49 protein-coding genes (1 of these 49 only partly in view) are annotated in these 57671 nt (G+C 74.4%); 27 read left to right on the forward strand and 22 right to left on the reverse strand.

The genetic code is table 11. The features are described 5' to 3' along the window. Positions 1-312, reverse strand: partial view of a 2-cyclohexenylcarbonyl CoA isomerase gene (gene chcB, locus ABT026_RS15085; protein WP_351114798.1) — the start only. Its footprint begins 504 nt before the window's first position; 312 of the gene's 816 nt are visible here — the first part of the coding sequence; its start codon is at positions 310-312; the stop codon falls past the left edge of the window. 368 nt (positions 313-680) lie between these two features. On the opposite strand from chcB, the gene ABT026_RS15090 reads away from it, so the two are divergent. After that, positions 681-848: a DUF3117 domain-containing protein gene (locus tag ABT026_RS15090; protein ID WP_003966491.1), complete on the forward strand. Its 168-nt coding sequence runs from the start codon at positions 681-683 to the stop codon at positions 846-848. A 101-nt stretch (positions 849-949) separates the two neighbouring features. Here ABT026_RS15090 and ABT026_RS15095 read toward each other — a convergent pair whose 3' ends face one another. Further along, positions 950-1630 carry an O-methyltransferase gene (locus ABT026_RS15095; protein WP_351114799.1) on the reverse strand — a complete coding sequence of 227 codons (681 nt, stop codon included), beginning with the start codon at positions 1628-1630 and terminating at the stop codon, positions 950-952. Positions 1631-1789: 159 nt separating this feature from the next. On the opposite strand from ABT026_RS15095, the gene sigE reads away from it, so the two are divergent. From sigE to ABT026_RS15120, 5 genes are all read left to right on the forward strand, one after another. Continuing rightward, positions 1790-2581, forward strand: coding sequence for an RNA polymerase sigma factor SigE (sigE, locus tag ABT026_RS15100; protein ID WP_351114801.1), 792 nt, complete (start codon positions 1790-1792; stop codon positions 2579-2581). Beyond that, positions 2578-3396, forward strand: a complete 819-nt coding sequence (locus ABT026_RS15105; RefSeq protein WP_351114803.1) for a zf-HC2 domain-containing protein — start codon at positions 2578-2580, stop codon at positions 3394-3396. Before sigE ends, ABT026_RS15105 begins: the two co-directional genes overlap by 4 nt. Before the next feature lie 281 nt (positions 3397-3677). Continuing rightward, entirely contained in the window at positions 3678-5585 is a 1908-nt protein-coding gene (locus ABT026_RS15110; RefSeq protein WP_502967979.1) for a S1C family serine protease, read from the forward strand. Positions 5586-5775: 190 nt separating this feature from the next. Continuing rightward, entirely contained in the window at positions 5776-6240 is a 465-nt protein-coding gene (locus ABT026_RS15115) for a sec-independent translocase (RefSeq protein WP_351114806.1), read from the forward strand. Positions 6241-6431: 191 nt separating this feature from the next. Then, positions 6432-7085 (forward strand): hypothetical protein, encoded by a 654-nt coding sequence (locus ABT026_RS15120; RefSeq protein ID WP_351114807.1) that lies wholly within the window; start codon positions 6432-6434, stop codon positions 7083-7085. Positions 7086-7206: 121 nt separating this feature from the next. Here the strand turns inward: ABT026_RS15120 and ABT026_RS15125 are convergent, their stop codons facing one another. Genes ABT026_RS15125 through ABT026_RS15135 form a run of 3 tightly spaced genes read right to left on the reverse strand, consistent with a single transcriptional unit; the run spans position 7207 to position 10352 of the window. After that, a complete protein-coding gene (locus tag ABT026_RS15125; RefSeq protein ID WP_351114808.1) occupies positions 7207-8340 on the reverse strand; it encodes an Mrp/NBP35 family ATP-binding protein in 1134 nt (377 codons plus the stop codon). Between the two features lie 43 nt (positions 8341-8383). After that, positions 8384-9046 (reverse strand): DUF1003 domain-containing protein, encoded by a 663-nt coding sequence (locus tag ABT026_RS15130; RefSeq protein WP_351114810.1) that lies wholly within the window; start codon positions 9044-9046, stop codon positions 8384-8386. Then, complete coding sequence (locus tag ABT026_RS15135) at positions 9036-10352, reverse strand: magnesium transporter MgtE N-terminal domain-containing protein (RefSeq protein ID WP_351114811.1); 1317 nt, start codon at positions 10350-10352, stop codon at positions 9036-9038. The genes ABT026_RS15130 and ABT026_RS15135 overlap by 11 nt, the downstream gene beginning before the upstream one ends. Before the next feature lie 236 nt (positions 10353-10588). On the opposite strand from ABT026_RS15135, the gene ABT026_RS15140 reads away from it, so the two are divergent. After that, positions 10589-11311, forward strand: a complete 723-nt coding sequence (locus ABT026_RS15140) for a hypothetical protein (protein ID WP_351114812.1) — start codon at positions 10589-10591, stop codon at positions 11309-11311. A 79-nt stretch (positions 11312-11390) separates the two neighbouring features. Here the strand turns inward: ABT026_RS15140 and ABT026_RS15145 are convergent, their stop codons facing one another. After that, positions 11391-11930, reverse strand: coding sequence for a hypothetical protein (locus tag ABT026_RS15145; RefSeq protein ID WP_351114813.1), 540 nt, complete (start codon positions 11928-11930; stop codon positions 11391-11393). A 22-nt stretch (positions 11931-11952) separates the two neighbouring features. Further along, entirely contained in the window at positions 11953-13110 is a 1158-nt protein-coding gene (locus ABT026_RS15150) for a magnesium and cobalt transport protein CorA (protein WP_351114814.1), read from the reverse strand. A gap of 558 nt (positions 13111-13668) precedes the next feature. Between ABT026_RS15150 and ABT026_RS15155 the strand changes: the two genes are divergently transcribed. The 4 genes from ABT026_RS15155 to ABT026_RS15170 all read left to right on the forward strand — a co-directional run bounded on the left by ABT026_RS15155 (position 13669) and on the right by ABT026_RS15170 (position 16884). Beyond that, positions 13669-14253 carry a suppressor of fused domain protein gene (locus ABT026_RS15155; RefSeq protein ID WP_351114815.1) on the forward strand — a complete coding sequence of 195 codons (585 nt, stop codon included), beginning with the start codon at positions 13669-13671 and terminating at the stop codon, positions 14251-14253. A gap of 184 nt (positions 14254-14437) precedes the next feature. Then, complete coding sequence (locus ABT026_RS15160) at positions 14438-15079, forward strand: DUF6758 family protein (protein WP_351114817.1); 642 nt, start codon at positions 14438-14440, stop codon at positions 15077-15079. 166 nt (positions 15080-15245) lie between these two features. Continuing rightward, complete coding sequence (locus ABT026_RS15165; RefSeq protein WP_351114818.1) at positions 15246-16136, forward strand: PHP domain-containing protein; 891 nt, start codon at positions 15246-15248, stop codon at positions 16134-16136. A 142-nt stretch (positions 16137-16278) separates the two neighbouring features. Further along, positions 16279-16884: a MarC family protein gene (locus tag ABT026_RS15170; RefSeq protein WP_108954508.1), complete on the forward strand. Its 606-nt coding sequence runs from the start codon at positions 16279-16281 to the stop codon at positions 16882-16884. A 93-nt stretch (positions 16885-16977) separates the two neighbouring features. On the opposite strand, the gene ABT026_RS15175 is transcribed toward ABT026_RS15170, so the two are convergent. After that, positions 16978-17130, reverse strand: a complete 153-nt coding sequence (locus ABT026_RS15175) for a DUF8834 family protein (RefSeq protein WP_351114820.1) — start codon at positions 17128-17130, stop codon at positions 16978-16980. Positions 17131-17328: 198 nt separating this feature from the next. Between ABT026_RS15175 and ABT026_RS15180 the strand changes: the two genes are divergently transcribed. Beyond that, positions 17329-18234 carry an NYN domain-containing protein gene (locus ABT026_RS15180; protein ID WP_351114822.1) on the forward strand — a complete coding sequence of 302 codons (906 nt, stop codon included), beginning with the start codon at positions 17329-17331 and terminating at the stop codon, positions 18232-18234. A 173-nt stretch (positions 18235-18407) separates the two neighbouring features. Here the strand turns inward: ABT026_RS15180 and ABT026_RS15185 are convergent, their stop codons facing one another. Continuing rightward, positions 18408-19313, reverse strand: a complete 906-nt coding sequence (locus ABT026_RS15185) for an alpha/beta fold hydrolase (RefSeq protein ID WP_351114823.1) — start codon at positions 19311-19313, stop codon at positions 18408-18410. Between the two features lie 79 nt (positions 19314-19392). Continuing rightward, positions 19393-21657 carry a DEAD/DEAH box helicase gene (locus tag ABT026_RS15190; RefSeq protein WP_502967980.1) on the reverse strand — a complete coding sequence of 755 codons (2265 nt, stop codon included), beginning with the start codon at positions 21655-21657 and terminating at the stop codon, positions 19393-19395. A 675-nt stretch (positions 21658-22332) separates the two neighbouring features. On the opposite strand from ABT026_RS15190, the gene ABT026_RS15195 reads away from it, so the two are divergent. Next, the gene (locus ABT026_RS15195; RefSeq protein WP_351114824.1) at positions 22333-23088 is read left to right on the forward strand and encodes a ferritin-like fold-containing protein; all 756 of its coding nucleotides are present in this window, start codon (positions 22333-22335) and stop codon (positions 23086-23088) included. 114 nt (positions 23089-23202) lie between these two features. On the opposite strand, the gene ABT026_RS15200 is transcribed toward ABT026_RS15195, so the two are convergent. The 4 genes from ABT026_RS15200 to ABT026_RS15215 form a co-directional block, all read right to left on the reverse strand. Further along, positions 23203-23487, reverse strand: a complete 285-nt coding sequence (locus ABT026_RS15200) for a hypothetical protein (RefSeq protein WP_351114825.1) — start codon at positions 23485-23487, stop codon at positions 23203-23205. Positions 23488-23617: 130 nt separating this feature from the next. Beyond that, entirely contained in the window at positions 23618-23845 is a 228-nt protein-coding gene (locus tag ABT026_RS15205; protein ID WP_351114827.1) for a DUF3107 domain-containing protein, read from the reverse strand. 134 nt (positions 23846-23979) lie between these two features. Further along, positions 23980-24621, reverse strand: a complete 642-nt coding sequence (locus tag ABT026_RS15210; protein WP_108954502.1) for a TetR/AcrR family transcriptional regulator — start codon at positions 24619-24621, stop codon at positions 23980-23982. A 270-nt stretch (positions 24622-24891) separates the two neighbouring features. Beyond that, the gene (locus tag ABT026_RS15215) at positions 24892-25122 is read right to left on the reverse strand and encodes a hypothetical protein (protein WP_351114829.1); all 231 of its coding nucleotides are present in this window, start codon (positions 25120-25122) and stop codon (positions 24892-24894) included. Between the two features lie 272 nt (positions 25123-25394). Here ABT026_RS15215 and ABT026_RS15220 point away from each other — a divergent pair, with 272 nt between their 5' ends. The 6 genes from ABT026_RS15220 (at position 25395) to moeZ (ending at position 33617) form a co-directional block, all read left to right on the forward strand. Beyond that, positions 25395-26435 (forward strand): alpha/beta fold hydrolase, encoded by a 1041-nt coding sequence (locus tag ABT026_RS15220; RefSeq protein ID WP_351114830.1) that lies wholly within the window; start codon positions 25395-25397, stop codon positions 26433-26435. A gap of 8 nt (positions 26436-26443) precedes the next feature. Continuing rightward, the gene (locus ABT026_RS15225) at positions 26444-28108 is read left to right on the forward strand and encodes a DUF3152 domain-containing protein (protein ID WP_351114831.1); all 1665 of its coding nucleotides are present in this window, start codon (positions 26444-26446) and stop codon (positions 28106-28108) included. Positions 28109-28384: 276 nt separating this feature from the next. Further along, a complete protein-coding gene (locus ABT026_RS15230; RefSeq protein ID WP_351114832.1) occupies positions 28385-30004 on the forward strand; it encodes a DUF3492 domain-containing protein in 1620 nt (539 codons plus the stop codon). Then, the gene (locus tag ABT026_RS15235) at positions 30001-31212 is read left to right on the forward strand and encodes a hypothetical protein (protein WP_351114834.1); all 1212 of its coding nucleotides are present in this window, start codon (positions 30001-30003) and stop codon (positions 31210-31212) included. The genes ABT026_RS15230 and ABT026_RS15235 overlap by 4 nt, the downstream gene beginning before the upstream one ends. A 138-nt stretch (positions 31213-31350) precedes the next feature. Beyond that, complete coding sequence (locus ABT026_RS15240) at positions 31351-32319, forward strand: NAD-dependent epimerase/dehydratase family protein (protein WP_351114835.1); 969 nt, start codon at positions 31351-31353, stop codon at positions 32317-32319. A 119-nt stretch (positions 32320-32438) separates the two neighbouring features. Beyond that, a complete protein-coding gene (moeZ, locus tag ABT026_RS15245) occupies positions 32439-33617 on the forward strand; it encodes an adenylyltransferase/sulfurtransferase MoeZ (protein WP_351114836.1) in 1179 nt (392 codons plus the stop codon). 137 nt (positions 33618-33754) lie between these two features. Here moeZ and ABT026_RS15250 read toward each other — a convergent pair whose 3' ends face one another. Both ABT026_RS15250 and ABT026_RS15255 read right to left on the reverse strand, forming a co-directional pair. Then, entirely contained in the window at positions 33755-34444 is a 690-nt protein-coding gene (locus tag ABT026_RS15250) for an SMI1/KNR4 family protein (RefSeq protein WP_351114838.1), read from the reverse strand. A gap of 285 nt (positions 34445-34729) precedes the next feature. Further along, positions 34730-35575, reverse strand: a complete 846-nt coding sequence (locus tag ABT026_RS15255) for an aldo/keto reductase (RefSeq protein WP_351114840.1) — start codon at positions 35573-35575, stop codon at positions 34730-34732. 7 nt (positions 35576-35582) lie between these two features. On the opposite strand from ABT026_RS15255, the gene ABT026_RS15260 reads away from it, so the two are divergent. Further along, on the forward strand, positions 35583-36308 hold the full coding sequence (locus tag ABT026_RS15260) for a DNA-binding response regulator (RefSeq protein ID WP_502967986.1): 726 nt from the start codon (positions 35583-35585) through the stop codon (positions 36306-36308). A 281-nt stretch (positions 36309-36589) separates the two neighbouring features. Continuing rightward, on the forward strand, positions 36590-36883 hold the full coding sequence (locus ABT026_RS15265; RefSeq protein ID WP_351114842.1) for a hypothetical protein: 294 nt from the start codon (positions 36590-36592) through the stop codon (positions 36881-36883). A 32-nt stretch (positions 36884-36915) separates the two neighbouring features. Here ABT026_RS15265 and ABT026_RS15270 read toward each other — a convergent pair whose 3' ends face one another. The 3 genes from ABT026_RS15270 to ABT026_RS15280 all read right to left on the reverse strand — a co-directional run bounded on the left by ABT026_RS15270 (position 36916) and on the right by ABT026_RS15280 (position 42227). Next, complete coding sequence (locus ABT026_RS15270) at positions 36916-37290, reverse strand: hypothetical protein (RefSeq protein ID WP_351114843.1); 375 nt, start codon at positions 37288-37290, stop codon at positions 36916-36918. Between the two features lie 26 nt (positions 37291-37316). Next, a complete protein-coding gene (locus ABT026_RS15275) occupies positions 37317-38858 on the reverse strand; it encodes an alpha/beta hydrolase (RefSeq protein ID WP_351114845.1) in 1542 nt (513 codons plus the stop codon). A 354-nt stretch (positions 38859-39212) separates the two neighbouring features. Next, positions 39213-42227: a lysylphosphatidylglycerol synthase transmembrane domain-containing protein gene (locus ABT026_RS15280; protein ID WP_502967981.1), complete on the reverse strand. Its 3015-nt coding sequence runs from the start codon at positions 42225-42227 to the stop codon at positions 39213-39215. Positions 42228-42442: 215 nt separating this feature from the next. Between ABT026_RS15280 and ABT026_RS15285 the strand changes: the two genes are divergently transcribed. From ABT026_RS15285 to nudC, 5 genes are all read left to right on the forward strand, one after another. Beyond that, positions 42443-42793 carry an MGMT family protein gene (locus tag ABT026_RS15285; RefSeq protein ID WP_502967982.1) on the forward strand — a complete coding sequence of 117 codons (351 nt, stop codon included), beginning with the start codon at positions 42443-42445 and terminating at the stop codon, positions 42791-42793. Positions 42794-43053: 260 nt separating this feature from the next. Beyond that, positions 43054-46644: an ATP-dependent helicase gene (locus ABT026_RS15290; RefSeq protein ID WP_351114847.1), complete on the forward strand. Its 3591-nt coding sequence runs from the start codon at positions 43054-43056 to the stop codon at positions 46642-46644. 138 nt (positions 46645-46782) lie between these two features. Continuing rightward, positions 46783-50514 (forward strand): ATP-dependent helicase, encoded by a 3732-nt coding sequence (locus tag ABT026_RS15295; RefSeq protein ID WP_351114848.1) that lies wholly within the window; start codon positions 46783-46785, stop codon positions 50512-50514. Between the two features lie 10 nt (positions 50515-50524). Further along, complete coding sequence (locus ABT026_RS15300) at positions 50525-51928, forward strand: dipeptidase (RefSeq protein ID WP_351114850.1); 1404 nt, start codon at positions 50525-50527, stop codon at positions 51926-51928. Beyond that, positions 51918-53030 carry an NAD(+) diphosphatase gene (gene nudC, locus ABT026_RS15305; protein WP_351114851.1) on the forward strand — a complete coding sequence of 371 codons (1113 nt, stop codon included), beginning with the start codon at positions 51918-51920 and terminating at the stop codon, positions 53028-53030. Before ABT026_RS15300 ends, nudC begins: the two co-directional genes overlap by 11 nt. Before the next feature lie 28 nt (positions 53031-53058). Here the strand turns inward: nudC and ABT026_RS15310 are convergent, their stop codons facing one another. The 3 genes from ABT026_RS15310 to ABT026_RS15320 form a co-directional block, all read right to left on the reverse strand. Further along, entirely contained in the window at positions 53059-53865 is an 807-nt protein-coding gene (locus ABT026_RS15310; RefSeq protein WP_351114852.1) for a hypothetical protein, read from the reverse strand. Next, complete coding sequence (locus ABT026_RS15315) at positions 53862-54749, reverse strand: MerR family transcriptional regulator (RefSeq protein WP_351114853.1); 888 nt, start codon at positions 54747-54749, stop codon at positions 53862-53864. The genes ABT026_RS15310 and ABT026_RS15315 overlap by 4 nt, the downstream gene beginning before the upstream one ends. A 115-nt stretch (positions 54750-54864) precedes the next feature. Then, positions 54865-55122, reverse strand: coding sequence for a mycoredoxin (locus tag ABT026_RS15320; protein ID WP_351114854.1), 258 nt, complete (start codon positions 55120-55122; stop codon positions 54865-54867). A 191-nt stretch (positions 55123-55313) separates the two neighbouring features. Between ABT026_RS15320 and ABT026_RS15325 the strand changes: the two genes are divergently transcribed. Beyond that, positions 55314-57536 (forward strand): ATP-dependent DNA helicase UvrD2, encoded by a 2223-nt coding sequence (locus tag ABT026_RS15325; RefSeq protein ID WP_351114856.1) that lies wholly within the window; start codon positions 55314-55316, stop codon positions 57534-57536. Positions 57537-57671: the final 135 nt, after the last annotated feature.

Genomic DNA, 57671 nt, shown 5'->3' on the forward strand with positions numbered 1-57671 from the left:
GATCGCGCGGACGATGGGGTTGTAGTGCTCACCGACCGTGCTCAGCCGGCCGGCGTCCTCACCGCCCCCTTCACCGGAGTCCTGGGCCGCGAGCAGTTCGATGTGCTCCTTGAGGTCCTGGCCCACGCAGAACGCCCGGTCGCCGGCCGCGGTGAGCAGCACCGCCCGCACCGCGGGGTCCGCGGCGGCACTCCGCAGTGCCTCGCGCAGCGCCACCTTCGTCTCCACGTCGAGCGCGTTCATCGCCTCGGGGCGGTTCAGGGTGATGATCGCCAGCGCGTCGCTGACCTCGTAGAGCACGGTGTCGGCCATCTCGACTTCCCTCCGTCGGTTTGCGGTCCGAGGACAGCATGGCGGACATTCGGGAGGCCGAACGGTGGCCGGGGTGTGACCTCCGACAAAGAATTCCGGTCACCATTCGGTCGCGGCAGGTCGGATCGGGGGCGCAGTATCGCAGTGACATCCCCGAATTGAGTGGTTTTGGCCTCGCGCGTTGCGCAAGCGATGCGGACTGATGTTGGTCATTGGTGCGTGAGATGCGGGATAATGGCCGGGAAGCAATGTGTTCGATGCCGGTGACGCCTGCCCCGCCTCGGGGACGGGCGAGCCCTTTTCGAGGCGCGTCCTCCTCAAGGTCTTCCGGCACGGCGGTTGAGCTGGTTTCAGGAAGGGGAACGAGCATGGCGGCCATGAAGCCGCGGACGGGCGACGGCCCGCTCGAGGTGACCAAGGAGGGGCGGGGCATCGTCATGCGCGTTCCGCTCGAAGGCGGCGGTCGGCTCGTCGTCGAGCTGACGCCGGACGAGGCGGATGCGCTCGGCGACGCCCTCAAGAAGGTCGTCGGCTGACGCGCGACCACCACTCAGCGTGACGCCTGCTGCCCGGTTCCCCCTCAGGGAGCCGGGCAGCGGCCGTTCTCCCGGAAGCCGCCGGGCCGCACGTGGTCCGGTCAGCGCTTGGCGGCGCAGAGCAGGCCGTCGCCCACGGGCAGCAGGGAGGACACCAGGTCCTCGCTCTCGCGCACCTCGCGGATCAGCTCCCGCAGCCGCAGGACCTCCGTCGGCTGCGGCCCCGTCCCCACGGTGCGCCCGTTCGCCAGCACCCCGGCGAACACCACCAGACCGCCCGGCCGCAGCAGACGCAACGATTCGGCGAGGTACTCCAGCACCTCGAGGCGGTCCGCGTCGCAGAAGACCAGGTCGTACCCGAGGTCCGCGAGCCGCGGCAGCACGTCCAGGGCCGGCCCCGGGATCAGCCGGGCGCGGTTGACCGCGAAACCCGACGCGCGGAAGGTCTGGCGGGCCGCCTGCTGGTACTCCGGCTCGGTGTCCACCGTGGTGAGCACCCCGTCCGGGCGCATGCCGTGCAGCAGGTGGACGCCGGAGACGCCGGTGCCGGTGCCGATCTCGGCGACCGCCTTCGCGCCCACCGATGCGGCGAGCAGCCGCAGCACCGAGCCCGCGGCGGGCGTCACCGGACGCAGCCCGGCCTCGCGCGCACGGTCGCGGGCGAGGAGCAGGGGCTCGTCCTCCGTGACGAACGCGTCGGCCAGCGTCCAACTCGCCTGCCCGTTGCTGCTGATGGCCGCCTCCCGTCCCCGTCCGCGCCTTCGGCGTATCGCTGGTTCCATCTCGTCCGTGACTGTATCCGGCGCGGTCGGGAACCTGGCGGCGGGACGCCGCGTTTGAAGAGTGAGGGGAAAGGCGTGCACGGGACGGGGGAAGCGCCGATGGAGCGAGTGGTGAACTCTCGCAAACCTGCTTATCCGGAGCTAACGGACGAGATGGCTATGGTAGGGGCTCCACTGGACACCACCAGAGCCGACAGGGGAGGTGCGGCCGCACCCGCTGACCGCGGCGGAGGGCTGAGGCGCCTTCTCGGGTCGGCGGCCAGGCCGACATCCGTGACCGACACCGCTGCTGACCGTCCGGCCGGCCAAGAGGCCGACCGTTCCTCCGAGCCCGCCCGCACCGCGACGTTCGCCACCGACGGTGACGGGTCGGCGTGGACTCCGCCCACCTGGGAGGAGATCGTCAGCACGCACAGTGCCCGGGTCTACCGGCTCGCCTACCGCCTGACCGGCAACCAGCACGACGCCGAGGACCTCACCCAGGAGGTCTTCGTCCGGGTGTTCCGCTCGCTGTCCACGTACTCGCCCGGCACGTTCGAGGGCTGGCTGCACCGGATCACCACCAACCTCTTCCTGGACATGGTGCGCCGCAAGCAGCGCATCCGGTTCGACGCGCTCGCCGAGGACGCCGCCGAGCGGCTGCCCGGCCGTGAGCCGTCGCCCCAGCAGGTCCTCAACGACGCCCACTTCGACGCCGACATCCAGCAGGCGCTGGACACCCTGGCGCCCGAGTTCCGCGCCGCGGTCGTCCTGTGCGACATCGAAGGACTGTCCTACGAGGAGATCGCCGCGACCCTGGGCGTGAAGCTCGGCACGGTCCGCAGCCGGATCCACCGGGGCCGTTCGCAGCTGCGCAAGGCGCTCGCCCACCGCTCTCCCGAGGCGCGCGCCGAGCGCAGGTTCGGCGTCACCCGCCTTCCGGCGCTGAGAGGAGGAGGCGCGACCGCGTGAGTGAGTCACGTCCGACGCCGGCCGAGCAGCACCTCGGTGACCGGCTCTCCGCCCTGGTGGACGGCGAGCTGGGACACGAGGCGCGTGAGCGCGTGCTGGCCCATCTGGCCACCTGCACCAGGTGCCGGGTCGAGGCCGACGCGCAGCGCAGGCTGAAGAACGTCTTCGCCGAGGTCTCCGGCCCTACGCCGTCCGAGAGTTTCCTCGCCCGTCTGCAGGGTCTCCCCGTGGACGGGCCCGACGAGCTGCGCGATTCCGGAGGCTCCGGAGCCGGGGACGAGCCGGGGGCCATGTTCCTCGGCTCCCGGCGCGCCGAGGCCTTCGGGCTGGCCGCCTCCGCCACGCACGGCTTCCCGATCCACCACGTGGGCCGCGCCGACGTCGGCCGTGCCCAGGCGGAGCGGGCCGCCTCCCGCAGCCGCCGGTTGGCCTTCGCCGCCGCGAGCGCGGTCTCGCTGGCCGCGGTGGCGCTCGGCGGGGTGACGACCGGGGTCCCGGTCGCCGACGCCGACCGCGGCGGTCTGCGCAGCAACGCCACCCCTCCGGCGGGCCGGCAGGCCGGTGGCGCCGTCGGCGCGACGGACGCCCGGCGCCGCGCCACGCCTCCGCTGGTGCACAGCGCCGCGGCCCAGCGTCAGCTCGCCCCCGTGGCGGCCCCTCTGCTGTCCGGGGGCGGCGCCCAGTCGGTGGCCGGCGACGGCCCCGCGCCCACGCCGCTGATAGGGCCCGGCGTCCCCGTGACGCCCGGGCTCCCGGTCCCGCTGACCGCGCCCGCCCCGAGCGGCACCCTGACCCCGCCCCCGGCCGGACGCTGACCAGGTTCTCTGCGCGCCCGCGGGGAACCTGATTGAATCCGGACTGTGCCGCGAGGGCGGCGCGTCGACGAATCACGCCAGGTGTTGGGGAGAGCATGAACGAGGGCACGCCGGGGAAGTCCGCGAGGCCCAAGTGGTGGAGCCGCCCCCGCCCCGCCCCGGGACCGGACGCCTCCGGCGACTTCCCCCTCGCGGCCCCCGGGCCCGTGGCCTCCGTGGCCGAGCCCTCCGGGCCGGTGGATCAGGGGGCGGCGCCTTCCGGGCCGGTGGCTCAGGGGGCGGTGCCTTCCGGGTCTTCGGGCCTGGGGGAGAACGCGGGCGACCCGCAGGCCGCGGCTCCGCAGACCGCGGCTCCGCGCCCCCTGCACGAGCCCGACCACTACAGCACGCCCCCGTACGGCAACCCTGGCCCCTGGGCGCCGGCCCCGCCGGTCCAGCACCCCGCCACCCCCGCCGCGGGCACTCCGCCGGGCGGCGGTCACCTTCCCCCGACGCACCAGACGCACCAGACGCCCCCGCCGCCCGCCGCCCCGGCCGACAGCGCGGCCCCGGCGGCCCCTCCCGTGGACCCCGCCGCCCCGGTGGGCGGCCCCGGCGCGGACGAACGGTCCTGGACGTCCGCCCCGCCGCCGCAGCAGCCGCCCGTCCCGGCGGGCACCCCCTCCGGCGCCCCGGACCCGTACGCCCTGCCCGACCCGTCGCGGCAGGCCGCCGTCCCCGCGTCCCCGGCGGGAGCCCCCGGCCCCCAGGGCCACGCCCCGGCCGGAGCCGTCCCCGCAGCGCCGCACGACGCGGCGTACGCGTCCGCCGCGGACCCCGCCCGGTCCAACGCGGCGGCGCTCGCGCCCGACGCCCACGACACCCGGGCCCCCGCGACCGACGCCGCGTACGCCCCCGAGGCCCACGCCACGCAGGCGCCCGACCGCGACCCCGACCCCGACCTCGCTCCGGACCCGGCCCCCGCAGGACCCTGGAGCCGCTACGACCCCTGGGCCACCCCCGGGGCCGGACCGGCCGCCCCCGCGGCCCCCGCCCCGCCGCAGGGCGGCGCACAGGGAGCCGAGGCCCCCTCCCGGCGGCGGGCGAGGCGCCGGCGCGCCCTCGTCGGCGGCGCCGTCGCGGTCGCCCTGGTGGCCGGGCTGGCCGGCGGCATGGCGGGCGTGTACCTGGAGCGCCACGGCGGCCTCGGCGTCGTCGAGCTCTCCCAGGCCCCCGTGGAGGACGTGCCCCGCGACCCGGACAGCGTCGCGGGGATCGCCCGGCGCGCCCTGCCCAGCGTGGTCACGCTGCACGTGCAGGGCAGCGGCCAGGCCGGCACCGGCACCGGTTTCGTGCTGGACGACCGCGGCCACATCCTGACCAACCGCCACGTCGTGGAGGCCGCCGAGGACGCGGGCGACGGCCGGATCGCCGTCACCTTCAGCGGCGGCGAGACCGCCCGGGCCGAACTGGTCGGCGGCGACTCCGGCTACGACCTGGCCGTGGTCCGGGTGAAGGGCGTCAAGGGTCTGCACCCGATGCCGCTGGGCAACTCCGACAACGTCCGGGTCGGCGACCCGGTGGTGGCCATCGGCGCCCCGTTCGACCTGGCGAACACCGTCACCGCGGGCATCATCAGCGCCAAGGAGCGCCCCATCACGGCCGGCGAGGGCGACGGAGGCGACGTCTCGTACGTGGACGCGCTCCAGACCGACGCCCCGATCAACCCGGGGAACTCCGGCGGCCCGCTGCTCGACGGCCGGGGCCGGGTGATCGGCATCAACTGCGCGATCCGGTCGGCCGACACCGGCATCGACACCGACGACGGCAAGTCCGGCTCCATAGGCCTCGGCTTCGCCATCCCGGTGAACCAGGCCAAGCGGGTGGCCGAGGAACTGATCAACGAGGGCGAGGCCACCCACCCGGTGATAGGCGTCACCCTCGACATGGCCTACGCCGGCGACGGCGCGCGGGTGCACACCAGCGGTTCCGGCGGCGGGTCCTCCGTGACCCCCGGCGGGCCCGGCGCCAAGGCGGGGCTGAAGGCCGGGGACGTGATCACCGCCGTGGACGGCGTCCGGGTGCATTCGGGCGACGAGCTCATCGTCAAGACGCGGGCCCACCGCCCCGGCGACCGCCTGGAGCTGACCGTGAAGCGCGACGGCGAGGAGCGGAGGATCACCCTGGTCCTCGGCTCCTCCGAGGACTGACCGGCCGCCCCGGCCCTCCCTGCCACCGCCGCCGCCCCCGCGCGCACCGAGCGCCACGGGGACGTCACCCGGTCGTCACCCCCGTGTGGCCCGGGATGTGTTGTATGCGTCAGAGGGTGTCGGGGCAGTACCGGTGGGGCGGGTTCGCCGGGTACCGTGGATCTGCCCCGGGACACGCAAGGAGCTTCAGGTGTTCAATGACATAGGATCGCTCGAGCTCATCACGCTCGTCGTCCTCGCCGTGCTCGTCTTCGGGCCGGAGAAGCTTCCGAAGGTCATCCAGGACATCTCCCGGACCATCCGGAAGATCCGCGAGTTCTCGGACAGCGCCAAGCAGGACATCCGCCAGGAGCTCGGCCCGGAGTTCAAGGACTTCGAGTTCCAGGACCTGAACCCCAAGACGTTCATCCGCAAGCAGCTGCAGAACGACGACCTCGGCCTCGGCGAGATCCGTGAGTCGCTCGACCTGAAGAAGGACATCCAGCAGCTCGCGGACCCGAGCATCGCCAACGACCCGTCGTACAGGTCCCCCGCGGCCGCCTCGCCGCCGCCCGCCGCGGCCGCGTCCGGCCAGGCCGCCGGCCCGGTCGGCCTGGAGAAGAAGACGCCGGAGCCGGTCGCCGAGCGCCCTCCGTACGACCTCGACGCCACCTGATCCCACCGCCCGGAACCGCCCCTCGTCCGGCCGTACCCCCTTACCGTTCCGCGTCCGTCCGACCCACCCGGTCGGCGGTAATCCCGGACCGGTGAAGCGGGGTGGCTATGCTGCCGAGTTGTTGTGCGGACCGGCGGACGATTCTTCACCATCCCCCCGCGGTCCGGTGAAGAACGAGGAGGCGTCCGGGCATGGAGACGAGAAGTCGGGTAGGCGCGCAGGCGTCGGCGGTCGCGGGCGGCCGGACCGCCGCGGGCGGCAGCGGGGTCGACGGCTACCTGCGGGCGCCGTTCCCGTGGTACGGCCTCGACGACGCGTTCACCGGGGAGCGCTGGCTGATGCAGGTCGCCACCTCCACGGACGGCGCGGTCGAGCACGGTTCCCTCGGCCACGGCGACGAGCCGTCGGTGCGCTACGAGGCCGCCGAGGACAAGGAACGATTCGCCGTGGTGGTGACCGTGGCCGACCAGCCGGTCCGCCGCAGCGCCGACGGCACCGGCGTACTGGACGCCACCACCGTCTCCTCCGCCGCCTGGCTGGCCGGTCTGGGGCTGCTGTCCTACACCTGGCCCCTCCAGATGGACCACAGCCTGCGCGACGACTGGCTGGAGCAACAGACCGAGACGGCCTGGGTGCTCGCCGACGACCTGGAGAGCCCGGCCTGGACCACCCTGACGCTGCCGGTGGACGGCGAGGCGACGACCTTCCACTACCGGGAGTCGGAGTTCGGCTGGGTGCTGGCCGGCTCCACCGGCGACGGCGTCCACCTCGGGGCCTACGGGCGCGGGATGAGCGCCTACGGCCTCGGCTTCTCGGCCGTCGAGGACATCGAGACCTACGCCTGACCGGCCCCGCCCGACCTGCGCCGCCGGGCCGCCCGAGGGCGCCCCGGCACGACGAAGGGCGCCGTCCCGGGAAGGACGGCGCCCCTGGTGCGCGGCCGCGGGCGGGCGGCCGGAGCGTGGGTCAGAACTTGTTGCGCGGGGTGATCCCCAGCGACATGCCCGACAGCCCGCGCTGACGCCCGCCGAGCTTGCCGGCGATGGCCCGCAGCGCGGCGCCCGCCGGGGAGTCGGGGTCGGTCAGCACCACCGGCTTGCCCTCGTCGCCGCCCTCGCGCAGACGCACGTCGATCGGGATCGAGCCGAGCACCGGCACCGTGGCGCCGGTCGTGCGGGTCAGGCCGTCGGCGACCTTCTGGCCGCCGCCGGTGCCGAAGACGTCGACCATCTCGTCGCAGTGCGGGCACGGCAGGCCCGACATGTTCTCGACCACGCCGACGATCTTCTGGTGCGTCTGCACCGCGATCGAACCGGCCCGCTCGGCGACCTCCGCGGCGGCCTGCTGCGGCGTCGTGACGACCAGGATCTCCGCGTTCGGGACCAGCTGGGCCACCGAGATGGCGATGTCGCCGGTGCCGGGCGGCAGGTCGAGCAGCAGGACGTCGAGGTCGCCCCAGTACACGTCCGCCAGGAACTGCTGGAGCGCGCGGTGCAGCATCGGGCCACGCCACACCACGGGCGCGTTGCCCGGGGTGAACATGCCGATGGAGATGACCTTCACCCCGTTGGCCGAAGGCGGCATGATCATGTTCTCGACCTGGGTGGGCCGCCCGTCGGCGCCCAGCATCCGCGGCACCGAGTGGCCGTAGATGTCGGCGTCGACGACGCCGACCTTCAGGCCGTCCGCGGCCATCGCCGCGGCCAGGTTGACCGTCACCGAGGACTTGCCGACGCCGCCCTTGCCGGAGGCCACCGCGTACACCCGGGTCAGCGAGCCCGGCTTGGCGAAGGGAACCTCGCGCTCGGCGGTGCCGCCGCGCAGCGCGGCCGCCAGCTCCTTGCGCTGCTCGTCGCTCATCACGTCCAGCGTCACGTCGACCGAGGTCACGCCCTCGACACGGGTGAGCGCGGACGTCACGTTGTCCGTGATGGTCCCGCGCATCGGACAGCCCGAGACGGTGAGGTACACCGTGACGGCGACCGAGCCGTCCTCGCCGATCTCCACCGACTTGACCATCCCGAGCTCGGTGATGGGCCGCTGGATCTCGGGGTCGTTCACCGTCGCCAGCGCTTCGCGCACCGCGTCTTCCGTAACCATAAGGACGATGGTACGGCCCCCGGAACGACGCCGGGCAGGGCCGTCAGCGGTCTTCTGCGTCACGTCCCCGCTCGTGGGCCGGGCGGTGCCCCGCGCGCTGCTCCTCCAGCTCCTTGAGCATGTCGTGCAGTTCCGAGCGGATCCAGTCGCGGGTGGCGACCTCGCCCAGGCCCATCCGCAGCGCGGCGATCTCCCGGGTCAGGTACTCGGTGTCGGCGATGGAGCGCTCGTTCTGCTTGCGGTCCTGCTCGAGGTTGACGCGGTCGCGGTCGTCCTGCCGGTTCTGCGCCAGCAGGATCAGCGGGGCCGCGTAGGACGCCTGGAGCGACAGCATCAGGGTCAGGAAGATGAACGGGTACTCGTCGAACCGCAGCGCCGAGGGCGCGGCGATGTTCCAGCCGACCCACAGGACGATCGCGAAGGTCATCCACACCAGGAAGCGGCCGGTGCCCAGGAAGCGGGCGATCCGCTCGGAGACCCGTCCGAAGGCGTCCGGGTCCCACTCGGGCAGCAGCCGGCGGCGGGGGCCCAGCGGAAGGTCCAGGCGCTCGCGGGTGCGGGTGCCGGTGGCGCCCGCCACGGACCGCGCCTCGCGCGCCTCACGCCTGTCCCGGGTCTCGCGGCGCTCCCGGCCGTGCGCCGTCGCCCGGCCGCGGCCGGGGGTGCGCTCGTCGCCGTGCCGGCGGTCCTCGCGGTCAGCTGCCATCCGCGGTGGCCTCCTTCGGCGCCTCGGCGAGGTGCTCGGCGGCCGGCGGCTCCTCCTCCAGGTGGTACTCGGTCTCCCGCCAGTCGTCGGGCAGCATGTGGTCGAGGACGTCGTCGACGGTGACCGCGCCCAGCAGCGACCCGTTCTCGTCGACCACGGGGGCCGCGACCATGTCGTAGGCGGCGAAGAAGCCCGCCACCACCGGCAGGTCGGCGGTGGGGGACAGCGCCTGCAGGTCGTCGTCGATGATCGAGCCGACCAGCGTGTACGGAGGGTCGCGCAGGAGCCGCTGGAAGTGGACGGTCCCGAGGTACTTGCCGGTGGGCGTGTCCTCCGGCGGGCGGCAGACGTAGACCTGCGCGGCCAGCGCGGGGGAGAGGTCGGCGTTGCGGACCCGGGCCAGCGCGTCGGCGACCGTGGCGTCCGGGCGCAGCACGATCGGCTCGGTGGTCATCAGACCGCCCGCCGTGCGGTCCTCGTAGGCCATCAGGCGGCGCATGTCGGCGGCGTCGTCGGGCCGCATCAGGCTCAGCAGCCGCTCCTTGTCGCCCTCCGGCAGCTCGGACAGCAGGTCGGCCGCGTCGTCCGGGTCCATCGCCTCCAGGACGTCGGCGGCGCGCTCCTCGGCGAGCTTGCCGAGGATCTCGATCTGGTCGTCCTCCGGCAGCTCCTCCAGCACGTCGGCCAGCCGGTCGTCGTCGAGCGCCGCGGCGACCTCGGCCCGGCGCTTGGCCGACAGGTGGTGCAGCACGTTGGCGAGGTCGGCGGGGCGCAGCTGCTCGAAGGTGGCCAGCAGGTTCTCCGCGCCCTGCCCCTTCTCCTCCAGCGACAGGCCGGTGACCGCGGACCACTCCACCAGGAACTGCTCGCCGGCCTTGCGGCGGAACGCGCCGCCGCGGCCGCCGCGCTGCACGAAGAGGCGGTCGACCTCCCACTCACGCCGTGAGGACAGCTGCTGCACCGACAGGTCCAGGACGGTGACCTCCTCGCCGGTCTCCTCCAGCCGCACCCGCCGGTCCAGCAGCTCGCCGAAGACCAGCCGCTCGGGCGGCCGCTGCTCGAAGCGGCGCACGTTGAGGACGCCGGTGGTGATCACCTGACCGGACTGGATGCCGGTGACCCGGGTCATCGGCAGGAAGATCCGCCGCCGGGTGGGCAGTTCCACGACCAGCCCCAGCAGGCGGGGAGCCTTGCGGCCCACCCGCAGCACCACGATCAGGTCCCGCACCCGTCCGACCTGGTCGCCGTTCGGATCGAACACGGCCACGCCCGCGAGGTGGGAAACGAAGATCCGCCCACCCGCCATGTACAGCCTCCTTCGTCAGGCCCCTCGTCGTCCCGTCCTTGCCCCGTGTTGCCCGGAAACGCCGCAGTGGGCGGGGATCAGGCTAGCCCGTACCGGTCCGGTACGCCCTGGTGAGGGGTCCGGACGGACTGCCTCCGTCTGCCCCGTCGGGCCCCCGGTACGCTGCCCCTCAGCCCGTCGAGACCGGATGAGAGGCAGCCGCGCCTGTGACCCCGATTCCCCAGCGTCGTACCCGCATGGCCTCCCGTGTCGCGGCGGTCTGCGCACTGGCCCTGGCGACGACGGGGCTCGCCGGGTGCGGGTCCGACCCGGACGAGGGGACCAACGGCGTCGGCAAGCTGGAGCCCGCCGCGATCCGCGACCGCGCGATGAAGGCGGCCGGCTCCGCGGGCTCGGTGCACCTGTCCGGCACGGTGATCACCAAGGAGGGCGGCGTCGAGCTGGACATGGAGCTGTCCGAGGGCGGCGGCCGCGGCGAGGTCACCTCCGGCGGCACCACCTTCGGTCTGCTGCGGATCGGGGAGACCCTGTACCTGCAGGCCGGCGCCGACTTCTGGAACCAGGCCGCGGGCGGCGACGGCAAGGGCGTCGAGGGCACCACGGCCGAGAAGCTGGACGGCAAGTACGTGAAGGTGCCCGAGAAGGACCCGGCGTACAAGCGGTTCAGCGGCTTCACCGACATGGACACCCTGCTGGACGGGCTGCTCGCCCTCGACGGCAAGCCGGCCAAGGACGACTACCACGAGGTCGGCGACGTCCGGACGATCCGCCTCAAGGCCGACGACGGCGCCGGCGGGCGGATGGACGTCTCCCTGCAGGGGACGGCCTACCCGGTGCGCGTGGAGCGGCCCGGTGGCGGCGGCACCCTCCGGTTCACCGACTGGGACAAGCGGATCGACCTCAGCGAACCGCCGAAGAACGAGCAGGTCGACTACGGGCAGGACCTGCCCGAGACGTAGGCGCCGGCCGCCGGAGGGGAGCGCCGGCCGCGGACGGCGGTGCGGCCGCTCCGCGGCAGAGGCGCGGCGCGCGGCCGGCTCAGCCCCGGCGCCGACGGCGGAAGAGCAGGCGCGGCAGCGCCGCCGGGACGGGCTCGCGGGTGGTGGCCGCGGTGGGCAGCGGCGCGGCGGCCAGGGCGCCCTCGGGGGCGGGCAGCGCGGCCCCCAGCGGCTCCAGACGCAGGACGCGGCACTCACGCGCCCACCGCCGCGGCATCTCCTCGGCGTCCGGGGCGTTGAGCCGCTTGCCCTTGAGCTCCCCGACGGCTTCCTCCCAGGCGTCGGAACCGGCTGTGAGCTCGGTGACCGCGGCCCGGCAGGACACCAGGCGCCCGCCCTTGTCCTTGGAACGCACCGTGAGGACCGCCTGCCCGCCGTCGGCCAGACCCGGCAGCGGCTGCTCGCCCGGCCCGTCGCCGGCCACGCAGACCGCGCCGTCGTGCCAGACGTGCCACAACGCCCGCTCGGGCCCCTGCGCGGACCCCGTGGGGCGCACCCACACCAGCGCGGACTTCTTCGCGGCCTCCTCGACGAGGGCCCGGTCGAACAGCTCGTCCGTCTTGTCACCAGCGGTCGTCATGGCAGCAGCCTAGCGAGCCCGCCTAGAGCCACCCGTTGCGCTTCAGGGTGCGGTGGATGCCCAGACAGATGACCACCGTGAAGCCCATGACGACCGGGTAGCCGTACTTCCAGCCCAGCTCCGGCATGTGCTCGAAGTTCATCCCGTACACGCCGCAGACCATGGTCGGCACCGCGACGATCGCCGCCCAGGAGGTGATCTTGCGCATGTCCTCGTTCTGCGCGACCGACGCCTGCGCCAGGTTGGCCTGCAGGATCGAGTTCAGCAGCTCGTCGAAGCCGATCACCTGCTCCTGCACCCGGGCCACGTGGTCGGCGACGTCGCGGAAGTACTTCTGGATGTCCGGGTCGATCAGCCGCATCGGCCGCTCGCTGAGCAGCTGCATCGGCCGCAGCAGCGGCGCCACCGCCCGCTTGAACTCCAGCACCTCGCGCTTGAGCTGGTAGATCCGCCCCGCGTCGGTGCCGCGCGGCGCGCTGCCGCGACGGCCGGGGCTGAAGACCTCGGTCTCCACGTCGTCGATGTCGTCCTGCACCGCGTCGGCGACCGCGAGGTACCCGTCCACCACGTGGTCGGCGATCGCGTGCAGCACCGCCGAGGGGCCCTTGGCCAGCAGCTCCGGGTCCTCCTCCAGCCGGCGCCGCAGGGAGCGCAGCGAGCCCCGGTCGCCGTGCCGCACGGTGATCAGGAAGTCCCGGCCGGTGAAGCACATGATCTCGCCGGTCTCGATGACCTCGCTGTCCGGCGTGAGGCAGTCGTGCTCGACGTAGTGCACCGTCTTGTAGACGGTGAAGAGGCTGTCGTCGTAGCGCTCCAGCTTGGGCCGCTGGTGGGCGCTGACGGCGTCCTCCACGGCCAGCGGGTGCAGCCCGAACTCCGCGGCGATGCCAGCGAATTCGTCCTGCGTGGGCTCGTGCAGGCCGATCCAGACGAAGCCCCCGTCGCGCCGTGCGGTGCGCATCGCCTCCTGCGGCGTCGGCGTGGAGTCGAGGACCAGGCGGCGCCCGTCGCGGTAGATGCCGCAGTCGACGACGGCCGAGGGCGCGGGCGGGACGGGCAGGACCGCCGGATCCAGGTGGGCCAGGGCCGCGGCGCCCCGCCGGGACGGCCGGACGCGCACCGAACGGGCGACGCGCTCGGAGGGACGGACCGCTGCGCGCAGGTCTCGGATCATCGACATGGCGGGGCTCCTTCGCTTTCGGCAACGAAAGGCCGAGCGTCCGACGGCCGGCTCCCCGGGGCCTCGTGACGCGGACGTCCGCCGTCACCCATGGGTCCGGCACGTCCGTGAAGCGGGGAGCGCCGCACCGTAGCGGCGTTCGAGCAGTCGCTGCTGATGCAGATCGAAAAGATCGACAAAGATCAGGCAGGCGAAACGAAGTGCTCTTCCCCGGCGTGGAGGAATCGGCTGACACCGCCGTGCTGAGCTACGGGGCGGTGGGAGCGGCGAGAACGCCGGAGCCGCGTCAGCGGCCGGAAGAGCGGGTGGTACTGCACGGTCGACTTCGGTCCATCGCAGCCCCACCTCCTCCGGCCGGTCCCTCGTGAGGGACGATCCATTCCCCTGGTGGGAGAGCGCGCACAGCGGCTCTCAGGGGGAGTATGACTGGCGTTCGGGACTCGATCGCGACGCTTGGCGTGCTGTCCCGGACTGCGGCCAGACTATCAGCCGAGGTGACTGTCAAGGTCTCCGCCCGTCCGCGCTTTGCGCGTTCCGGACGAGTTCTATGCTCGCCGCATGGCTGATGTTCTTCCCCTGGTCGAGGCGCGTCTGCGGACCGCGCTGGGCGAACCCGGCGCCCGGGCCGCCGTCACCTTCCTCGGCACGGACCGCGTCGAGGTGCTCCGCTTCACCGAGGGGGACCTCGTCCGGTACGCCACGCTCGGGATGTCCGCGCACCCCATGAGCGACCCCACGGCGATGGTCGCGGACCCGGTGAAGGGCCCGCGGGCCGAGCTGGTGCTGTCCGTGCGGGGCGGCGTCGCGGACACCGACAAGGTGCTCCGGCCGCTGGCCGTGCTCGCCGCCTCTCCGCAGGTGGAGGGGCTTGTCGTGGCGCCGGGCGGATCGCTGGACGTGGGCGAGCCGCTGTGGCCCGGGGCCCCCTTCACCTCCGTCCTGGTGGGCGAGCCCGGCGGGCTGGTGGAGGACCTGGAGCTGGACGCGCCGCTCGACCCGGTGCGGTTCCTGCCGCTGCTCCCGATGACCCCGAACGAGGCCGCCTGGAAGCGGGTGCACGGCGCGCAGGCGCTGCAGGAGCGGTGGCTGGCCCGCGGCACCGATCTGCGCGACCCGCTGCGCCGGTCGGTCGCCCTCGACTGAGTGACCGAAGTCACGCCGGGAAACCCGTCAACGGACGGCCGGAAGACGCCAGTTGGGACCTTGGCGCCGCCGGTCCGGGTGCCGCGGGTCGACGACGCGCGCCGGACCGCGCGCCACGCCGACCGGCCGCCGGACGGGTGATCGTCCTTGACGCGGCGCGGCCCAGGGAGGACCGTGGGACCTTATGAGGGGCGAACCCAGTTGCCCGAAGTGCGGTGGCCGGGTCAGGGCTCCCGGACTCTTCGCCGACGCGTGGCAGTGCGACGTGCACGGGGCGGTGCATCCGATGCAGCCCGTGATCCCGCCGAGCGTCGAGGCCCTCGGTGTGGTGGTGAACCGCACCCGGGTCCCCGTCTGGATGCCGTGGCCGCTCCCGGTCGGCTGGCTGTTCACCGGCGTGGCCGGCGCGGGCGACGACCGCAGCGGCGGGCGCGCCTCGGCGGTCGCCTGCTCCGGTCCTGGGCCGCTGGGCGGCATGGGCGAGCTGATCCTGGTGGCCGAGGAGCTCGGCGTCGGCCTCGGCGCCCGTTACGCGGGGATCGACGGACCGGACCCGGGCCCGCACATCGACGTCGGCAAGCCCGCCGAGGCCAAGCTGCACGCGGCCGGCCGGCCCACCCCGATGTGGCTGGTGGAGGGCGCCCCGGAGGACCGCGCGGTCTTCGCCGGCGAGGCGCTGGGGATGTGGCTGTGGGCCGTGGTGTGGCCCGAGCAGTCCGGACTCCTGATGTACGAGGAGCTGGTCCTCACCGATCTGCGCGAGGCGGGCGCCGAGATCGAGCTGGTGCCGTGCGGGGCGCTCTCGCCGCGCATCCTCGAACCCTGACGCGTCCGGGGACGGGCCCACGGACGGCCGCCCCCGTGCGGCATGCTCGTGACAGGTAGGAGTCGCCCCGTGCGACATGCCCGCGACAGGTAAGTGTCACCCACTCGGACGACCCCTTATCCTTGTGTCGACCTGTCCGTGCAAACCCTCGTCCGCTGGAGTCGCCGTGCGCATCGACCTGCACTGCCACTCCACCGCGTCCGACGGCACCGACACCCCCGGCGAACTGGTGCGGGCCGCGGCCGGCGCCGGTCTGGACGTCGTCGCGGTGACCGACCACGACACCACCCGGGGCCACGCCGAGGCCATCGCCGCGCTCCCCGAGGGCCTCACCCTCGTCACCGGCGCGGAGCTCTCCTGCCGCTGGGCCGAGCCCGGGTCCGACCCGGGCGACGGGATATCGCTGCACATGCTGGCGTACCTTTTCGACCCCGAGGAGCCCGCGCTGCTCGCCGAGCGCGAGCTGGTGCGCGACGACCGCGTTCCGCGCGCCCGCGCCATGGTGGCGAGGCTGCGCGAGCTGGGCATCGACGTCACCTGGGAGCAGGTCGCCCGCATCGCCGGCGACGGCTCCGTGGGCCGCCCGCACGTGGCCACCGCCCTGGTCGAGCTGGGCGTCGTCGCCTCCGTCGACGAGGCCTTCAGCGGACACTGGCTGGCCGACCGCGGCCGGGTCTGGGTGCCCAAGCACGAGACCGACCCCTTCGAGGCGATCCGCCTGGTCAAGGCGGCCGGCGGCGTCACCGTCCTCGCCCACCCCGGCGCCGCCAAGCGGGGCCGGACGGTTCCGGAGTCCGCGATCGCCGCCATGGCCGAGGCCGGCCTCGACGGCATCGAGGTCGACCACATGGACCACGACCCGGCCACCCGCGCCCGGCTGCGCGGCCTCGCCGCCGAGCTGGGCCTGCTGGTCACCGGCTCGTCCGACTACCACGGCACCCGCAAGACCTGCGTCCTCGGCGAGAACCTCACCGACCCCGAGGTCTACGGCGAGATCATCCGCCGTGCCTGGGGCGCCTTCCCGGTCCCGGGCGCCGGCGGACCCTCCGCCGCCTGACCCGGCGCCGCGGACCCACCCGGTCCGCGGTCCCGCCGCGTCCGGCCTCCCTCACCCCCCACGTCCCACGCCGCGTCGCGCCGTGCCCTGCCCGGGCGCGCCCCGACGGCGGCGTTCCGCACCATCCGCAAGGCCATTCACCGTGTTCGACGTCGCCGTTTTCGGTTCCCTCTTCCTCACCCTCTTCGTGATCATGGACCCGCCGGGGGTCACCCCGATCTTCCTCGGCCTCACCGCGGGCCGGCCCACCGCCGTCCAGAAGCGCATGGCGCTTCAGGCGGTCCTGGTGGCCGGCGGCGTGATCGCCCTCTTCGGCCTGACGGGCCAGCACATCCTCGACTACCTGCACATCTCGGTGCCCGCCCTGATGATCGCGGGCGGCGTGCTGCTCCTGCTGGTCGCGCTCGACCTGCTCACCGGCAAGACCGACGAGCCGCAGCAGACCAAGGACGTCAACGTGGCTCTGGTCCCGCTGGGCATGCCGCTGCTGGCCGGGCCCGGCGCCATCGTCTCGGTGATCCTCGCCGTCGAGAAGGCGGGCGACGTCGGCGCGCAGGTCGGCGTGTGGACGGCGATCCTCGCCATCCACGTGGTGATCTGGCTGGTCATGCGCAACTCGCTGCTGGTGGTCCGCCTGATCAAGGAGGGCGGCGTGGTCCTGGTGACCCGGCTGTCGGGCATGCTGCTCGCCGCCATCGCCGTGCAGCAGATCATCAACGGCGTGACCCAGGTGGTCCAGGGCTCCTGAAGCCGGGGCCGCGGCAGGCCGGAAAAGCACTGCGGCCCGGTGGGAAGCCTCCTTCGTGGGGGCTGCCCGCCGGGCCGCGGTGGTTCGGAAATGTTATGAGGCCGCTGTGTCGGCCGGACGGATCCAGAGGCGCTGGCCGATCTCGGCGGCCTGCTGCACGATCCCGTTGACGGAGGCGGCGTCCACGACGGTGCTGTCGACCGGTCGGCCGCTGGCGTCGTCGAGACGCAGAATCTCGAAGCGCATGCTTCTCCCTTCCCACGTCGGTATGTACCGGGTACAACACCCGAACCGGGCGGGAAGATTCCCTAGCTAAGGAAAAATTTCGGCCGCCTAAGTAAGTTCCCGTATACCCGCAGGTCACGGGACCATGTGGGCGCGTGGCCGGAACCGGGTGAGACCGGTTGTGTCCGCTCAGTGACCGCCGGGACAATGGGCCCCGGTATGAATGACGACCTCGCGGCGCTGACCGCAAGCATCGAGAGCACCAACGAGTTGCTCAGGCGTGTCCTCACCGCACTGGACAGGACGCAGTCCGCGCCGCAGTCCACCCACGCCCTCTTCGTGGACGCCGGCTACCTCTACGCCGCCGCCGGCCGGCTGGTGGTGGGCACCGAGGACCGGCGGGCCTTCGAGCTGGACACCGAGGGCGTGATCGCCGCGCTCATCGACAAGGCCGCGCTCCTCTTCCAGGACAGCCGGCTGCTGCGGGTGTACTGGTACGACGGCGCCCGCCGTCGCATCCACACCGCCGAGCAGCAGGCGATCGCCGAGCTGCCCGACGTCAAGGTCCGCCTCGGCAACCTCAACGCCAACAACCAGCAGAAGGGCGTCGACGGGCTGATCCGCTCCGACCTGGAGGCCCTGGCGCGCAACCGGGCCATCACCGACGCCGCGCTGCTCGGCGGCGACGAGGACCTGGTGCCGGCCGTGGAGGCGGCGCAGGAGTACGGGGCGCGCGTCCACCTCTGGGGCATCGAGGCCCCGGACGGCCGCAACCAGGCCGAGCCGCTGCTCTGGGAGGTCGACAGCGAGCGCACCCTGGACCTTCAGTTCCTCAAGCCCTACGTCTCGCGCCGGGCCACGGTCGCCTTCGAGGCGGCGGCGGCCCGGCCGACCTGGGAGGACGTCCGATTCGTCGGCGCGCAGATCGCCGCGCGCTGGCTCGCCGAGCGCGGGCCGGCGGCGATGGAGGCGCTGCTGACCGAGCAGCCGTACCTGCCCGGGTCCGAGGACCAGGCCCTGCTGGTGCAGGCCGAGGGGCTGCTCGGCTACTCCCTGCGCGGGCAGTCCGACCTGCGCAGGGCGCTCAGGGACGGCTTCTGGGACCGCCTGCGCACCGTGCGCTGAGAGCCGGTCCGCGGGCACGAGCCGGTCCGCGGGCACGGTGTGCGTGGTGCGTGGTGCGTGGTGCGTGGTACGTGGTGCTGCCGTGTGCGGCGACGGGGCGTCGGGTGGGCCCGCGCGCACTGGGCCGTCGCGCGAGGACCGTCGCGTGCGGCGGTCTCCGGTGTCCGGGGCGGTCAGCCGCCGGCGGCGGGGGACGGGCCGTCGAGCGGGACGTCGTCCCAGAAGCCGGCGATCGCGCGGGCGGTCTCCTCGGGGCGGTCCACGTTCGGGGAGTGCTCCGCGCCCTCGACGACGGTGCGGCGGGCCCCGAGACGGACGGCCATGTCGTCGAAGAGCTCCACCGGCCACACGTCGTCGCGGGCGCCGGAGAGGACGTGACAGGGCAGGCCCACGGCGGCGAGCTCCCCGACCCGGTCCGGCTCCTCGCACAACTGGCGCCCGGTGGCCAGCAGCTGGGCCGGACGGGTGCGCAGCCAACGTTCCCGCAGCGGCCTGGTGTCGGGCTGCTCGGCCAGCGCCTCGGGCGCGACGGTGGCCTCCATCGCCTGCATGACGTCCCAGACCTGCTCCATCGACAGCGAGGACAGCGCCTCGCGGAGCATGGTGACGCGCTGCCGCTGGGAGTCGGAGATGTGGGCCGGACCCGAGGACATCAGCGTGAGGCTGCGGAACGGGGAGGCGTCCCGCAGGACGGCGGCGCGGGAGATCTGCCCGCCGAGCGAATGCCCCAGCAGATGGATCCGGGCGCCCGCCGCCTCCGCCAGGGTGTGCGCCTGGGAGAGCAGGTCCTGGGCCAACTCGCTCTGCGCGTACGCCTTCTCGTCGTGGTCGGGCCCCTCCGACTCGAACTGACCGCGTCCGTCCACGGCCACCGTGCGGTAGCCGCGGGCCGCCAGCGGGGCGTGCAACGCGATGAAGTCCTCCTTGCTGCCGGTGTACCCGGGCAGCAGCAGGGCGGTGCCGCGGTGCGCCGCGCCGGGGGCGGAGGGCATCTCGATCGCGGCGAACTCCCCGCGCGAGGTCGCCAGTTGGAACGTGCGCGCGCCGGGCGGGGGAGTGAAGGTGTCGGGCCTGCTCATGGCGGTCAGATTACCGAGCGGTCCCAGGAACGCCGACGGCCCGGCTCCCCCGAGGGAACCGGGCCGTCGGGCGGGAGCCTCAGCTCTCGGCCGGCTGCGCCGCCTTGCGGGGCGAGCGGCGGCGCGGCTTGGTCTGCGCCTCCTCGCCCGCCTGGGCGGGGATCTCGGCGACCGGGGCCGCCTCGGCCGTCTTGCGGGTGCGGCGCTTGGGCGCTGCTTCCACGGCCTCGACCGTGTCCGCGACGGCCTCGGCCTGCGCGGGGGCGGCGGCCTTGCGGGTGCGGCGGCGCGGCTTGGCCTCGGCGTCGGCCGGGGCCTCCACCGGGGTGACCTCGGCGGTCTCCGCCGGAGCGGCGGCCTTGCGGGTGCGGCGCTTCGGCGCGGCCTCCACGGGCTCGACCGTGTCGGCCACGGCCTCGACCGGAGCGGCGGCCTTGCGGGTGCGGCGCTTGGGCGCGGCCTCCACTGCCTCCACGGTGTCCGCGACGGCCTCGGCCTGCGCGGGGGCGGCGGCCTTGCGGGTCCGGCGGCGCGGCTTGGCCTCGGCGTCGGCCGGGGCCTCCACCGGGGTGACCTCGGCGGTCTCCGCCGGAGCGGCGGCCTTGCGGGTCCGGCGCTTCGGCGCGGCCTCCACGGCCTCGACCGTGTCCGCGACCGCCTCGGGGGCGGCGGCCTTACGGGTGCGGCGGCGCGGCGCGGCCTCGGGCTCCACGGGGGCGGCCTCGGCGACCGGCGCGGTCTGCGCGGCGGCCTCCGTCACGACGCCCTCGGTGGCGCCGGCGCCCGCACGGGTCCGGCGACGGCGGCGCGGGGCGGCCTCGGTGCCCTCGGCCGTCTCGACGGCCGCCTGAGCGGCGGGAGCCGCTGCCTGGACGGGGACCTCGACGGGAGCGTCCACGGCGGCGGTCGCCGCGGCGGCGGCCTGGCTCACCGGGGCGCCGTTGCGGGTGCGGCGACGGCGACGCGGGGCGCGCGGAGCGCGCTCGCCCTCGGCGGCCTCCGTCGCACCGGAGCCCTCGCCGCGCGACGGACGCTCGTCGCGGGAGCCACGATCGTCACGGGAGTCACGGTCGTCACGGGACGGACGCTCGTCCCGCCCGCCACGGCCACGGCCGCCACGCCCACCGCGGTCACGGTCGCCCTTGCGGCCGCCCGGCTCGCCCAGGTCCTCGATCTCCTCGGCGCCGAGGCCCGCACGCGTCCGCTCGGAGCGCGGCAGTATGCCCTTGGTGCCCTCGGGGATGTTCAGGTCCGAGAAGAGGTGCGGAGACGTCGAGTACGTCTCCACCGGGTCGTTGAAGCCGATGCCCAGCGCCTTGTTGATGAGCTGCCAGCGCGGGATGTCGTCCCAGTCGACGAAGGTGACCGCGGTGCCCTTGGCCCCGGCGCGGCCGGTGCGGCCGACGCGGTGCAGGAAGGTCTTCTCGTCCTCGGGGGACTGGTAGTTGATGACGTGCGTGACGCCCTCGACGTCGATGCCGCGCGCGGCGACGTCGGTGCAGACCAGCACGTCGACCTTGCCGTTGCGGAAGGCCCGCAGCGCCTGCTCACGGGCGCCCTGGCCCAGGTCGCCGTGCACGGCGCCGGCGGCGAACCCCCGGCGCTGCAGCTGGTCGGCGATGTCGGCGGCGGTGCGCTTGGTGCGGCAGAAGATCATCGCCAGCCCGCGGCCCTCGGCCTGCAGGATGCGGGCGACCATCTCGGGCTTGTCCATGTTGTGCGCGCGGTAGACGAACTGCTTGGTGTTCGCGACCGTCTTGCCCTCGTCGTCCGGCGACGTGGCGCTGATGTGCGTGGGCTGCGACATGTAGCGGCGGGCCAGGCCGATGACCGCGCCCGGCATGGTCGCCGAGAACAGCATGGTCTGGCGCTTGGCCGGAAGCATGTTGATGATCTTCTCGACGTCCGGCAGGAAGCCGAGGTCGAGCATCTCGTCGGCCTCGTCGAGGACCAGGCTGCGGACGTGCTTGAGGTCGAGCTTCTTCTGGCCGGCCAGGTCGAGCAGTCGGCCCGGGGTGCCGACGACCACGTCGACGCCCTTCTTGAGGGCCTCGACCTGCGGCTCGTAGGCGCGGCCGCCGTAGATCGCCAGGACGCGGACGTTGCGGACCTTGCCGGCGGTCTGCAGGTCGTTGGTGACCTGGGTGCAGAGCTCGCGGGTGGGGACCACGACCAGCGCCTGCGGCGCCTCGGTCAGGTCCTCCGGCTTCGCCCGCCCGGCCTCGACGTCGGCGGGGACGGTGACCCGCTCCAGGAGCGGCAGGCCGAAACCGAGGGTCTTGCCCGTGCCGGTCTTGGCCTGGCCGATGACGTCCGAGCCCGAAAGGGCCACGGGGAGCGTCATCTCCTGGATGGGGAAGGGGGTGACGATGCCGACGGCCTCGAGGGCCTCGGCCGTCTCAGGAAGAATTCCGAGATCGCGGAACGTGGTAGTCAGGGTGCTGCCTCTTCTGTGTGCGCGGCGCGAGGCGAGCGCGGGGGATCAACCGTGCCGAGCACGGCCGTACCGAACCGGAAGGACGTCGTCGGCCCTGCTTCGGGGCGGGCCTGTGGCACGGGACCACGCCGACGCTCCAGCACTCGTACCGCTGAGGGTCCCCTCCGTGGCCGCACGCGGAAGGCCTGCGGGCGAGGAGGGCTGTCGGGTCGGAGCCGATCGGGCCACCGACCGGGCATCCTCATTCATGCGGCCCGCCGGATACGAGCGGGCGCAATACCACCATACCCCGGAATCGCGCACATGCGACGGTCGATTCGGTGACGTTGTGGTCCTCACACCACCCCGGCGCGCGCCGTGCGCCTCCGCGCCCGCGCACGCCCTCGGCGGCGGTCCGCCGGTGCGCGGCGTGCCCGCACGTCACCGCCCCGGGCGTGCCGCCGTGACGTGAAGGACGGCGACGGAGGCGACGAGGAGGACGCCTGCGCGGACGACCGCGCGGACGACGAGGAGGGTGGCAAGGGGGCGGCGAGGAGGACGGTGACGGTCGGGGCACCGGGCGGGCGGACTATCGTTCGTTTCATGACGACGCCTGACAACGCCACCGGCCAGACCGACGCCCTCGCTCCGGAGGCCGCGACCCAGAAGGTCGCCGCGCAGACCTGGGAGCAGGCCTCCGCAGACCCGCAGTACCGCGCCGCCGTCGTGGACCTGCTGGGAGCGCTCGCGTACGGAGAGCTGTCGGCGTTCGAGCGGCTCGCCGAGGACGCGAAGCTGGCGCCGACCCTGGCCGACAAGGGCGAGCTGGCCAAGATGGCCTCCGCCGAGTTCGGCCACTTCGACCGGCTGCGGGCGCGCCTCGCGGAGATCGACGTCGACCCGGAGGAGGCGATGGCCCCGTTCGTCGCGGCCCTGGACGGCTTCCACCGGCAGACGGCGCCCTCCGACTGGCTGGAGGGCCTGGTCAAGGCCTACGTCGGCGACTCGATCGCGGCCGACTTCTACCGTGAGGTCGCGGTGCGGCTGGACTCCGACACCCGCGAGCTGGTGCTGGCGGTGCTCGACGACCTCGGCCACGCGGAGTTCGCCGTGGAGAAGGTGCGGGCGGCCATCGAGGTGGACCCGCGGGTCGGCGGACGCCTCGCGCTGTGGGCACGCCGGCTGATGGGCGAGGCGCTGTCGCAGTCCCAGCGGGTGGTCGCGGAGCGGGACGCGCTCTCCACCATGCTGGTCGGTGGCGTCGCGGACGGCTTCGACCTCGCGGAGGTGGGCCGGATGTTCTCCCGGATCACCGAGGCCCACACCAAGCGCATGGCCGCCCTGGGGCTCGCCGCCTGACGTTTCCCGGCAGCGGTGGCAGCGGTGGCAGCGGCGCCGGCGGTGGCTGTGTCGCCGGTGGTGGCTGTGGTGGCAGCCCGGGCCGACGGTCGGCCGGCCGGGGCCGCCGGTCGGTCAGGCGGCCGGGGGACGGGCTGCTGGCCGGCGGGCGCCGGTGTGCCGCGGGCGCAGCAGCAGCGAGACCGCGGCCGCGGACAGCGCCGCCGCGCCGAGCAGCAGGGGCGCGACCCGGCCGGGGGCCAGGGCCGCGTACGTGACCAGCGTGCCGAGCAGGGCGCCCGCCACCCCCGTGGGCAGGACCACGCCCGCGGGCGGCAGCCGGTGCGGGAGCCGGTGGACGGCCGCGTAGGCGAGCAGGAGCCCGATGAGCACCGAGGCCGGCGCCGCGAGGAAGAACATGGCGGGTCCCTTCACCAGGAGCGTGCACGGAAGGTCCCCGTGTGACTACCCGCCCATCACGTCCCGCACACGCCGAAGGGCCGGACGGCTCAACGCCGTCCGGCCCTTCACGTGCGTGTCCGCCCGCCGCTTACAGCGCGCCGAAGCCCACCTTGCGGGGAGCCGGCTCGCCCAGCTCGACGTAGGCGAGACGGTCCGCCGGGACCAGGACCTTGCGGCCGTGCTCGTCCACCAGGGTCAGCAGCGCCGACTTGCCGGCGAGCGCCTCGGCCACGAGCCGCTCGACCTCCTCGGCGCTCTGACCGCTCTGCAGAACGATCTCGCGGGGCGCGTGCTGCACGCCGATCTTGACCTCCACGGCCTTGTCCCTCCGACGGTCAGTGGTGCGCGGACATCTCGCTTCCGTCCGCGCCGTACCCCGGACACATTAGTCCAGGCGGGGTCCTTCCCGGGGTGTCGCCGGGCGCCGGGCCCGCGGGGGGCCCGGCTCGCTCAGGCGTTCTCGGTGCCGTGCAGCGGGAACCCGGCGATGCCGCGCCAGGCGAGTGAGGCCAGCAGCTGCACCGCCTTGTCCCGCGGCACGCTGCGGTCGCTGTGCAGCCAGGCCCGCGCCACCACCTGGGCGAGACCGCCCAGGCCGGAGGCCAGCAGCATCGACTCCTCGCGGGAGAGCCCGGTGTCCTCGGCGATGACGTCGCAGATCGCCTCGGCGCACTCGTTGGTCACCTTGTCCACGCGCTCGCGCACCGCGGGCTCGTTGGTCAGGTCCGACTCGAAGACCAGGCGGAACGCGCCGCCGTCGTCCTCCACGTACGCGAAGTAGGCGTCCATGGTCGCCCGGACGCGCTGCTTGTTGTCGTGCGTGGAGGCGAGCGCCGCGCGCACCGACTCGATCAGCGCGGCGCAGTGCTGGTCCAGCAGGGCCAGGTACAGCTCGAGCTTGCCGGGGAAGTGCTGGTACAGCACCGGCTTGCTGACGCCCGCCCGCTCGGCGATGTCGTCCATGGCGGCGGCGTGGTAGCCCTGGGCGACGAAGACCTCCTGCGCCGCCCCCAGCAGCTGGTTGCGCCGGGCTCGGCGCGGAAGCCGGGTGCCGCGCGGGCGTGCCGCCTCTGTCTGCTCGATGGCTGTCACGCCGCCTCCCAAGATCGTCCGTACGCGGCGTGGGCCGCAGCACCATCGTACTTTTCGGTAACCGTCCTGTGCGTCCTGCGACCGGAGAAATTCACCGGGCGGTGAGAGACCCCCGGGGACGGGGCGACGCGGGCGGTGCGGACGACCGTTGCGGGCCGGTCCGCCCGGCGGTTCCCCGGGGCGCTGCCCCGGCCGCCCCGGCCGCCCCGGCCGCCCCGGCCGCCCCGGCCGCCCCGAACCCGTGCGGGGCCTCGTCCGGCGGTCCCGAGGTCAGCGGTAGTCGTCCTCGTCGAGTTCCACCACCCTCGCCTGCTCGGCGAGGTCCGCCTCGGCGGCGCGGTCGCCCGCCTCGCCGCGTACCGGCTCGTCCTTGGCGGGCCGGACGTCCGCGGCCTGCTCGGCCGCGTCGTGCTCGGGGGCCTCGACGTCGATCTCCGGGGCGGCTTCCTCCTGCTCCTCCTCGTGGACGAAGGTGTCCGGGTCGGTCGGGTCGACAGGCATGGTGGGGCTCCCTTCGGTGGGGTTCCGGTCCGTGTCGTCCGGTGCGGCGGACCGCTCCGGACGGGGTGCCCTGTGGGGTCGAGCCTAGGAGACACCCGGCGCAGGCGCGATGCCTCCGCGTGCGGATGTGTGCCCGGGGCCGCCCGGATCACACCGGCCCGTCCGCGGAGATCCGGGCGGGATCGCACCGGCCCGTCCGTTGTGACGGCCCCCACACCACCGGGGGCCGCCGGTGCGCCTGGCGGCACGTGATCGTCTCGTAACATTGGCGCATGTCTTCGACCGATGCCCCCGTCCCGCCCGCAGGCACCGTGCTGCCCCGGGTGGGCCCGGTCGCCGCGGCCGGCGAGCGGATCAGGCCGGTCGCGCTGCGGGGCATGACCCTGTCGGTCCGCTCCCGTCCGGCCTCGCGCGAGGGCGTCGAGCCGGCGCTGTTCGTGCACGGGCTGGGCGGTTCCTCGCAGAACTGGTCTGCGCTGATGCCGCTGCTGGACGACCTGCTCGACTGCGAGGCCGTCGACCTGCCCGGCTTCGGCGACTCGCCGCCGCCGGACGACGGCGACTACTCGCTCGCCGGCCACACCCGCGCCGTCGTCCGCTACCTGGAGCACTCCGGGCGCGGCCCGGTGCACCTCTTCGGCAACTCGATGGGCGGCGCGGTCGCCACCAAGGTCGCGGCGCTCCGTCCCGACCTGGTGCGCACGCTGACTCTGGTCTCGCCCGCGCTGCCGGAGCTGCGCGTGCAGCGCAGCGCGGTGCCGACCGGACTGATGGCGGTGCCCGGCGCGACGGCCCTGTTCACCCGCCTCACCCGCGGATGGACGCCCGAACAGCGGGTGCGCGGGGTGCTGGGGCTGACCTACGGGGACCCCGGACGGGTGACCGAGGAGGGTCTGGCCGCCGCGGTGGCGGAGATGGAGCGGCGGCAGCGACTGCCCTACTTCTGGGACGCCATGACCCGTTCGGCCCGCGGCATAGTCGACGCGTACACCCTGGCCGGACGGCACCGGCTGTGGCGACACGCCGAGCGTGTCGCCGCCCCCACCCTGCTCGTCTACGGGGGCCGTGACCGGCTGGTCTCCTTCCGGATGGCCCGCCGGGCGGCCCGCGCGTTCCGCGGTTCGCGGCTGCTGGCGCTGCCGGAAGCCGGACATGTGGCCATGATGGAGTGCCCGGACACGGTCGCCCGGGCCTTCCGCGAGTTCCTCGCCGACGCCGGCGCCGGCACGGTCGGGGAGTCCGGTGGGGATGCCTGGGAGCACCGTCCGGGCGAGACCGACGATGTCCTGGCCGTGACAGACACCGAAAGCTGAGGGAGCGCGTGGGACGGCACAGTCGCCGGGGGCCGGCCAGGCCCGCAGATGCCGCGAGCCCGGCCGCGGCCGCCCCTCACGACCCGCGGGGCGCCGCAGGCGTCGCCGGGGCGTCGCGTTCCGCCGGGGCGTCCGGCTCGGCCGGGGCGGCCGACGTCCCGGACGCCGAGGACGGCTGGAGCCCCTGGGAGCCGCCCTCGCGGCAGGTTCCCGGGGCGCCCGCCCCGTCGCCCCACGGCCGGGGCGGTCCGCCGCCCCCCGCGCCCTCCGTGCGCGGCGGCCACCCCGAGGACCACGGCGGGCGGCCCCAGGGCGGGCACCCCCACGGCGGGCGGCCTCAGGACCACGGCGGCCACCGCCAGGGGTACGACGGGCGGTCCCCGGACCAGGGCGGACCGCCCGGGTACGCGGGGTCGCGCGGGCCGCGGGAGCAGGACGGCGGCTGGGACACCTGGGCGGAGCAGCCCCGTGACCTGGTGGCCCGGACCGAGGGCCTGGCGGCGATGGACCAGCGGCCGCCGTACTACGACACGCTCGACGACCGCGGCCGGTACCGGCCGGCCGCCGGGCCCGGTGCGCAGGGCGGCCGCGGCGCCGCGACCCGCCCCGGGGGCGGTGACGGCCCCGGAGCCGACGGCGGTCCCGGGGCCGGTGGCGGCTCCAGGTCCGGTGACGGCCGGGGGTTCGACGGCGGTCCCGGGTCCGGCGGCGGTCCGGCGTTCCCCGACGGGCCCCGGTATCCGGAGGGGCCCGGCGGTCGCGCGGACGGTCCGGACGGTCCGGACGACGATGGCGACATGGTCCCGGCGTCGTCCGCGTCCCGTCCCGCACCACGTCGCGTCGGGCCGCGACGCGGGCACAAGGGCCGCCTGTTCACCGGCGCGCTCGCGCTCGCGGTGCTGGTGGTCCTCGGGGTCACCGTCTCCGAGCAGGTCGCCGACGACCGGGCCCACTCGGTGCGCGGCGCGCATGCCGCCGGGGTGTCGGGGGCGTCGGGGGAGAAGGGGCAGCCCGTGGGAGCCACGGACCCCTCCCCGCTGCCGTCGGCCTGGAACCTGGACGGTCTCTCCTACAAGCAGCGGATGGGCCTGGTCTACGACCTCAGTCCGACGCTCGCGGGCCCCGGCACCTTCACCTCGGTGCCGGGCACCGAGGAACCCCCGCGTGAAGGCGACGAGTTCACCTACCGCGTGGACATCGAGGACGAACTGGGCCTGAACGGCGAGCTGTTCGCCGAGGCCGTGCACAAGACGCTGAACGACGACCGCAGTTGGGCGCACGACGGCCTGGCGTTCAAGCGGGTCCCCAAGGGGGCCGACAAGGCCCCCGACTTCGTGATCACCCTCGCCAGCCCGGGCACCACCGCCGAATGGTGCGCCCGGTCCGGCCTGGACACCACCGTCGACAACGTCTCCTGCGACTCCGCGTCCACCTCCCGCGTGATGATCAACGCCTACCGCTGGGCGCGGGGTTCGGAGACCTACGGCGACCGGCTCATCCACTCGTACCGGCAGATGCTCATCAACCACGAGGTGGGCCACCGCCTGGGCTACGGGCACGTGGAGTGCGCCAAGGACGGCGGGCTGGCTCCCGTGATGCAGCAGCAGACGAAGTTCCTGGACCACGACGGCATCCACTGCCGGCCGAACGCCTGGGCCTACCCGAACGGCTGAGCGCCGCGGCCGACCCGGCCGACTGATCCGGCCGACTGACTGGGTCGGCTGATCCGGATGCCCGGTGCGTGCGCCCGCGCGCGCACGGCGCGCGACCATACCGTCGCTGTGCGCTACAAAACGCCCCGTGACAGGGAAAGTTACGGGCGTTCACCCCTTCCGGTGGCGCGACGGACAACCGTCCGTCGCGCCACCCGCATATCCGCATACGTTCGTCCCGGCTACCAGCCGCCGCCTCGGCGGCGGCCCTTCCTAGGGGAGATCGGGGATGTACGCGTGCGCATCGGACTGCTGACGGAGGGTGGTTACCCGTATGCGACGGGTGAGGCCAGGCTCTGGTGCGACCGCCTGGTACGTGGGCTCGGCCAGCACGAGTTCCGGTTGTACGCGCTCAGCCGCGACCGGGAGCAGGAGCGGGCCGGCTGGGTCGACCTGCCCTCCCAGGTCACCCAGGTGCGCACCGCCCCGCTGTGGACGGCCGAGGTCGACGGCACCTGGTACGGCCGCCGCGCGCGCCGGCGGTTCGCCGAGCACTACGGCGACCTCGCCGCCGGTCTGTGCACCGGTCCGGCGGGGGCGGCCGGGCCGGGCGCACCCTCCCCCGAAGAGGCGGACCGTTTCCGCTCGGCTCTGTACGGCCTGGCCGAACTCGCCCGCGAGGAGGGCGGGATGGTCGCCGCGCTGCGTTCCGAGGAGGCCGTGCGGGCGCTGGAGCGGGTCTGCCGCGCGCCGGGCGCCCCGCGGGCGGCGCGTGAGGCGCGCGTGACGGATCTCCTGGAGGTCGGCGCGCACCTGGAGCAGGCCCTGCGCCCCCTTTCGCTCGACTGGTGCGAGGCGGGCGAACTCGGCTCGGTCGACCTCTGCCACGCCGCGGCCGGCGGGCTCGCCGCCCTGCCCGGGCTGCTGGCGCGGCACTTCCACGGCGTTCCCCTGGTGGTCACCGAGTACGGCGTGCCGCTGCGGGCGCACTACCTCGGCTCCGCCGAGGCGCCCCCCGCCGTCCGCGCGCTGCTGGCCGCCTTCCACGGGCGCCTGGCCGCCGAGGTGTACCGCAGCGCCGGCATGCTCACCCCGGGCAACGCCCACGTCCGTCGCTGGCAGGAGCGCTGCGGCGCGGACCGGTCCAAGGTGCGCACGGTCTACCCCGGCATGTCGGCGGCGCGCTTCGCCGAGGCCGGGGAGCACGCCGGAGCGGGCGGCCGGGCGGCGGGGGCGCGCTCCGGGCCCGGCACCCTCGTCTGGGTCGGGCGCATCGAACCGTCCAAGGACCTGGTGACGCTGCTGCACGCCTTCGCCGCCGTGCGGCTCCGCGCGCCCGGCACGCGGCTGCGGATCGCGGGTTCCGCCCCCGACCCGGAGGGCGCGGCCTACCTGCTGCACTGCGAGGAGCTGGCCGGGCGGCTGTTCCCGGGCGACGGCACGGTCGAGTTCGTCGACATGAGCGGGCCCGAGGCGCCCCCGCTGGCCGAGGTGTACGCGCAGGGCGAGGTGGTCGTGCTCTCCAGCGTGGTGGAGGGGTTCCCGGTGAGCGTGGTCGAGGCCATGTTCAGCGGGCGGGCGACGGTCTCCACCGACGTGGGCGCGGTGGTGGAGGTCGTCGGGGGGACGGGTCTGGTGGTGCCGCCCCGGGACCCGCAGGCCCTGGCCGACGCCTGCGCGGCGTTGCTGAACGACCCGGAGCGCCGTGAGCGGCTCGGCGAGGCGGCCCGCGCGCGGGCCATGGAGCTGTTCACCGTCGAGCAGAACGTCGCGGCGTTCCACCGCATCTACCTGGAGGTCGCCGGGCGCTGCCCGGCCCGCCGCATCGCCGAGGCGGACGCCGCCGAGCCCCGGCCGTTCGCGGTCCCGGCCGAGTTGCGCGTCGCCGGCGCCGATTCCGTGGAGGTGACCCGGTGAACGGGCTGGACAAGCGTGAGAGAGCCCTCGGGGACGGCTCCTCCGTCGCACCGCCGCGTCGCCCGCACGGCGGAGGCGTCGCGGGGACGGGCGCCGACCCGGTGAAGGCGTTGATGCTGCGGCACCGGGACCTCTGCGAGCGGGCGGTGGACCCGCTGGAGATCGCCGCCGGTCTGGAGGCGCACGGCGTCACCGACCGGACCGCCGCCCGGTTCCGCCACCGGGACGTGTTCTCGCTGGCCGAGGAGATGTACGCCCGGGCCGGCCGGACCGACGAGGACGGGCTGCCCGCCGGCCCGCCCCCGGCGGCCGGGCCGCCGCCCGCCCGGTGGGCGGTCCGGGCCCTGCTGCCCGGCGCCCTGGGCGTGCTCGCCGTGGCAGCGCTGCGATGGACCACCGGCGAGGCACGGCCGGTCGTCGGCCTGCTGGGACTCTTCGCCGTGGTCGCCGGCGTGCGCGCGGCCCTCGGCCGAGGGCCGCTGAGTTCGGAGGGCCGCTCGCTCCCCGGACCGCACGACTGGCGGACCCCGCCGGGTGCGCGCGCCTGGGCGTACCTGCTGGTGGGCTACGCGCTAATGGGCGACGGGCTGCTGCACGCCGGGCTCGTCGGCGGCCCCGACGGGCTGCCGGGCGGCGGGCAGTCCGGCGACTGGCCGGTCAGCCTGGCCCCGCTGCTCGCCCTCGCGCTGTCCTGCGCGCCCGCCGCCTGGAGCGCGTACCTCTTCCGCACGGGCGTCGGCCGCAAGCTGGCCGGGAGCCGTGGACTGGAGGAGTTCGCCGCCACCGCCCGCCCCCTGCTGCTCGGTGTCGTCGCCGTGCACCTGGCAGCGGTGTCCGGGCTGGCCGCCCTGTGCGCCGTGGTGCTCGACGAGCACTCCACCCCGGCGGCCACCGCCGCGCTGGGCGCCCTGCTGCTGATCGCGCGCCTGCTGACCGTGCACGGCTTCACCCACGCGCCGGGCGTGGTGCTGCGCGCCGTGGGCTGGACCGAGATCGTCACCGTGTGCCTGGTGTTCGCGGGCCGGCTGCCCGGCTGCGGCCTCCTCGCGGGGCCGGTCGAGACGGTGGTGTCGGTGTGGGGCGCGCACGCCGTCCCGCTCATCGCCTGCGGGGCCGGCGCGCTGGTGCTCCTGTTCCACGCCTGCCGCCGCCTCACCCTGGCCTCGGCGCACGCCCCGGCCGCGCCCCGCCCGCCGTCCGACCGCTGAGGGCCGGCGCGCCGTGCGGGCCCGCACAGGCCCGAGCAGGCCGCGCTGCCCCACCCCCGTCTCTCCCCCCACCGTGCACTTCCCCCCTTCCCTCCCCTCCCCACCCCTGAAGACCGCCTTGAAGGAGAACAAGCAGCCATGAGGGTTCTGCTGATCGGAGCCAACGGATATCTCGGCCGTTTCGTCGCCGACCGTCTGCTCGCCGATCCCGCCGTCCAGCTGACCGCGCTGGGCCGGGGCGACGACGCCGACGTCCGGTTCGACCTGGCGGCCGGCAGCCCCGGCGCGCTCACCCGGTTCCTGGACGCCGTCCACCCGCAGGTCGTCGTCAACTGCGCGGGCGCCACCCGGGGCGGCGCGCGGGAGCTGACCCGGCACAACACGGTGGCCGTGGCCACCGTCTGCGAGGGCCTGCGGCGCAGCGGCTGCGGCGCCCGCCTGGTGCACCTGGGCTGCGGCGCCGAGTACGGGCCCAGCCAGCCCGGGTCCTCCACGGCCGAGGACTCCGTGCCGCGCCCCGGCGGCCCGTACGGGGTGAGCAAGCTGGCCGCCACCGAGCTGGTGCTCAACTCCGGCCTCGACGCGGTGGTGCTGCGGGTGTTCTCCCCGGCGGGCCCCGGCACCCCGGCGGGCTCCCCGCTGGGCCGGCTGGCCGAGGCGCTGCGCCGGGCGATGCAGTCGGGCGACGGCGAGCTCAAGCTCGGCGGGCTGGGCGTGCAGCGGGACTTCGTGGACGTGCGGGACGTGGCGCGTGCGGTGCACGCGGCGGCTCTCTCCGCAGCCCAGGGCGTCATCAACATCGGCTCCGGCAGGGCCGTCCGGCTGCGGGACGCCGCCGCGGTGCTGGCCCGGGTCGCCGGATACGGCGGCGCGCTGCACGAGTTGGACGGACCGCCCGGGGCCATGGTGCGCGGGCTGATCGGCCACCAGCGCACCGACTCCGAGCACCACGCGCCCACCATGCCGGTCCACCCCTACCCCGACGGCTGCGGCAGCTGGCAGCAGGCCGACGTGCGCACCGCCAGGGACCGGCTGGGCTGGCGCCCGCGGATCGGTCTGGAGGAGTCGCTGGCCGACATCTGGATGGAGGCCGCCTGCCGCATCTGACCCGCCCGGCTGCTGGGACACCCACGTCTCGCAGGGCGGAACGGTTGTCTTGGAATGAAGAAGGGCGTGGCAGTGTTACCGGAAGAACAACCGTACCTATACCGACCAACGGAGTCCCCGTGTCGTTGCCACCCCTGGTCGAGCCGGCCGACGAGCTGACTGTGGACGAGGTCCGCAGGTACTCCCGCCACCTGATCATCCCGGACGTCGGGATGGACGGGCAGAAGCGGCTGAAGAACGCGAAGGTCCTGTGTGTGGGCGCCGGCGGTCTGGGCTCCCCGGCGCTGATGTACCTGGCCGCGGCGGGCGTCGGCACGCTCGGCATCGTGGAGTTCGACGAGGTGGACGAGTCGAACCTGCAGCGGCAGATCATCCACAGCCAGGCGGACATCGGCCGCTCCAAGGCGGAGTCCGCCAAGGACAGCGTCCTCGGCATCAACCCGTACGTGAACGTCGTCCTTCACGAAGAGCGGCTCGAGGCCGAGAACGTGATGGAGATCTTCAGCCAGTACGACCTGATCGTCGACGGCACGGACAACTTCGCCACGCGTTACCTGGTGAACGACGCCTGCGTGCTGCTGAACAAGCCGTACGTCTGGGGCTCGATCTACCGGTTCGACGGCCAGGCCTCGGTCTTCTGGTCGGAGCACGGCCCCTGCTACCGCTGCCTCTACCCGGAGCCCCCGCCGCCGGGCATGGTCCCCTCCTGCGCCGAGGGCGGCGTGCTGGGCGTGCTGTGCGCGTCGATCGGCTCCATCCAGGTCAACGAGGCCATCAAGCTCCTCGCGGGCATCGGCGAGCCGCTGGTCGGCCGCCTGATGATCTACGACGCCCTGGAGATGCAGTACCGCCAGGTCAAGATCCGCAAGGACCCGAACTGCGCGGTCTGCGGCGAGAACCCGACGGTCACCGAGCTCATCGACTACGAGGCCTTCTGCGGCGTCGTCTCGGAGGAGGCCCAGCAGGCCGCCGCCGGCTCGACGATCACTCCCAAGCAGCTCAAGGAGTGGATCGACGACGGCGAGGACATCGACATCATCGACGTCCGCGAGCAGAACGAGTACGAGATCGTCTCCATCCCGGGCGCGCGGCTGATCCCGAAGAACGAGTTCCTCATGGGCAGCGCCCTCGAGGGTCTTCCGCAGGACAAGAAGATCGTCCTGCACTGCAAGACGGGTGTCCGCAGTGCGGAAGTCCTCGCGGTGCTGAAGTCCGCGGGCTTCTCCGACGCGGTCCACGTCGGCGGCGGCGTCATCGGCTGGGTCAACCAGATCGAGCCGCACAAGCCGGTGTACTGATCACCCGGCTCGCTCACCGGCGAGACTGACGAAGCCCACGGCTCCGACCATGTCGGACGCCGTGGGCTTCTGACGTTGTCGGGCGGGATTCCGACTCCCGGCCTCACGCCGTGAGCCGCCCCGCCGGGCCTGAGGGGTCAGGCTGTCGCCGGGGTGGAGGCCAGTTGCTGTTCGGCCTTCTCGAGCCACGTCAGGTACCAGCGGCTGAACGTCATCGGCTCGCCGTTGTCGTCGAGGAGCGGCGTCAGGTCCTCGTCATCGACCCTGTTGTCGGACCAGATCCTGCCGCGCTCCGGGCCGCTGATGATCAGCCACTCGCGGGCGGCGCAGCCCAGCGTCGAGATCACGACCGCGCCGACGGTGCGGTCCGACGACCACATCACGGGTTCCCAGCGCTCCTCCCACGCCTCGATGGCCTCGTCGAAGTCCTCGATCTCCTCGAAGTCCTCCTCGTCCGGACGCTCGGCCAGCAGCAGCCGCACAGCTTCGGGATCGGCGCCTTCACGCGGGAACGGCTCGGCCAGCCGGGACAGGTCCGCGATCTCGGCTCCGTCACCCTCCCACCGCCAGCGACCCTGGACGCGCCGTACCGGATACACCCCGTACGAGGGGCCGGCACCGCCGGCACCGACCTGGAGGAGGAAGCCGCGGTACTCCTCAGGCAGCGACACACCGATCCGGTGCTCGAGGTCGTTCAGCTCTGCCGGGGTCAATGGGGCTTCGAGGAAGAACCTGTGCCCCCTCGCGCCGAAGACGCGGTCACCGGCCGGCACCGCGGTGAGGGCCAGCACCCGCTCCCGCACTCCCACCCATGTCGAGTCGTTCATGAGCGGAGCCTAAGGGGACGCTCCGGGTGCGGGCCTTGCCGGTGTCGAGGTTGGGGTGGCAGCGACAGCGGGCCTGGACCGGCCTGTAGCGACCCGCTCGGCGATCCGCGCGTTCGGCAGCCCGCGGGCCGCGTGCAGCACGATCCGTGCGCGCACTCGAAGCCGGTACCCGGTCCCCAGACCCCAGGCTGCCTTCTTCGACCGGTGCCGCTCGGTGGCGGTCGGGGATGTCGGGCGGGCGGCGACAGACGGCATGGCAGGCCGGCTGACTTCCGGTCCGACCCGTCAGCCTCGCAGGTCGGACAGGTCCTCGGCACTGAGACGGAGATCGTTCGCCGCGAGGTTCTCCTCGAGGTGTTCCGGAGAACCGGTACCCGGAATCGCCAGCACCGTCGGCGAGGTCGCCAGCAGCGAGGCGATCGAGACCTGCGCTGCGGTCGCGCCCAGACGTGCTGCGACCTTGCCGAGCCGTTCGGCGTCGACCGGGCCGCTGCCGACTCCGCCGCCGAGTGGGAAGTACGGCACGAACGCGATGCCCGCCTCCTCGCTTTCCGCCAGCAGCCCCATGTCACCGGCACGGTTCTGCACCGCCGCGACGGGCGCGATCGCCCGAGCCTCGGCGAACTGGGCGGCGTCGACGTTACTGACACCCAGGTGTCCGATCAGCCCTTCCGCGCGGAGCTCGGCCAGAACCGCGAACCGTTCGGCGATCGACTCGTCGCCCGGCCCGGTCATCCCGCCGACCCGCAGATAGACCAGGTCGAGCCGGTCGAGACCCAGACGGCGCAGATCCGCCTCGACCAGGCCGCGCAGCTGATCAGCCGTTGCCTGCCCACTCGGCACACCGTTCGGTCCGGGCAACGGCCCGACCTTCGTCGCGATCACCAGGTCGTCACGGTAGGGGGTCAATGCCGCACGGATCAGCTCGTTGGCCCACACCGCGTCCCTGCCGTAGAAGCCGGCCGTGTCGATGTGGTTCACACCCAGCTCCACGGCCCGGCGGAGCACCGCGATGCCCGTCCCGGGATCTCGCGCCGGACCGGCGAAGGTGCCCATCGCCAGGCGCATCGCGCCGAAGCCGAGCCGGTTGACCGTCAGCTCTCCGCCGAGGGAGAAGGTTTTGATCGCCATGACGCTCATGGTGTCCGCCGGCACGACGCCCAGCGAGCTCGTGGCAGTTTGCTGCCAGACTGGCGGGATGCGGAAGGAAGAGGTGTTCTCCGTGCGAGGAGACGCAGAGTTGATCGCGCGCGCAGGTCATCTCTTCGAGTCCGTGCGGACCGAGTTCCTGTGCGCCGCCCGGGATTTCAGGACCTGGTCGCAACCGGGGGCCAGGGCCGCGGTCCGAAATCGGATGCGCGCGGCGGATCCCGCTGACATCACCCCTCGGAAGCTGCTCAGCCCGGTGGCACTCGCCGACGAGGAGGCCCGCGAGCACCTGCGGCTGGTGCGGAGCAAGGGCGTTCTCGTTCGGATCAGCCGTTCTCCGCTGCCGCACGAGACCATCCTCATCGACCGGCGGGTGATGATCCTCGCCGGCCAGGAAACCCCCACCGGCCGCGAGTACACCGTGACGACGTCACAGATCCTGGTCGACGGCGTTCACTCGCTGTTCCGGGCGATCTGGGACGCCGCCGTCGATCTCGAAGCCTATCTGCGCAGTGAGACCCCGCACCTCGATGCCGACGGTCGCATGATCCTCAAAGCCCTCGCTTCGGGCCTCACCGACGAAGCGGCGGCCAGACGGCTCGGCGTCTCACTGCGCACCTACCGACGGCGTGTGGCCGAGCTGATGGCCGAACTCGAGGCCGGCTCCCGCTTCCAGGCCGGGCTGCGGGCAGGCGAGCTCGGGCTACCTCGCTGAAACCATGGTGATCGCGACCCTTCAGTGGTCCGCCCTCCTGAGCCCCCGGACCACATGACCAACCGTCACGTCGACCTTCGAAGAACTTCCAGCGGCGACCACTGGGCGTGACGGGCGCGGCCTGGGGAACCGATGGCGGGATTCCGGTGTCGTGGTGTTGCGTGGAAGCTGATGATCAGAGGGCCGGTTCCTGTCTGCCGGTGGCAGCCGTGGCGTTGTTCGGGGCCGCCGGGGGGACGCTTGCGTGGGCCTTGACGGTGCGGGCGAGGTCGTTCTGCGACGTGTACTTCGACGTCGGGGCGATGTTCGCGTTCAACTTCCTGTCGCCGCTGTACGCCGGAGTGCCCGCGGTCCTGGCGGTCCTGGCCTGGCGGCTGGGACGCCGGCCGGCGGCGGCGCTCACCACGTCCCCGGCAGGCCGTGTCGCGCTGCGGGTCCTGCTGGTCGTGGTGGTCACGGCGGGGCTGGTCTGGATGGTCTTCGCCTACCAGGGGACACCGGCCGGGGAGCCCGGCATCGGCAGGTGTCCCGCGAGCAACGTCCCTCCGTGGTGGCCGGGGTGGATCCCCGCCTGAGGCACCGCAATCGCTCGGACCGCCCGGACCGCTCAGGCGTCGTCCGTCGGGGCCGACGGGTCCGGGCGAGGCAGGGTCGCGGACAGGGGGAGGCCTTCGCGGCGGGCGGCGAGGCGCCGGGCGCGGAGCTGGGACCGGGTGCGGGGGCGGAAGCGGGGTTCGCGGCCGCAGCCGCAGGGCCGGTGGCCGTCGTACCGCAGGCCCGCGCCCAGGACCGCCGCCACCACCGACCAGCCGCGGACGTCCCGGCGCCGTGGCGGCGCGAAGTCGTGCCCCGCGCACAGCAGGGGCCGCCCGCAGTTCGGGCAGCGGTGCTCACCGGCCGGGGCGGCGGGCCGCTTGAAGTCGACCCGGCAGGACACGCAGGCGTAGTGGAGCTTGTAGCCCTTCACGGCGTAGAGGCACATGCCGGGACGGTACCGCCGACGGCCCGTCAGCCGCAGACGGTTCCGGAGCGGGGGACCTTGCCCTCCAGGAGGTAGCCGTTCACCGCGTTCTGGACGCAGGTGTCCCCGCTGTCGTAGGCGCCGTGGCCCTCGCCGCGGTACGTGATCTCGATGCCCACGCCGGGGCCCAGCGCCCGGGCCATCCGCCGGGCGCCCTCGTACGGGGTCGCCGGGTCGCCGGTGTTGCCGATGACCAGGATCGGCGGCGCTCCAGGGGCGCTGACGTCCGGACGGTCGGCGGCGCCCTCCACCGCCCAGTCGGTGCAGCTCAGCATCGACCAGGCCATGTAGTCGCCGAACACGGGCGACACCTCCCGGAAGCGCGGCAGCGCCCGCTGCACGTCCGCGACCGAGTAACGGGGCCGGTCGTCGGCGCAGTTGATCGCCGTGTTGGCGGCCACCAGATTGCTGTACTCGCCGCTCTCGCTGCGCCCGTTCATCGCGTCGGACAGCGCCATCAGGGTCCGGCCGTCGCCGTCGTACGCCTCGTCCAGCGCCTGCGTGAGGTACGGCCAGAAATCCTTCGAGTACAGGGCCTGCGCGATGCCGCCGGTGGCCGCCGTCTCGGTCAGCCGGCGCGGGAAGACGCCCGGCAGCGAACGCTTCTCCAGCTGGTCGAGGAGCTGGGTGATGCGCTTCTTGACGTCCTCGGCGTCGGTGCCGATCGGGCACTCCTCCTCCGGCTTGGCGGCGCAGTCCTCGGCGAAGTTGTCCAGCGCCCGCTGGAAGCCCCGGGCCTGGGCCAGCGACCCCTGTTCCGGGTCCTCCGTCGGGTCGACCACGGCGTCGAAGACGGCCCGGCCGACCGTCTTGGGGAACAGGTGCGCGTAGACGCCGCCCAGCTCGGTGCCGTACGAGATGCCGAAGTAGTACAGCTTCTCGTCGCCGAGGAGCTCGCGCAGCAGGTCCATGTCGCGCGCGGCGTCGGTGGTGCGCACGTGGGGGAGCACCTCGCCGGAGTTGTCCTCGCAGGCCTCGTTGAAGTCGCGCAGACCGTCCTCGTACTCGCGGCGCTCCTCGGCGTCGTCGGGGGTGCCGTCCTTCTGGAACAGGGCGTCCATCCGGCTCGCGCTCTCGCACTCCACGGGCTCGCTGCGGCCGACCCCGCGCGGGTCGAAACTGACCAGGTCGTAGCGGGTGCGGAGCGTGTCGTACTCCTTGCCGAAGGCGGGCAGGGTGGTCACGCCGGAGCCGCCCGGGCCGCCGAAGTTGAAGATCAGGGAGCCGATGCGGTCGTCCGCCGGACCGGAGGAACGGACCCGGATCAGCTCGATGCCGATCGTGTCGCCCTCCGGCTTCGACCAGTCCAGCGGCGCCCGCATGGTGGCGCACTGCCAGGCGCCGCCACGGGGGAGCGGCGAGGGCGAGGCGCCGCCGCCCTGGGCGTCGGACGGAGCCGGGCAGTCCTCCCATTCGAGTGACTGCTCCCGGACGTCGCCGTCCTCGCCGCCGCAGGCAGCGAGGGCTCCGGCGGCCAGGACGGCCGAGGTCAGCAGGGCTGCGGTGCGGGTCCGGGCGGCGTAGGGCATGCCGCCATGTTCCTGCGCCCCACGGTGCGCCGCGCGGGCGCGGGACCCGTCCGGGTTAACCGGCCGCCGCAGCCGCCGACCGGGGCCGCCCGCGCCGCCCTCGTCGACGGGGGCCGCCTGTGCCACATCCGTCGGGCGGGGCTACCTGCGTCGCGTCCGCCGACCGGGACTACCTGCGCAGCACCCGCCGTCGGGGGCCTGGCGTCCCGCCCGTCGGTCGGGTCTCTGCGCCCGGCCCGTCGGCCCTTGCCCGTCGACCTGGCTCTTCGGCCCGGCTCGTCGGCCCGGCTCGTCGACCTGGCTCGTCGACCGGGCCCCCGTTCCGTCGGCCCGGCCCTTCCGCCGGGGCCTGGCTCAGAGCGCCTCGCGGCGGGTGAGGTGGCTGAAGCAGAGCCAGCCGGGGAGCACCGGCAGCCACAGGGTGAACAGGCGGTAGAGGATCACGGCCGGGACCGCGACCTCGCGGGGCAGGCCGACCGCCACCAGACCCAGGGTCAGCGTGGCCTCGACCGCGCCGATGCCGCCCGGCGTCGGCGCCGCCGAGCCGAGCGCGTTGCCGGCCAGGAAGACCACGGCGACGCTCGCCAGGCTCACGCCGGTCGACCCGTCGCCGAACGCGCGGACCGAGGCGTCCAGGCACAGGACGAAGCAGGCGGTCAGCAGGAGCATGCCGCCGATGCCGGTCGCCAGCTTCTGCGGCCGCTGGAGCACGTCCAGCATGCGCGGCACCACGCCCGCGAAGAGCGAGCGCACCCGGGTCGCCACGAACTTCCGCAGCAGAGGAACCGAGGTCACCACCAGCACCAGCACGGCGACCGTCAGCAGCCCGGCGATCACCGTGCGGGACGGCGACAGGGACGGCGTCTTCTCGATGCCGGTGAGGTAGCCGAAGACCAGCAGCAGCATGATGTGCGAGCCCAGCCCGAACAGCTGGGAGGCGCCCACACTGGCCACCGCCAGGCCGGGGCGGATGCCGGCCTTCTGAAGGAACCGCGTGTTCAGGGCCACGCCGCCGATCGCCGCCGGGGCGACGATCTTCACGAAGGACCCCGCCACCTGCGCCGAGACCGTGCGCCTGAACGGCACCCGCTCCGGCACGAAGCCCAGCAGCGACATCGCCGCAGCGACATAGCTGAGCGCCGCGAACAACGCGGCGGCGGCCACCCAGCCCCAGTGCGCCGAGGCGATGGAGTCGAACGGGACGTGGGCCAGCTGGGACAGCAGGTAGTACGCGCCGATCGCGCCCGCGATGAAGGTGATCAGGGTGCGCGGACGGATCCGCTCCAGCCTGGCGGGCTCCACCGGGGCCTGCGGGCGGATGCGCAGCACCTGGTGGCGGATCTGGGTGAGCAGGTCCTCCTCGCGCGCCTCCTCCAGGGCCTCGTCGACGGCACGCTTCTCGGCGCGCTGCTCGGCCTTGAGTGCCTTGCGGTCGGACACCGCGCCGGTCGACGCCGTCACGGTGCCCGTGCCCGCCGCTCCGGTCGCGGCCGGCGTGGCCGCGGTGGCGCCTGCGCCGGCCTCGCGTTCGGCGGCGCGCAGCGCACGCGCCTTGTCGGCGGCCTCCAGCACCGCCTCCCGCTCCCGCTGGGCGCGCTCCCGGCCCAGCCGGCGCAGGGTGGCGCGGGTCGTGCGGGTCAGCGCGATGGGCTGGAGCAGTGGCAGGCAGTCCGCGACCGCGTCGGGGCCCAGGACGTCCACCGCGGCGGCCACCGCCCGCTCCGCGCCGGCCCGCAGGCCGAGCGTGGTGAGCAGCTGGGCGATGTCCATGCGCAGCAGCAGGTCGCCGGCGGCGATCTCGCCGCCGCGGAGGTCGGAGAGGATCACCGCGCCGGAACGATCCACCAGAATGGCGTCGCCGGCCAGCCTGCGGTGCGCGATGCGCCGCGACTGCAGCGCCTTCACCTGCCGCCAGGTGTCCCGCATCAGCTCGTCGGTGATCTCCTCGTCCGCCAGCTGGTCCAGCGGACGCCCTCCGGTGTGCTCGTACACGAGCATCACGGCGTCCGGTCCGAGCTCGGCGGTGGCGATCAGCTTGGCGGCGTTGGCCCCGGCGGCGATGGCCGCGTAGGCCAGCAGGGCCTCCTGCTCCAGCGCCTGGCGCAGCGACTGAAGGCTCCGCCGGGTGGCCGAGCCGCGCAGCGTCAGGTTGCGCCAGGCCCGGTAGTAGAAGGCCTGCGCCTGCTGTTCCCGGTCGACCACCGTGACGTCGAGGGGGCGGCCGTCCTCCAGGGTGACGAAGTAGCGGCGGCCCCGGTCGCTCTCGTGGCCCTCGCCCTCCGTCTCCTGCCGGGCCGAGGCCGGGTGGAAGCCGACATGCCGCAGGCCCGCCATCAGGGTGCGGCCGGTGGGCCGGACGTTGGGCGAGCCGACGGCGTACAGCGTGCCGTAGGCGACGCTCCAGCCGATGAGGATGGTCAGGAGGATGGAGAAGGGGGTGGTGTAGCCGCTGACCAGCATGGAGAAGGCGTCCAGCGCCAGCACCACCCACAGGACGGTGCGCCAGCGAGGTCTTCGGGAGAGCCCCACGGCGGTCATGAAGGCGATCACCGGGGCGAGGTAGCCGTGCACCGGGTCGGTGAGCGCGGCCGACGCACCGCTGCCGCCGGGGGCGAGCTGGGTGAGGGCGTCCTGGATGGCCTGGGGGGCGGACCGCGCCACCCACAGGTCGGTGGCGAGGGTCACTCCGTGCGCGAGGACGGCGGCCAGCACGCCGTCGGCGATCCGCAGGGCGTCCCGCTTGATCAGCCGCTCCACCGCGAAGGCCACCGGCACCAGCAGGATCGCGATGCTGGACGCCAGGCCGGCCACCTTGATCAGGAGGTCGGGCGCGGCGGTGGTGCCCTCGTTGATGTCCTGCTCGAGGCCGGAGGTCGCGCCCTCGGCGAAGGCGGCGACGGCCAGCAGCACGGCGACGGCCAGGAGGCCGACCAGCAGCCGCATCAGGTCGGAGGGGCGGTGCACGCGGGCGGGGAGGAGGGGCTCGTCGCCCTGCACCTCGTCGCCGTCGTCGGGGGCGACGGTGGCTCCGGAGGGCTCGGGGGGCAGCTGGGCGTCCGGGGCCTTCGCGCCGTCGCGGGTTCCGGTGCTGCCGCCGACTCCGGATCCGTCGCCGGCTCCGGCCCCGTCACCGGTTCCGGTGCTGTCGCCGGTTCCAGGGACGCGGGCGTTCTCGGCGTGCGAGCCGCCGGCGTGGGCGGGGCCGCCGCCGGCGTCACCGCCGCCGGCGTCGCCGGGGCGCCGTGATCGGGGAGTCTTCGTCATCTCTGCTTCCGGGCGCGACGAGACCTCGGCAGCGCTCTCCGCCTTCTCGGGATGCACGCCCTGCCACTCCTCGGTCTCGTTCTGCTCACGTTGCTCACGTATCACCAGTCACCGCCCGCACGATGGTGGCATGCCGGGCATACCCATGGTGGGGTCAGGGGGCGATCCAGAGGCGTGAAATACGCCGCGCACGCCTCCGGAGCGCGTTCGGAGAGCGTTCCGGGCGCGTTCAGGGTGCGCTCCGGGCGGGTCCCGGACGTGCGGCGGGAGTTCCGCGGGCGTGGGCGGGTGTGTCGGAGGGGTGCGGCAGGATGGGTCGGATGAGTGACGTGGAACGGTCCGGCGCCGAGCTCCCCGAGTACGCGGAACTGGTGCTGGACGTGGCGGAACGGGTCCCGCCGGGCCGGGTGATGACCTACGGGGACGTCGCCGAATGGCTCGGGGAGGGCGGCCCTCGCCAGGTGGGGCGGGTGATGGCCCTCTACGGGAGCGCGGTCCCGTGGTGGCGGGTGGTCCGCTCCGACGGCGTGCTGCTGCCCGGCCACGAACTGCGCGCGCTGGACCACTACCGCGAGGAGGGGACGCCGCTGCGGGAGGCCGCCGGCGCCTCCCGGGGGTCGATGCCCCGGCTGGACATGCGGCGGGCCCGCTGGGACGGCGCGGAGGGATGACCCGCGTGCGACCGGTCCGGAGGGCAGGACGGGGCGGCTGTCCTCCGTCCGGGTGAAGTCCGGTATCGGTGGACTCGTACGGGCACGCCCCCGCGATGCCGTACGTTCGACGGACGACCACCTTCGCATCCGCCCCTCGGGGACACCCTCCCCACAGCCGCCCCGCCCGCCCCGTCCCCACCGCCTCGCACGCCCCCTCCACCCGCCCAGCACCTCCCCATCTGCCGCACACCCCTCCGCACCACCAGGACCGGCGAACCATGAGCAACCCCTCCCTCACCGCGACACCGCCCCGCCGTACGGCGCGGCGGGCGTCCGACGGCGGGTACCGGCTGGTCCGCACCCCGGTCGCGGCACCGGAGCCGCCGCGGCTCGACGCGTCGCAGCGTGCGGTCGTGGAGCACCGCTCGGGGCCGCTGCTGGTCCTCGCCGGTCCGGGCACCGGCAAGACGACGACGCTGGTGGAGTCGGTGGCCGCGCGGATGGCGCGCGGCGGCGACCCGGCGCGCATCCTGGTCCTCACCTTCAGCCGCAAGGCCGCCATGGAGCTGCGCGACCGGATGGCGGCGCGGGTCGGCGCCGCCCGGGCGCCGCGGGCCACCACCTTCCACTCCTTCTGTTACGCGCTGGTCCGCGCGCACCAGGCCGGCGACCTCTTCGCCGAGCCGCTGCGCCTGCTCTCCGGCCCCGAGCAGGACGTCGCGGTGCGCGAGCTGCTGGCCGGCGAGCCGGAGCTGGAGCGGCTGGGCCTGGCCCACGTCCGCTGGCCCGACGACCTCCGCGCCTGCCTCACCACCCGCGGCTTCGCCGACGAGGTCCGCGCCGTGCTGGCCCGCACCCGTGAGCTCGGGCTCGGCCCGGAGGCGCTGGACGCGTTCGCCCGGCGCATAGGCCGGCCCGACTGGCGGGCGGCGGCTGCCTTCCTCGCGGAGTACCTGGACGTCCTCGACCTCCAGGGCGTCATCGACTACGCGGAGCTGGTGCACCGCGCGGTGCTGCTGGTCAGCCGCCCGGAGGTCGGCGGCCGGCTCGCCGCCGAGTACGACGCGGTGCTGGTCGACGAGTACCAGGACACCGACCCGGCCCAGGTGCGGCTGCTGCGGGCGCTGGCCGGGGGCGGGCGGACGCTGGTCGCGTTCGGCGACCCCGACCAGTCGATCTACGCCTTCCGCGGCGCCGACGTCAACGGCATCCTCGACTTCCCGCACGCGTTCCCCCGGGCCGACGGCGCTCCGGCGCCGGTCGAGGTGCTGCGCACGTCCCGCCGGGCAGGCGCGGGGCTGCTGGAGGCGACCCGGCTGCTCACCCGGCGCATGCCGCTGACCAGGCTGCCCGCCGCGAAGGTGCGGGCGCACCGGGAGCTGGTGCCGGAGCGGGAGGGCGGTTCGGTGGAGGTGTACACCTACCCCACCCGCAGCACGCAGCTGGAGAACGTCGCCGACGTCCTGCGCCGCGCGCACCTCGAGGACGGCGTCCCGTGGCGCGAGATGGCTGTCCTGGTCCGGGCCGGTTCCCAGTCGATACCCGCCGTGCGTCGCGTCCTGAGCTCGGCCGGCGTCCCCCTGGAGATCGACGGCGACGACGTGCCCCTGCGGCACGAGCCCGCGGTGGCGCCGCTCCTCACCGCCCTGCGCGCGGTGGCCACGGCGGAGGCGACCGCCCGCACCGCCGCGTCCGTGGCGGGCGACGAGGGACGCGACGGTGCGTCGGGCGACGCCCCGGGCGACGTGGACGGCGGAGGGGGCCCGGGCGCGGGGGCTGCCGACCGTGACGGTGAGGCCGGTGCCGGTACCGGTGCCGGTGCCGGGGTCCAGGGCGGCGCTGATGCGGAGGGCGGAGCCGAAGCTGAGGGCGGAAGTAGGGACGAGGCCGGCGTCGACTCCGGGACCGCGGCGGAGGCCGTCGCTGAGGCTGAGGCTGAGGCCGCCGCTGCGGCTGAGGCCGTGGCCGGGAGCCGTGACGGGGACGGGGACGGGGCGGTGTGGCTCGACACCGAGACCGCGCTCACGCTGCTGGCCTCCCCGCTCGCCGGACTGGACGCCGCCGACCTGCGCCGTCTCGGCCGCGCCCTGCGCGACGAGGAACGCGCCGCGGGCAACGCCTTCCCGCCGCCCTCCGACGACCTGCTGGCCCGCGCCCTGTGCGCCCCCGAGCGGCTGATCGCCCACGACGACGCGTACGCCGGCGGCGCCCGCAAGCTCGGCGAGCTGCTGCGGGCCGTCCGCGCCTGCCTGGCCGAGGGCGGCACCGCAGAGGAGGCCCTCTGGCTGCTCTGGGACGGCACCCCCTGGCCGCGCCGGCTGGCCTGGGCCGCCCACCGCGGCGGCGCGGCGGGCCGCAACGCGCACCGCGACCTCGACGCGGTCTGCGCCCTGTTCGCCACCGCCGCCCGCGCCGAGGAACGCACCGGCGGCCGCGGCGCGCTCAACTTCCTCGCGGAGATCGAGAACCAGGACATCGCCGCCGACACCCTCACCCGCCGGGTGGCCCGCCCCGACGCGGTGCGCCTGATGACCGCCCACCGCTCCAAGGGCCTGGAGTGGACCCTGGTCGTCGTCGCCGACGTCCAGGAGGGCCTGTGGCCCGACCTCCGCCGCCGCGGCTCCCTGCTCGAGGCCGACCGGATCGGCCGGGACGGGCTCGCGGACCCGCTCCCCCCGGGCGCCCTGCTGGCCGAGGAGCGCCGCCTGTTCTACGTCGCGGCCACCCGCGCCCGTGAACGCCTGGTCGTCACCGCCGTCAAGGCTCCCGCGGAGGACGGCGACCAGCCCTCCCGCTTCCTCACCGAACTCGGCGTCGAGCCCCGCGACGTCACCGGTCGTCCGCGCCGCCCGCTGTCGGTGGCCGCCCTGGTCGCCGAGCTCCGGGCCACCACCGTCGACCCCCGGGCCTCCGACGCCCTGCGGGAGGCCGCCGCGCGGAGACTGGCCAAGCTCGCCGCCCTGACCGACGACGAGGGCCGCCCGCTGGCGCCCGCCGCCCACCCCTCCCGCTGGTGGGGCATGCACGAGCCGACCGAGAGCAAGGTCCCCCTCCGCGACCGGGACCAGCCCGTCGTCCTGTCGGGCAGCGCGCTGGACCAGCTCGCCAACACCTGCGCGCTGCAGTGGTTCCTGGGCCGCGAGGTGAAGGCCGACACCCCGGCCACCGCCGCCCAGAGCTTCGGCAACGTCGTGCACGTGCTGGCCGACGAGGTGGCCTCCGGCCGCACCCCCGCCGACCTGGACGTCCTGATGGAACGCCTCGACTCGGTGTGGAACTCGCTCGCCTTCGACGCGCCCTGGAAGTCCGACCAGGAACGCGACAACGCGCGCGCGGCGCTGGAGCGGTTCCTCAACTGGCACGTGATGGGCGCGGAGACCGGACGCCGGCCGGTCGCCACCGAGCACGACTTCGACGTCACCCTCGCCGCCGGCGAACACCGGATACGCATCCGCGGCTCCATGGACCGCGTGGAGACCGACGCCGAGGGCCGCGCCTACGTCGTCGACTTCAAGACCGGCAGGTCGGCGCCCACCTCCGGCGAGGTCGCCCGCCACCCGCAGCTCGCCGTCTACCAGCTGGCGGTGCGCGAGGGCGCCGTCGACGAGGCGTTCGGCGGGGAGCGCCCTGAGCCGGGCGGCGCGGAACTGGTCCACCTGCGGCAGGCGACCTCCCGCAAGGCCGAGGACCTCCCCAAGGTCCAGGCCCAGGACCCCCTGGAGGGGGAGTGGGTCGGCGACCTGCTGGCCACCGCCGCCGGCAAGGTCCTCGACGAGCGCTTCGTCCCGGCCACCGGCGGCCACTGCGACCACTGCGCCTTCAAGCAGTCCTGCTCCGCCCGCCCGGAGGGCCGGCACGTGGTGGACTGACCCCGCCCCCGCCCCCGCCCCCGGCCTCCTGGCCCCGCCGCGGCCCTCCTGGCCCCGAGGGCGAGGCCAGGCACCGCGGCGGCACCGGTCGCACCCGACGCGGCGTCCGCTGTCCGCCCGGCGGGTTAGCCTCGAAGCGTGTCCGACCCCCGCATCACCGACCCCGAGCAGCTCAAGGAGCTGCTCGGCATTCCGTTCACCCCGGAGCAGCTGGCGTGCATCACGGCGCCGCCCGCGCCGCAGGTGATCGTCGCGGGAGCGGGGTCGGGGAAGACGACGGTGATGGCCGCCCGCGTGGTGTGGCTCACCGGCACGGGGCAGGTGGCGCCGGAGCAGGTGCTCGGGCTGACCTTCACCAACAAGGCCGCCGCCGAGCTGTCCGAGCGCGTCCGCAAGGCGCTCGTGAAGGCCGGGGTCACCGACCCGGACGCCTTCGAGCCCGGGGCCGGACCGGAGGAGGGCGCCGGCGAGCCGCTGATCTCCACCTACCACTCCTTCGCCGGACGCCTCCTCACCGACCACGGCCTGCGGATCGGCCTGGAGCCCAGCGCGCGCCTGCTCGGCGGGGCCGCCCGCTACCAGCTCGCGGCGCGCGTGCTGCGCGAGGCGCCCGGACCGTACCCGTCGCTGACCGGCACCTTCGCCAACATGATCCGGGACCTGCTCACCCTGGAGGGCGAGCTCTCCGAGCACCTGGTGACGCCCGAACGGCTCCGGGCGTACGACGCGGAGCTGCTGGCCGAGCTGGCGGACGCCAAGCTCACCAACGACGACCTGCGCAAGGTCCCGAAGGCCGCGGCGGCCCGGCGCGAGCTCGCCGAGCTGGTCGGACGGTTCCGGAAGGCCAAGCGGGAGCGGGACCTCGTCGACTTCGGCGACCAGATCGGGCTCTCCGCCGAGCTGGCGCGCGGTCGTCCCGAGGTCGGCGCGCTGCTGCGTGACCAGTACCGGGTGGTGCTCCTCGACGAGTACCAGGACACCTCCGTGGCCCAGCGGATCCTCCTCTCCGGCCTGTTCGGCGGCGGCACGGGCCACCCGGTGACCGCGGTGGGCGACCCCTGCCAGGCCATCTATGGCTGGCGCGGCGCCTCGGTGGCCAACCTGGACGACTTCCCCGAGCACTTCCCGCACGCCGACGGCACCCCGGCGACCCGCCTGTCGCTGAGCGAGAACCGGCGCAGCGGAGGCCTCCTCCTCGACCTGGCCAACCGCATGGCCGCCCCGCTGCGGGACATGCACGAGGGCGTCGAGGCCCTGCGCCCCGCCCCGGGCGCCGAGCGGGACGGCCGGGTGCGCTGCGCGCTGCTGCGGACCGCCGTGGAGGAGACGGACTGGATCGCCGACTCCATCGCCCACCTGGTGGCCACCGGGACGCCTCCCGGGGAGATCGCCGTGCTGTGCCGGCGCACCGCCGACTTCGCCCCGCTGCATGCCGCCCTGGTGACCCGGGACGTCCCGGTGGAGGTGGTGGGCCTGGCCGGTCTGCTCGACCTGCCGGAGGTCGCCGACCTCGTCGCCACCTGCGAGGTGCTCCAGGACCCGGGCGCCAACGCCTCCCTGGTCCGGCTGCTGACCGGGCCGCGCTGGCGGATCGGCCCCCGCGACCTCGCCCTGCTCGGACGCCGGGCCCGCCTCCTCGTGGCGCGCGGCGGCCCCGACGAGGAGGACCTGGAGCGCCGCCTGGTGGCGGCCGTCGAGGGGACCGACCCGGCGGAGGTGATCTCCCTGGCGGACGCCCTGGAGACCTTCGTCGACCCGTCCCTGGGCGGCGACCACGACGGGCTGCCGTTCTCCGCGGAGGCGCGGGTGCGGTTCGCCCGGCTCGCCGCCGAGCTGCGGGACCTGCGGCGTTCGCTGTCCGACCCGCTGATGGACGTCCTGCACCGCGTCCTCGCGGTGACCGGCCTGGAGGTCGAGCTGTCCGCCTCGCCCGGCGCGCTCGCCGCCCGCCGCCGCGAGACGCTCGGCAACTTCCTCGACACGGCCGCCTCCTTCGCCGCCACCGCCACCGCGGAGGACGGTCGGGCCACCCTCCAGGCGTTCCTGGGCTTCCTGCGGGCCGCCGCCGAGTTCGAGAAGGGGCTGGACAACGCCCTGCCCGGCGGCGAGAACACGGTCAAGGTGCTCACCGCGCACAAGTCCAAGGGCCTGGAGTGGGACGTGGTCGTGGTGCCGGGCCTCGTCCAGGGCGGCTTCCCCGACGCCAAGGGCCAGGACCGGTGGACCGCCCAGGCCCGGGTCCTGCCGCACGCCCTGCGCGGCGACGCCTCCACCCTGCCGGACATCGCGTCCTTCGACGCCAAGGGCATGAAGGCCTTCAAGGCGGCGACGGACGAGCACCACCGGACCGAGGAGCTGCGGCTCGGGTATGTCACCTTCACCCGTCCCCGCTCTCTCCTGCTCGGCTCCGGCCACTGGTGGGCGCCGGCCAGGACCCGCCCGCGCGGGCCGTCCGCGTTCCTCCAGGCGCTGTACGAGCACTGCGAGGCGGGGCACGGCGAGATCGAGGTCTGGGCGGACGGGCCGGAGGAGGACGAGAAGAACCCCGTCCTGCACAGCGGCGGCGCCGAGCACGCCTGGCCGCTCCCGCTCGACGAGGAGGCGGCGCGCCGCCGCCGTGCCGCCGAGCGCACCGTCCTCGCGCACCTGGAGCGGGCCGCCTCGGGCGCCGCCGAGCCCGACGAGGCGGCGCACGCCCACCACCCCGACTGGCCGCCGCCGCCGGACGACGAGGACCTGCCCCCCGACCCGTACGACGACGCCCTCCCCCCGGACCCGTACGACCACGACGACTCCGTGCCGCCGGACCCGTACGACCACGACACCCTGCCGCCGGACCCGCACGAGCACGACCTGCCGCCGGACCCGTACGGCCGGGACGCGCAGCCGGATCCGTACGGCGGCGACGGCCTGCCCGCGGACCGTGACGGTGGCACGCCGCCCCCCGCGCCGCCCGCCCCGTTCGTGCCGCACCAGTTCGCCGAGCCGCTCACGCCCGAGGAGGCGCGCGCCGTCGCGTCCTGGGACCGCGACCTCGACGCCCTCGCCGAGGAGCTGCTGATCGCCCGGCAGGCAGTGACCGAGGTGCGGCTGCCCGCCTCCCTCACCGCCACCGAGCTGATGCGTCTGCACGAGGACCCGGACGGCTTCGCCCGCGAGCTGGCCCGCCCCATGCCGCGGCCGCCGCAGCCGGCCGCCCGCCGCGGCACCCGGTTCCACGCCTGGGTGGAGTCCCGCTTCGAGGCGCTGCGGCTGCCCATGTTGGAGCCCGACGAGCTGCCCGGCACGGACGCCGAGATCGAGGACGAGCGTGACCTGGAGGCGCTCAAGGAGGCCTTCGAGCGCACCGAGTACGCCCGCCGCACGCCCTACCGCGTCGAGGCGCCGTTCCAGCTGGGCCTGGCCGGCCGGGTGGTGCGCGGCCGGATCGACGCCGTCTACCGCGTGACGGAAGAGCGCGTGACGGAAGAGCGCGTGACGGAGGAGCGCGTGACGGAAGAGCGCGTGACGGAAGAGGCGGAGGGGCGGGAAGGGGAGGAGGCCGCCGGGGAGGTTCGGTACGAGGTCGTGGACTGGAAGACCCACCGCGCCCCCACCGCCGACCCGCTGCAGCTCGCCGTCTACCGGCTGGCCTGGGCCGAGCAGCAGGGCGTGCCCGTGGAATCGGTCACAGCGTCCTTCCTGTACGTCCGCACCGGCGAGGTGGTCCGCCCGGCGGATCTGCCCGGCCGGGCGGAGCTGGAACGCCTCCTGACAGGGGACGATGCGGAGGAATCGGGCGAAGACGGAGCGTTCGAGGCGGCCGGAGTGTCCAGTTCCACTGGTCCCGGGACTCCTTCACCCCATCGGCCCACGGGTTCGGCCGGATAGGGTCAAAGGTATGAGCGAGACCTTGGACAGCGCCGTCCAGACGTACATCGAGCAGCACCGCGCCTCGTTCCTCGAGGAGCTCTCCCAGTGGCTCCGCATCCCGTCCGTCTCGGCCCAGCCCGAGCACGCCGGTGACGTGCGGCGCAGTGCCGACTGGCTGGCGGGCGCACTGAAGGAGACGGGCTTCCCGGTCGTCGAGGTCTGGGACACACCGGGCGCTCCGGCCGTCTTCGCCGAGTGGCCCGCCGAGGAGCCCGACGCCCCCGTCGTGCTCGTCTACGGCCACCACGACGTGCAGCCCGCCGCCCGGGAGGACGGCTGGGACACCGACCCGTTCGAGCCCGTCGTCAAGGACGGCCGCCTGTACGCGCGCGGCGCCGCCGACGACAAGGGCCAGGTCTACTTCCACACGCTCGGGGTCCGCGCCCACCTCGCCGCCACCGGCCGCACCTCACCCGCCGTCCACCTGAAGCTGCTGGTCGAGGGTGAGGAGGAGTCCGGGTCGCCGCACTTCCGCGCCCTCGTCGAGGAGCGGGCCGGGCGGCTCGCCGCGGACGCCGTGATCGTCTCCGACACCGGCATGTGGTCCGAGGACACCCCCACCGTCTGCACCGGCATGCGCGGCCTCGCCGAGTTCGAGGTGCGCCTGCACGGCCCCGACCAGGACATCCACTCCGGCTCCTTCGGCGGCGCGGTGCCCAACCCGGCCACCGCCGTCGCCCGGCTGGTCGCCGCCCTGCACGACGCGGACGGCCGGGTCGCGATCCCCGGCTTCTACGACGGCGTCGTCGAGCTGACCGACCGCGAGCGCGCCCTCTTCGCCGAGCTGCCCTTCGACGAGGAGCGCTGGCTGCGCACCGCCAAGTCGCACGCGGCCTCCGGCGAGGCCGGCTACACCACGCTGGAGCGCATCTGGGCCCGCCCGACCGCCGAGGTCAACGGCATCGGCGGCGGTTACCAGGGTGCCGGCGGCAAGACGATCGTCCCGTCGTCGGCGATGGCCAAGCTGACCTTCCGGCTGGTCGCCGGACAGGACACCGCCCGGATCGAACGGCTGGTCCGTGACTGGGTCGCCGAGCGGATCCCGGCCGGGATCCGGCACGAGATCGAGTCCGGCGGCGCCACCCGCCCCTGCCTCACGCCGCTGGACCACCCGGCGCTGCAGTCCCTGGCCCGTGCCATGGGCCGCGCCTTCCGGCAGCCGATCCGCTTCACCCGGGAGGGCGGCTCCGGCCCCGCCGCCGACCTCCAGGAGGTGCTGGGCGCCCCCGTGCTGTTCCTCGGCATCTCGGTGCCGTCCGACGGCTGGCACGCGCCCGACGAGAAGGTCGAGCTGGACCTTCTCGTCAAGGGCGTGGAGACCACCGCGTACCTCTGGGACGACCTCGCGGAGAGCCTGCGCGATGCCCGCTGACACCACCGACGCCCAGGCCGCCGCCGCAGGCGGGCCGGCCGCATCACAGGGGGAGCCCGAACCCGCCGTGACCGCATCGACCACCGAACGCGCCGCCGGCGACTCCGCCGGTCAGGACCACCCCGCCGCCGGCGACACGACCGCCGCCGGCTCCGGCGACACGACCGCAGCCGGCGGCCTCGCCGGACCACCGGTCGCGCTGACCGCGCCCTCCGGCATCGACCGCGCCGCCCACCACCGGCTCGACGAGGCATGGCTGGCCGCCGCCTGGAGCCACCCCACCACGCGCTGCTTCGTCGTCTCCGGCGGCCAGGTGCTCATCGACGAGACGCCGGACGGGCGCACCGAGCTGGTCACCACTCCGTCGTTCGAGGCGCCGCTCACCGAGGCCCACCGCTACTTCCTGGGCACCGACGAGGACGGCGTGCGCTACTTCGCCCTCCAGCGGGACTCGCTGCCCGGTCGCATGGACCAGTCGGCGCGCTCGGCGGGACTGCGCGAGGCCGGCCTGCTGCTGTCCGACCGGGACGCCGGGCTGATGGTGCACGCGGTGGCGCTGGAGAACTGGCAGCGGCTGCACCGGTTCTGTTCCCGCTGCGGCGGCAGGACGGTCATCGCCGCGGCCGGCCACGTGCGGCGCTGCCCCAAGTGCGGGGCGGAGCACTACCCGCGCACCGACCCCGCGGTCATCATGGCCGTCACCGACGACGACGACCGCATCCTGCTCGGACGCCAGGTGCACTGGCCGGAGGGCCGCTTCTCGACCCTCGCGGGGTTCGTGGAGCCCGGCGAGTCCATCGAGGCGGCGGTGCGGCGCGAGGTCTTCGAGGAGGCCGGCGTGATCATCGGCGACGTCTCCTACGTGGCCAGCCAGCCGTGGCCGTTCCCCTCCAGCCTGATGCTCGGCTTCATGGCGCGGGCGACCACGACGCACACGCAGGTCGACGGCGAGGAGATCAGCGAGGCGCGGTGGTTCTCCCGCGACGAACTCACCGCCGCGTTCGCCTCCGGCGAGGTCCTCCCGCCCTACGGCATCTCCATCGCCGCCCGGCTCATCGAGAACTGGTACGGCCGCCCGCTGCCCACCCGAGCCGCCGCCTGACGGTTCCGGCAGGGTGAGGCCGCCGCACTCAGGCGGCCTCACCCTGCGGGCGCAGCGCGTCGACCAGCGCCGCGTACAGCGCGTCCGGCTCGTCCGCGTGGAACCGCACCACCCGGACCGCCCGCGCGCCACCCAGCAACCGCGGCGCCCGCACCGCCTCGCTCAACTCCAGCACGATCGACGTCTGCGAGCCGACCGGGAGGTTCAGCTCCCCCTCCGCCTCGGCGTGCGCGTACGCCGACCGGCGCCGCACCGCCGCGATCCGCTGCAGCGGTATCGCCAGGTCCACATGTGCCCCGCTGCGCACCCGCAGCACCCCGCCGCCCAGCACGTGCGGCCGGACCACAGCCGCCGCCCGCAGGCCCAGCAGGAACAGCACCGTCTGGACGTCGAGCACCAGCACCACCGCGTGCGCGGCCGGCCAGTCGGCCAGCAGCACCGACAGCCCCACCGTCTCGACCAGGCAGACGAAGAGCAGCCCGTACATCATGGCCGCGTCACCCCGTGCGTGGCCGAACGCCAGGTCCCCCTCCCGCAGGCCGTGCCGTGCCCGCCGCACCCACAGGAGCAGGCTCTGCCACAGCCGCAGCTCGTGCCCGGCCAGCCGCAGCACCGGCTCGGGCACCAGCTCGCCCGCCGCCTCACGCCACGACAGTCCCGCGCGCCGCAGCCGTAGAAGCGCGACGGCCTCCGCCACCAGCAGCGCCGCCACCGTGATCTCCGCGGCCACGAGCAACGGCAGCGGCACGTCCACCCCGGCCGCCAGGCACACCACCGTCAGCAGCTCCGCCGGCACCACCGCCCAGGCGGCCCGCCGCAGCCACCGCCGGCTCACGCCGCGCCTGCCGCGGCCGCCGCGGCTGCCGTGCCCGCCGTGCCTGCCGGGCCTTCCACTGCTGCCGCGCCTGCCGCGCGCTCGCCCGGCGGCCGTGACGGAGCTCGGTCCGGAGAGGCCGTCGCCCGCGCACGGCGTCCGGCCACCGCGAGGCCGTGCCGGAGCGCCTCCCGCTGCGCGGGGGACAGCCCCGACAGCAGAGCCTCCGCGCTCGTGGCGTCGGATTCCGCACCGCCCCACTCGACGAGGAGCTCCACGGGGAGCAGGTCCGCCATCAGCTCGCCGGTCTCCACGACCCGCGGGTCGTCCGGCGGGACGTCCAGCAGCGCGTCCATCCGCCGGTAGAGCTCGTGCGACCGCTCCACGACCTCCGGCCGCGCGGTCATCGCCCCCAGTGTCTCCACCAGCCGGTCACGCTGCTGTGCCGGCATGACGGTGTCGAGCAGCGCCAGCACCTCCCGGTCCAGCGCCGCCGTCGGCGACCCGGCCGGCCCGTCCAGGGAGGCCAGGAGACCGGCCAGCCGCGGTGACAGGGGGCCCTCGGGGGTGAGCCGTCCGGCCCGGGCGTCCACCAGGACCTCCGCGAGCCGCTCCCGGCGTTCGCGGATCAGCCGCTCCTGCCGCGCCAGGTCGTCGTCGAGCTCCTCCAGCACCTCGGCCAGCTCACGGCCGGCGTCGTCGGCGAGGACGTCCCGCACCTCGTCGAGGCCGAGTCCCAGCTCGGTCAGCCGCCGGATCCGCGCCAGCAGCACGGCATGGCGCAAGGTGTACCGCCGGTACCCGTTGGGGTCCCGCTCCGGCTCCGGCAGCACCCCGACGTGGTGGTAGTGCCGCACGGCGCGGGTGGTCACCCCGACCAGGGCGGCAAGCTCTCCCGTTCGCATACGGCCAGCAGAAACCCTGACGCTGCGGCAGGGTCAAGCAACGGTCGGCGCCGGACACGCGAGACCCCCGCCGACGGCCGGGGACGGCCGGGACGGGGGTCTCGGGAGAGCGGGGTCAGGCGCCGAGGGCCTGCTTGACCTGGGCCAGGCTCGGGTTGGTCATCACGACCGCCTCGCCGCCCGCGGAAGGCACGACGCGGACCGTCGGCACGACCTGGTTGCCGCCGTTCACCTTCTCGACGAAGAGCGCCGACTCCGGGTCCTGCTCGATGTTTATCTCCTCGTACGCGATGCCCTCACGGCTCAGCTGGCTCTTCAGCCGGTGGCAGTAGCCGCACCACGTGGTGCTGTACATCGTCACAGTGCCGGGCATGGGCTTCGCGCTCCTTGGGAGATGGGGGACGGCAGTCGCACGACGGTCTGTCGCACCCGGTGAACGTCCCGTGCACGGCCGGCATTCCCGCCGCCCCGGACCGGGTGAGCTACACCGCATTCGTACGACGAATACCCGTGCCCTGTGGACGGCCGCCTCATCCGCCTCGGGCGACCTGGCAGCATGGCGGGGTGACACCAGCAACGCACTCCTCCCTCTTCCCCGCCGTCCCGGACTCGGCCGACGCGGTGCTGGAAGGGCTCGACCCCGAGCAGCGGGCCGTGGCCACCGCGCTGCACGGGCCGGTGTGCGTCCTGGCCGGTGCGGGCACCGGCAAGACCCGCGCGATCACCCACCGCATCGCCTACGGCGTGCGCGCGGGCATCCTCCAGCCCTCCACCGTCCTCGCCGTCACCTTCACCAACCGCGCGGCCGGCGAGATGCGCGGCCGGCTCCGCCAGCTCGGCGCGACAGGCGTGCAGGCCCGCACCTTCCACGCGGCGGCGCTGCGCCAGCTCCAGTACTTCTGGCCCAAGGCGGTGGGCGGGGCGCTGCCCCGGATCGTGGACCGCAAGATCCAGGTGGTCGCCGAGGCGGCCGCCGGCTGCGGCATCCGGCTCGACCGCGGCGAGCTGCGGGACGTCACCGCGGAGATCGAGTGGGCCAAGGTCACCCAGACCGTCGCCGCCGACTACGCGGCCGCCGCCGCCAAGGCCGGGCGGGAGGCCCCCCGGGACCCGGCGGAGATCGCCCGCGTCTACGACCTGTACGAGGAGCTCAAGCGGGACCGCGGCGTCATCGACTTCGAGGACGTCCTGCTGCTGACCGTGGGCATCCTCCAGGACCGTCCGGACATCGCCCGCGAGGTCCGCGCCCAGTACCAGCACTTCGTCGTCGACGAGTACCAGGACGTCTCCCCGCTCCAGCAGCGCCTGCTCGAGTTGTGGCTGGGGGAGCGGGAGAACATCTGCGTGGTCGGCGACGCCGGCCAGACCATCTACTCGTTCACCGGGGCCACCCCCGACTACCTGCTCGACTTCCGCACCCGCCACCCGGGCGCCACCGTGGTCAAGCTGGTCCGCGACTACCGGTCCACGCCCCAGGTGGTGCGGCTCGCCAACGGCGTGCTCGGCCGGGCCACCGGCCGGGCCGCCGACCACCGGCTGGAGTTGGTCTCGCAGCGACCGGCCGGGCCCGAGCCCGGGTTCGCCGAGTACGCCGACGAGCCCTCCGAGGCGGAGGGCGCCGCCCGCGCCATCCGCCGGCTGATCGCCTCGGGCGTCCCGGCGGGCGAGATCGCCGTGCTGTTCCGGACCAACGCCCAGTCCGAGACCTACGAGCAGGCGCTCGCCGACGCCGGCGTGCCCTACCAGCTGCGGGGCGCCGAGCGGTTCTTCGAACGCCAGGAGGTCCGCCAGGCCGTCCACCAGCTGCGCGCCGCCGCCCGCTTCGGCGGGAACGACGCGCTGCTCGGGGACGCCTCCGACCTGCCCGGCCAGGTCCGCGCGGTGCTCTCCGGCCAGGGCTGGACGCCCGCGCCGCCGGCCGGCTCGGGGTCGGCCCGCGAGAAGTGGGAGTCGCTGGCCGCGCTGGTCCACCTCGCGGAGGGCTTCGCCGCGGCCCGGCCACAGGTCACGCTCGCGGACCTGGTCACCGAACTCGACGAGCGCGCGGCCGCCCAGCACGCCCCGACGGTCCAGGGCGTCACCCTGGCCTCCCTGCACTCGGCCAAGGGCCTGGAGTGGGACGCCGTCCTCCTGGTCGGCGTGGCCGAGGGGATGATGCCGATCACCTACGCCCGCACCGATGAGCAGATCGAGGAGGAGCGCCGTCTGCTCTACGTCGGCGTCACCCGGGCGCGGGAGCACCTGCAGGTCTCCTGGGCCCTGTCCCGGTCGCCGGGAGGCCGGCCCAACCGGCGGCCCAGCCGTTTCCTGGACGGCCTGCGCCCCGGCAGCGGCTCCGTGGCGGGCGCCCGCCCGGGCCTCGGGGGCGCCGGCGGCGTCGAGTACGGCACCGCGGCGGTGGGCGCGGACGGGGTCCGGGCGGCCGCCCGCGCCGAGCGGGCGGTGCCCCGGCGGACGCGGCGCACCGTGGCCCGCTGCAAGGTCTGCGGGCGCACCCTCACCGACGCCGGCGAGATGAAGCTGATGCGCTGCGAGGACTGCCCCTCCGAGATGGACGAGGGCGTCTACGAGCGGCTGCGGGCCTGGCGTGAGGTGCAGGCCCGCCGCAGTGGGCAGCCGGCCTTCTGCGTCTTCACCGACAAGACGATGATCGCCATCGCCGAGACGGTGCCCGAGGACCCGGTGGAGCTGGCGCGGATCCCCGGCGTGGGCATGCGCAAGCTGGACCGTTACGGGGCCGACGTGCTCGCCATTTGTGCCGGTCAGGACCCGCCGGAGGCGGACTGAGCGGCTCCGCGACACACCGTTGCGAAGTCGTCGCAAAAATAGTTTGCGCCCGCCGTGTGATCCCCCATAGGTTCTAGACCACGGAAACACGAAGCCTCCAAAAAGGCTTCCGTTCCGTGCTGTACTGACGTCTGT

The sequence above is a fragment of the Streptomyces sp. NPDC002734 genome (assembly GCF_040295685.1).
Lineage (GTDB): Bacteria > Actinomycetota > Actinomycetes > Streptomycetales > Streptomycetaceae > Streptomyces.

Bases quoted from the DNA above. Each gene is read 5' to 3' on its own strand.
- ABT026_RS15090 (WP_003966491.1), top strand. From the start codon at position 681: ATGGCGGCCATGAAGCCGCGGACGGGCGACGGCCCGCTCGAGGTGACC.
- ABT026_RS15095 (WP_351114799.1), bottom strand. From the start codon at position 1,630: ATGGAACCAGCGATACGCCGAAGGCGCGGACGGGGACGGGAGGCGGCC.
- sigE (WP_351114801.1), top strand. From the start codon at position 1,790: ATGGTAGGGGCTCCACTGGACACCACCAGAGCCGACAGGGGAGGTGCG.
- ABT026_RS15120 (WP_351114807.1), top strand. From the start codon at position 6,432: ATGGAGACGAGAAGTCGGGTAGGCGCGCAGGCGTCGGCGGTCGCGGGC.
- ABT026_RS15125 (WP_351114808.1), bottom strand. From the start codon at position 8,340: ATGGTTACGGAAGACGCGGTGCGCGAAGCGCTGGCGACGGTGAACGAC.
- ABT026_RS15130 (WP_351114810.1), bottom strand. From the start codon at position 9,046: ATGGCAGCTGACCGCGAGGACCGCCGGCACGGCGACGAGCGCACCCCC.
- ABT026_RS15135 (WP_351114811.1), bottom strand. From the start codon at position 10,352: ATGGCGGGTGGGCGGATCTTCGTTTCCCACCTCGCGGGCGTGGCCGTG.
- ABT026_RS15140 (WP_351114812.1), top strand. From the start codon at position 10,589: ATGGCCTCCCGTGTCGCGGCGGTCTGCGCACTGGCCCTGGCGACGACG.
- ABT026_RS15145 (WP_351114813.1), bottom strand. From the start codon at position 11,930: ATGACGACCGCTGGTGACAAGACGGACGAGCTGTTCGACCGGGCCCTC.
- ABT026_RS15150 (WP_351114814.1), bottom strand. From the start codon at position 13,110: ATGTCGATGATCCGAGACCTGCGCGCAGCGGTCCGTCCCTCCGAGCGC.
- ABT026_RS15155 (WP_351114815.1), top strand. From the start codon at position 13,669: ATGGCTGATGTTCTTCCCCTGGTCGAGGCGCGTCTGCGGACCGCGCTG.
- ABT026_RS15160 (WP_351114817.1), top strand. From the start codon at position 14,438: ATGAGGGGCGAACCCAGTTGCCCGAAGTGCGGTGGCCGGGTCAGGGCT.
- ABT026_RS15175 (WP_351114820.1), bottom strand. From the start codon at position 17,130: ATGCGCTTCGAGATTCTGCGTCTCGACGACGCCAGCGGCCGACCGGTC.
- ABT026_RS15180 (WP_351114822.1), top strand. From the start codon at position 17,329: ATGAATGACGACCTCGCGGCGCTGACCGCAAGCATCGAGAGCACCAAC.
- ABT026_RS15185 (WP_351114823.1), bottom strand. From the start codon at position 19,313: ATGAGCAGGCCCGACACCTTCACTCCCCCGCCCGGCGCGCGCACGTTC.
- ABT026_RS15190 (WP_502967980.1), bottom strand. From the start codon at position 21,657: ATGACGCTCCCCGTGGCCCTTTCGGGCTCGGACGTCATCGGCCAGGCC.
- ABT026_RS15195 (WP_351114824.1), top strand. From the start codon at position 22,333: ATGACGACGCCTGACAACGCCACCGGCCAGACCGACGCCCTCGCTCCG.
- ABT026_RS15200 (WP_351114825.1), bottom strand. From the start codon at position 23,487: ATGTTCTTCCTCGCGGCGCCGGCCTCGGTGCTCATCGGGCTCCTGCTC.
- ABT026_RS15215 (WP_351114829.1), bottom strand. From the start codon at position 25,122: ATGCCTGTCGACCCGACCGACCCGGACACCTTCGTCCACGAGGAGGAG.
- ABT026_RS15220 (WP_351114830.1), top strand. From the start codon at position 25,395: ATGTCTTCGACCGATGCCCCCGTCCCGCCCGCAGGCACCGTGCTGCCC.
- ABT026_RS15240 (WP_351114835.1), top strand. From the start codon at position 31,351: ATGAGGGTTCTGCTGATCGGAGCCAACGGATATCTCGGCCGTTTCGTC.
- ABT026_RS15250 (WP_351114838.1), bottom strand. From the start codon at position 34,444: ATGAACGACTCGACATGGGTGGGAGTGCGGGAGCGGGTGCTGGCCCTC.
- ABT026_RS15255 (WP_351114840.1), bottom strand. From the start codon at position 35,575: ATGGCGATCAAAACCTTCTCCCTCGGCGGAGAGCTGACGGTCAACCGG.
- ABT026_RS15260 (WP_502967986.1), top strand. From the start codon at position 35,583: ATGGTGTCCGCCGGCACGACGCCCAGCGAGCTCGTGGCAGTTTGCTGC.
- ABT026_RS15270 (WP_351114843.1), bottom strand. From the start codon at position 37,290: ATGTGCCTCTACGCCGTGAAGGGCTACAAGCTCCACTACGCCTGCGTG.
- ABT026_RS15275 (WP_351114845.1), bottom strand. From the start codon at position 38,858: ATGCCCTACGCCGCCCGGACCCGCACCGCAGCCCTGCTGACCTCGGCC.
- ABT026_RS15285 (WP_502967982.1), top strand. From the start codon at position 42,443: ATGAGTGACGTGGAACGGTCCGGCGCCGAGCTCCCCGAGTACGCGGAA.
- ABT026_RS15290 (WP_351114847.1), top strand. From the start codon at position 43,054: ATGAGCAACCCCTCCCTCACCGCGACACCGCCCCGCCGTACGGCGCGG.
- ABT026_RS15300 (WP_351114850.1), top strand. From the start codon at position 50,525: ATGAGCGAGACCTTGGACAGCGCCGTCCAGACGTACATCGAGCAGCAC.
- nudC (WP_351114851.1), top strand. From the start codon at position 51,918: ATGCCCGCTGACACCACCGACGCCCAGGCCGCCGCCGCAGGCGGGCCG.
- ABT026_RS15315 (WP_351114853.1), bottom strand. From the start codon at position 54,749: ATGCGAACGGGAGAGCTTGCCGCCCTGGTCGGGGTGACCACCCGCGCC.
- ABT026_RS15320 (WP_351114854.1), bottom strand. From the start codon at position 55,122: ATGCCCGGCACTGTGACGATGTACAGCACCACGTGGTGCGGCTACTGC.